Annotated in this window: 54 protein-coding genes and 2 pseudogenes (1 of these 56 only partly in view); 32 read left to right on the top strand and 24 right to left on the bottom strand. The window is 70.9% G+C overall.

All coding sequences use genetic code 11. The features are described 5' to 3' along the window. Positions 1-510, top strand: the 3' end of a protein-coding gene (locus tag EJ357_RS26450; RefSeq protein ID WP_126394066.1) for an NAD-dependent epimerase/dehydratase family protein. The gene continues 552 nt to the left of window position 1, outside the view; the window shows 510 of its 1,062 coding nt (coding positions 553-1,062); the start codon falls outside the window, past its left edge; it ends in the stop codon at positions 508-510. Between the two features lie 14 nt (positions 511-524). Next, positions 525-1,577: a lysophospholipid acyltransferase family protein gene (locus EJ357_RS26455; protein ID WP_126394067.1), complete on the top strand. Its 1,053-nt coding sequence runs from the start codon at positions 525-527 to the stop codon at positions 1,575-1,577. 254 nt (positions 1,578-1,831) lie between these two features. Here EJ357_RS26455 and EJ357_RS26460 read toward each other — a convergent pair whose 3' ends face one another. The 3 genes from EJ357_RS26460 to EJ357_RS26470 all read right to left on the bottom strand — a co-directional run bounded on the left by EJ357_RS26460 (position 1,832) and on the right by EJ357_RS26470 (position 5,458). Continuing rightward, entirely contained in the window at positions 1,832-3,076 is a 1,245-nt protein-coding gene (locus EJ357_RS26460; RefSeq protein ID WP_126394068.1) for a DUF5667 domain-containing protein, read from the bottom strand. Positions 3,077-3,327: 251 nt separating this feature from the next. Beyond that, positions 3,328-4,101 (bottom strand): ECF subfamily RNA polymerase sigma factor, BldN family, encoded by a 774-nt coding sequence (locus tag EJ357_RS26465; RefSeq protein WP_126394069.1) that lies wholly within the window; start codon positions 4,099-4,101, stop codon positions 3,328-3,330. 421 nt (positions 4,102-4,522) lie between these two features. Beyond that, positions 4,523-5,458, bottom strand: a complete 936-nt coding sequence (locus EJ357_RS26470; RefSeq protein ID WP_126394070.1) for an HAD family hydrolase — start codon at positions 5,456-5,458, stop codon at positions 4,523-4,525. Between the two features lie 130 nt (positions 5,459-5,588). On the opposite strand from EJ357_RS26470, the gene EJ357_RS26475 reads away from it, so the two are divergent. The 5 genes from EJ357_RS26475 to EJ357_RS26495 all read left to right on the top strand — a co-directional run bounded on the left by EJ357_RS26475 (position 5,589) and on the right by EJ357_RS26495 (position 11,347). Beyond that, positions 5,589-5,876: a glutaredoxin family protein gene (locus EJ357_RS26475; RefSeq protein ID WP_126400062.1), complete on the top strand. Its 288-nt coding sequence runs from the start codon at positions 5,589-5,591 to the stop codon at positions 5,874-5,876. 302 nt (positions 5,877-6,178) lie between these two features. Then, a complete protein-coding gene (locus EJ357_RS26480; protein ID WP_126394071.1) occupies positions 6,179-6,946 on the top strand; it encodes a redox-sensing transcriptional repressor Rex in 768 nt (255 codons plus the stop codon). After that, complete coding sequence (locus tag EJ357_RS26485) at positions 6,943-8,688, top strand: glutamyl-tRNA reductase (protein WP_126394072.1); 1,746 nt, start codon at positions 6,943-6,945, stop codon at positions 8,686-8,688. The genes EJ357_RS26480 and EJ357_RS26485 overlap by 4 nt, the downstream gene beginning before the upstream one ends. Further along, entirely contained in the window at positions 8,685-9,644 is a 960-nt protein-coding gene (gene hemC / locus EJ357_RS26490; RefSeq protein ID WP_126394073.1) for a hydroxymethylbilane synthase, read from the top strand. The genes EJ357_RS26485 and hemC overlap by 4 nt, the downstream gene beginning before the upstream one ends. Next, on the top strand, positions 9,641-11,347 hold the full coding sequence (locus EJ357_RS26495) for a bifunctional uroporphyrinogen-III C-methyltransferase/uroporphyrinogen-III synthase (RefSeq protein WP_126394074.1): 1,707 nt from the start codon (positions 9,641-9,643) through the stop codon (positions 11,345-11,347). Before hemC ends, EJ357_RS26495 begins: the two co-directional genes overlap by 4 nt. A 345-nt stretch (positions 11,348-11,692) precedes the next feature. Here the strand turns inward: EJ357_RS26495 and EJ357_RS26505 are convergent, their stop codons facing one another. After that, positions 11,693-12,046, bottom strand: a complete 354-nt coding sequence (locus EJ357_RS26505) for a DUF4333 domain-containing protein (protein ID WP_126394076.1) — start codon at positions 12,044-12,046, stop codon at positions 11,693-11,695. Positions 12,047-12,471: 425 nt separating this feature from the next. Between EJ357_RS26505 and EJ357_RS26510 the strand changes: the two genes are divergently transcribed. Genes EJ357_RS26510 through EJ357_RS26520 form a run of 3 tightly spaced genes read left to right on the top strand, consistent with a single transcriptional unit; the run spans position 12,472 to position 14,557 of the window. Continuing rightward, positions 12,472-12,777, top strand: a complete 306-nt coding sequence (locus EJ357_RS26510; RefSeq protein WP_126394077.1) for a hypothetical protein — start codon at positions 12,472-12,474, stop codon at positions 12,775-12,777. Positions 12,778-12,792: 15 nt separating this feature from the next. After that, positions 12,793-14,031, top strand: a complete 1,239-nt coding sequence (locus EJ357_RS26515; protein ID WP_126394078.1) for a putative T7SS-secreted protein — start codon at positions 12,793-12,795, stop codon at positions 14,029-14,031. Positions 14,032-14,071: 40 nt separating this feature from the next. After that, a complete protein-coding gene (locus EJ357_RS26520; protein WP_126394079.1) occupies positions 14,072-14,557 on the top strand; it encodes a hypothetical protein in 486 nt (161 codons plus the stop codon). A 10-nt stretch (positions 14,558-14,567) separates the two neighbouring features. On the opposite strand, the gene EJ357_RS26525 is transcribed toward EJ357_RS26520, so the two are convergent. Together EJ357_RS26525 and EJ357_RS26530 are read right to left on the bottom strand one after the other, a co-directional pair. Then, positions 14,568-15,296: a hypothetical protein gene (locus tag EJ357_RS26525; protein WP_126394080.1), complete on the bottom strand. Its 729-nt coding sequence runs from the start codon at positions 15,294-15,296 to the stop codon at positions 14,568-14,570. A 181-nt stretch (positions 15,297-15,477) separates the two neighbouring features. Further along, complete coding sequence (locus EJ357_RS26530; protein ID WP_126394081.1) at positions 15,478-16,872, bottom strand: FAD-binding oxidoreductase; 1,395 nt, start codon at positions 16,870-16,872, stop codon at positions 15,478-15,480. 257 nt (positions 16,873-17,129) lie between these two features. Here EJ357_RS26530 and hemB point away from each other — a divergent pair, with 257 nt between their 5' ends. Next, positions 17,130-18,128, top strand: coding sequence for a porphobilinogen synthase (gene hemB, locus EJ357_RS26535; protein WP_126394082.1), 999 nt, complete (start codon positions 17,130-17,132; stop codon positions 18,126-18,128). 43 nt (positions 18,129-18,171) lie between these two features. Here hemB and EJ357_RS26540 read toward each other — a convergent pair whose 3' ends face one another. Further along, positions 18,172-18,351, bottom strand: a complete 180-nt coding sequence (locus tag EJ357_RS26540; RefSeq protein WP_126394083.1) for a hypothetical protein — start codon at positions 18,349-18,351, stop codon at positions 18,172-18,174. A 305-nt stretch (positions 18,352-18,656) separates the two neighbouring features. On the opposite strand from EJ357_RS26540, the gene EJ357_RS26545 reads away from it, so the two are divergent. Continuing rightward, positions 18,657-19,955 carry an aminotransferase-like domain-containing protein gene (locus EJ357_RS26545; protein WP_126394084.1) on the top strand — a complete coding sequence of 433 codons (1,299 nt, stop codon included), beginning with the start codon at positions 18,657-18,659 and terminating at the stop codon, positions 19,953-19,955. On the opposite strand, the gene EJ357_RS26550 is transcribed toward EJ357_RS26545, so the two are convergent. Genes EJ357_RS26550 through EJ357_RS26560 form a run of 3 tightly spaced genes read right to left on the bottom strand, consistent with a single transcriptional unit; the run spans position 19,921 to position 22,520 of the window. Then, a complete protein-coding gene (locus EJ357_RS26550) occupies positions 19,921-20,733 on the bottom strand; it encodes a DUF4253 domain-containing protein (protein WP_126394085.1) in 813 nt (270 codons plus the stop codon). The genes EJ357_RS26545 and EJ357_RS26550 overlap by 35 nt on opposite strands. A gap of 42 nt (positions 20,734-20,775) precedes the next feature. Further along, on the bottom strand, positions 20,776-21,726 hold the full coding sequence (locus EJ357_RS26555; protein ID WP_126394086.1) for a helix-turn-helix domain-containing protein: 951 nt from the start codon (positions 21,724-21,726) through the stop codon (positions 20,776-20,778). Further along, positions 21,723-22,520 (bottom strand): peptidoglycan-binding protein, encoded by a 798-nt coding sequence (locus EJ357_RS26560; protein ID WP_126394087.1) that lies wholly within the window; start codon positions 22,518-22,520, stop codon positions 21,723-21,725. The genes EJ357_RS26555 and EJ357_RS26560 overlap by 4 nt, the downstream gene beginning before the upstream one ends. A 339-nt stretch (positions 22,521-22,859) precedes the next feature. On the opposite strand from EJ357_RS26560, the gene EJ357_RS26565 reads away from it, so the two are divergent. Next, positions 22,860-23,303: a peptidoglycan-binding domain-containing protein gene (locus EJ357_RS26565; RefSeq protein ID WP_126394088.1), complete on the top strand. Its 444-nt coding sequence runs from the start codon at positions 22,860-22,862 to the stop codon at positions 23,301-23,303. Positions 23,304-23,462: 159 nt separating this feature from the next. Here EJ357_RS26565 and argS read toward each other — a convergent pair whose 3' ends face one another. Further along, complete coding sequence (gene argS / locus EJ357_RS26570) at positions 23,463-25,226, bottom strand: arginine--tRNA ligase (RefSeq protein WP_126394089.1); 1,764 nt, start codon at positions 25,224-25,226, stop codon at positions 23,463-23,465. Between the two features lie 248 nt (positions 25,227-25,474). On the opposite strand from argS, the gene lysS reads away from it, so the two are divergent. After that, complete coding sequence (gene lysS / locus EJ357_RS26575; RefSeq protein ID WP_126394090.1) at positions 25,475-27,208, top strand: lysine--tRNA ligase; 1,734 nt, start codon at positions 25,475-25,477, stop codon at positions 27,206-27,208. 51 nt (positions 27,209-27,259) lie between these two features. Here the strand turns inward: lysS and EJ357_RS26580 are convergent, their stop codons facing one another. The 3 genes from EJ357_RS26580 to EJ357_RS26590 all read right to left on the bottom strand — a co-directional run bounded on the left by EJ357_RS26580 (position 27,260) and on the right by EJ357_RS26590 (position 30,625). Further along, a complete protein-coding gene (locus EJ357_RS26580; RefSeq protein ID WP_228472606.1) occupies positions 27,260-28,564 on the bottom strand; it encodes a DUF2637 domain-containing protein in 1,305 nt (434 codons plus the stop codon). A 166-nt stretch (positions 28,565-28,730) separates the two neighbouring features. After that, a complete protein-coding gene (locus EJ357_RS26585) occupies positions 28,731-29,621 on the bottom strand; it encodes a DUF3558 family protein (protein ID WP_228472607.1) in 891 nt (296 codons plus the stop codon). Between the two features lie 137 nt (positions 29,622-29,758). Continuing rightward, a complete protein-coding gene (locus tag EJ357_RS26590; RefSeq protein WP_126394093.1) occupies positions 29,759-30,625 on the bottom strand; it encodes a DUF3558 domain-containing protein in 867 nt (288 codons plus the stop codon). A 216-nt stretch (positions 30,626-30,841) separates the two neighbouring features. Between EJ357_RS26590 and EJ357_RS26595 the strand changes: the two genes are divergently transcribed. Next, positions 30,842-32,035: an RtcB family protein gene (locus EJ357_RS26595; RefSeq protein ID WP_126394094.1), complete on the top strand. Its 1,194-nt coding sequence runs from the start codon at positions 30,842-30,844 to the stop codon at positions 32,033-32,035. A gap of 19 nt (positions 32,036-32,054) precedes the next feature. Here the strand turns inward: EJ357_RS26595 and EJ357_RS48465 are convergent, their stop codons facing one another. Together EJ357_RS48465 and EJ357_RS26600 are read right to left on the bottom strand one after the other, a co-directional pair. Further along, on the bottom strand, positions 32,055-32,192 hold the full coding sequence (locus EJ357_RS48465) for a hypothetical protein (RefSeq protein WP_175647221.1): 138 nt from the start codon (positions 32,190-32,192) through the stop codon (positions 32,055-32,057). Further along, positions 32,192-32,968 carry an SDR family NAD(P)-dependent oxidoreductase gene (locus EJ357_RS26600; RefSeq protein ID WP_126394095.1) on the bottom strand — a complete coding sequence of 259 codons (777 nt, stop codon included), beginning with the start codon at positions 32,966-32,968 and terminating at the stop codon, positions 32,192-32,194. Before EJ357_RS26600 ends, EJ357_RS48465 begins: the two co-directional genes overlap by 1 nt. A gap of 95 nt (positions 32,969-33,063) precedes the next feature. Between EJ357_RS26600 and EJ357_RS26605 the strand changes: the two genes are divergently transcribed. Then, positions 33,064-33,492 (top strand): nuclear transport factor 2 family protein, encoded by a 429-nt coding sequence (locus tag EJ357_RS26605; protein ID WP_126394096.1) that lies wholly within the window; start codon positions 33,064-33,066, stop codon positions 33,490-33,492. 36 nt (positions 33,493-33,528) lie between these two features. On the opposite strand, the gene EJ357_RS26610 is transcribed toward EJ357_RS26605, so the two are convergent. Next, the gene (locus EJ357_RS26610; protein WP_126394097.1) at positions 33,529-33,864 is read right to left on the bottom strand and encodes a YnfA family protein; all 336 of its coding nucleotides are present in this window, start codon (positions 33,862-33,864) and stop codon (positions 33,529-33,531) included. A gap of 116 nt (positions 33,865-33,980) precedes the next feature. Here EJ357_RS26610 and EJ357_RS26615 point away from each other — a divergent pair, with 116 nt between their 5' ends. Further along, positions 33,981-34,490, top strand: coding sequence for a hypothetical protein (locus tag EJ357_RS26615; protein ID WP_228472608.1), 510 nt, complete (start codon positions 33,981-33,983; stop codon positions 34,488-34,490). On the opposite strand, the gene EJ357_RS26620 is transcribed toward EJ357_RS26615, so the two are convergent. Next, positions 34,491-34,928 carry a winged helix-turn-helix transcriptional regulator gene (locus EJ357_RS26620; protein ID WP_126394098.1) on the bottom strand — a complete coding sequence of 146 codons (438 nt, stop codon included), beginning with the start codon at positions 34,926-34,928 and terminating at the stop codon, positions 34,491-34,493. Between the two features lie 125 nt (positions 34,929-35,053). Between EJ357_RS26620 and EJ357_RS26625 the strand changes: the two genes are divergently transcribed. Continuing rightward, a complete protein-coding gene (locus EJ357_RS26625; RefSeq protein ID WP_126394099.1) occupies positions 35,054-35,944 on the top strand; it encodes an NADP-dependent oxidoreductase in 891 nt (296 codons plus the stop codon). Positions 35,945-36,041: 97 nt separating this feature from the next. Here EJ357_RS26625 and EJ357_RS26630 read toward each other — a convergent pair whose 3' ends face one another. Further along, positions 36,042-36,872 carry a DUF6597 domain-containing transcriptional factor gene (locus EJ357_RS26630; protein ID WP_126394100.1) on the bottom strand — a complete coding sequence of 277 codons (831 nt, stop codon included), beginning with the start codon at positions 36,870-36,872 and terminating at the stop codon, positions 36,042-36,044. A 62-nt stretch (positions 36,873-36,934) separates the two neighbouring features. Here EJ357_RS26630 and EJ357_RS26635 point away from each other — a divergent pair, with 62 nt between their 5' ends. From EJ357_RS26635 to EJ357_RS26665, 7 genes and pseudogenes are all read left to right on the top strand, one after another. Further along, positions 36,935-37,525 (top strand): TIGR03086 family metal-binding protein, encoded by a 591-nt coding sequence (locus EJ357_RS26635; RefSeq protein WP_126394101.1) that lies wholly within the window; start codon positions 36,935-36,937, stop codon positions 37,523-37,525. 214 nt (positions 37,526-37,739) lie between these two features. Next, complete coding sequence (locus EJ357_RS26640; protein ID WP_126394102.1) at positions 37,740-38,834, top strand: LLM class flavin-dependent oxidoreductase; 1,095 nt, start codon at positions 37,740-37,742, stop codon at positions 38,832-38,834. Further along, on the top strand, positions 38,831-39,439 hold the full coding sequence (locus EJ357_RS26645) for an FMN reductase (RefSeq protein ID WP_126394103.1): 609 nt from the start codon (positions 38,831-38,833) through the stop codon (positions 39,437-39,439). Before EJ357_RS26640 ends, EJ357_RS26645 begins: the two co-directional genes overlap by 4 nt. A 141-nt stretch (positions 39,440-39,580) precedes the next feature. Further along, positions 39,581-40,336, top strand: coding sequence for a response regulator transcription factor (locus tag EJ357_RS26650; protein WP_126394104.1), 756 nt, complete (start codon positions 39,581-39,583; stop codon positions 40,334-40,336). After that, complete coding sequence (locus EJ357_RS26655; RefSeq protein WP_407698416.1) at positions 40,337-41,770, top strand: sensor histidine kinase; 1,434 nt, start codon at positions 40,337-40,339, stop codon at positions 41,768-41,770. Between the two features lie 80 nt (positions 41,771-41,850). Further along, on the top strand, positions 41,851-43,116 hold the full coding sequence (locus EJ357_RS26660; RefSeq protein ID WP_175647538.1) for an ArgE/DapE family deacylase: 1,266 nt from the start codon (positions 41,851-41,853) through the stop codon (positions 43,114-43,116). A 250-nt stretch (positions 43,117-43,366) separates the two neighbouring features. Next, positions 43,367-43,558: pseudogene (locus EJ357_RS26665) on the top strand (protein kinase domain-containing protein); the annotation flags it as partial. Positions 43,559-43,787: 229 nt separating this feature from the next. On the opposite strand, the gene EJ357_RS26675 reads toward EJ357_RS26665, so the two are convergent. The 3 genes from EJ357_RS26675 to EJ357_RS26685 form a co-directional block, all read right to left on the bottom strand. Then, positions 43,788-44,411: an ABATE domain-containing protein gene (locus tag EJ357_RS26675; protein ID WP_126394105.1), complete on the bottom strand. Its 624-nt coding sequence runs from the start codon at positions 44,409-44,411 to the stop codon at positions 43,788-43,790. 85 nt (positions 44,412-44,496) lie between these two features. Next, a complete protein-coding gene (locus EJ357_RS26680) occupies positions 44,497-46,008 on the bottom strand; it encodes an MFS transporter (RefSeq protein WP_126394106.1) in 1,512 nt (503 codons plus the stop codon). A 160-nt stretch (positions 46,009-46,168) separates the two neighbouring features. Further along, a complete protein-coding gene (locus EJ357_RS26685; RefSeq protein ID WP_228472610.1) occupies positions 46,169-47,434 on the bottom strand; it encodes an oxygenase MpaB family protein in 1,266 nt (421 codons plus the stop codon). Between the two features lie 160 nt (positions 47,435-47,594). Between EJ357_RS26685 and EJ357_RS26690 the strand changes: the two genes are divergently transcribed. Then, positions 47,595-48,260, top strand: coding sequence for a TetR/AcrR family transcriptional regulator (locus tag EJ357_RS26690; protein WP_228472611.1), 666 nt, complete (start codon positions 47,595-47,597; stop codon positions 48,258-48,260). 77 nt (positions 48,261-48,337) lie between these two features. Here EJ357_RS26690 and EJ357_RS26695 read toward each other — a convergent pair whose 3' ends face one another. Then, positions 48,338-49,984, bottom strand: coding sequence for a glycoside hydrolase family 13 protein (locus EJ357_RS26695; protein WP_126394107.1), 1,647 nt, complete (start codon positions 49,982-49,984; stop codon positions 48,338-48,340). 100 nt (positions 49,985-50,084) lie between these two features. Here EJ357_RS26695 and EJ357_RS26700 point away from each other — a divergent pair. Next, a pseudogene (locus EJ357_RS26700) lies at positions 50,085-50,369 on the top strand (DUF1349 domain-containing protein); the annotation flags it as partial. 41 nt (positions 50,370-50,410) lie between these two features. Here the strand turns inward: EJ357_RS26700 and EJ357_RS26705 are convergent. Continuing rightward, the gene (locus EJ357_RS26705) at positions 50,411-51,304 is read right to left on the bottom strand and encodes a LysR family transcriptional regulator (protein ID WP_126400077.1); all 894 of its coding nucleotides are present in this window, start codon (positions 51,302-51,304) and stop codon (positions 50,411-50,413) included. 78 nt (positions 51,305-51,382) lie between these two features. Here EJ357_RS26705 and EJ357_RS26710 point away from each other — a divergent pair, with 78 nt between their 5' ends. From EJ357_RS26710 to EJ357_RS26730, 5 genes are all read left to right on the top strand, one after another. Next, a complete protein-coding gene (locus EJ357_RS26710) occupies positions 51,383-52,420 on the top strand; it encodes an EamA family transporter (RefSeq protein WP_126394108.1) in 1,038 nt (345 codons plus the stop codon). Between the two features lie 95 nt (positions 52,421-52,515). After that, positions 52,516-53,151 carry an NAD(P)-dependent oxidoreductase gene (locus EJ357_RS26715; RefSeq protein WP_126394109.1) on the top strand — a complete coding sequence of 212 codons (636 nt, stop codon included), beginning with the start codon at positions 52,516-52,518 and terminating at the stop codon, positions 53,149-53,151. Positions 53,152-53,212: 61 nt separating this feature from the next. Beyond that, the gene (locus EJ357_RS26720; protein WP_126394110.1) at positions 53,213-53,689 is read left to right on the top strand and encodes a tautomerase family protein; all 477 of its coding nucleotides are present in this window, start codon (positions 53,213-53,215) and stop codon (positions 53,687-53,689) included. 75 nt (positions 53,690-53,764) lie between these two features. Then, positions 53,765-54,355: a TetR/AcrR family transcriptional regulator gene (locus tag EJ357_RS26725; protein WP_126394111.1), complete on the top strand. Its 591-nt coding sequence runs from the start codon at positions 53,765-53,767 to the stop codon at positions 54,353-54,355. Between the two features lie 120 nt (positions 54,356-54,475). Beyond that, positions 54,476-55,102 carry an NAD(P)-dependent oxidoreductase gene (locus EJ357_RS26730; RefSeq protein ID WP_126394112.1) on the top strand — a complete coding sequence of 209 codons (627 nt, stop codon included), beginning with the start codon at positions 54,476-54,478 and terminating at the stop codon, positions 55,100-55,102. The last annotated feature ends 21 nt before the right edge of the window (positions 55,103-55,123 follow it).

Below are 55,123 nucleotides of genomic sequence, written 5' to 3' on the forward strand. Positions count from 1 at the left end.
CTGGCCTCGTACTTCTCGCTGCCCGTGCTGCCGACCGTCTTCGGGTACGACCCGCGGCTGCAGTTCGTGCACGAGGACGACGTGATCGAGGTGCTGCGCATCGCCTCGCACGAGCCGGAGCGGGGCACGCTCAACAGCGGCACCTTCAACATCGCCGGCGACGGCGTCCTGCTGCTCTCGCAGTGCTCCCGAAGGCTCGGACGGCCCACCGTGCCGCTCCTGCTGCCCGCCGTGACGTGGGCCGGCTCCCTCGTGCGTACGCTGGGTATGTCGGACTTCTCGCCCGAACAGATCCGGCTGCTCACGCACGGCCGGGTCGTGTCGACGGACCAGATGCGCGAGACGCTCGGATTCAAGCCGAAGTTCACGACGGCGGAGACCTTCGCGGAGTTCGCGCGCAGCCGCGCACCGGGTCTGCTGCCGCCGGAGGCCCTTGCCGGGGCCGTCGACCGGATCGCCGCGCTGCCCGCCCTGGGCGGCGTCCACCCCCCGACGCAGAGCGCCAACTGAGGAGCGCATCAACGATGGCGGACGCCAAGGTCATTCCGTTCGACGACGACCGTTCCCGTGGAAGCGCCGTACAGCGGCCGTCGCGGCGCCGGAGCGCGGGGAATCGGCGCAAGAACGGTGAATCCGCGCTGGTACGCGAGGTCCAGCCCCTCCCGGGACGGTCCTTCGCGCAGGATGATGTTCCTGTGACACGTGAGGAACAGCCGCCCCAGAAGCCCCAGGACGACGGCGGCCTGGAGCGGCGTATCGCGAGCGGCCTGGCCTTCCTGCGCCGCCGCCTCACCGGGGACTACGACGTCGACGACTTCGGGTACGACGAGGAGCTCACCGACCAGGTCCTGATGTCCCTGCTGCGCCCGGTGTACGAGAAGTACTTCCGGGTCGAGGTGAAGGGCGTCGAGAACATCCCGTCCGAGGGCGGCGCGCTGATCGTCGCCAACCACTCCGGGACGCTGCCGCTGGACGGCCTGATGATGCAGGTCGCCGTGCACGACCATCACCCGGCGGGCCGCCATCTGCGCCTGCTCGCCGCCGACCTGGTCTTCATGCTGCCGGTGGTCAACGAGCTGGCCCGCAAGCTCGGCCACACCCTGGCCTGTGCGGAGGACGCCGAGCGGCTGCTGGGGCAGGGCGAGCTGGTCGGGGTGATGCCCGAGGGCTTCAAGGGCATCGGCAAGCCCTTCAGCGAGCGCTACAAGCTGCAGCGCTTCGGCCGCGGCGGCTTCGTCTCCACAGCCCTGCGCAAGGGCACGCCGATCATCCCCTGCTCGATCGTCGGGGCCGAGGAGATCTACCCGATGATCGGCAACGCGAAGACCCTCGCCCGCCTCCTGGGCTTCCCGTACTTCCCGCTGACCCCGACCTTCCCGTGGCTGGGCCCACTGGGCGCGGTGCCGCTCCCGACGAAGTGGACGATCCAGTTCGGCGAGCCGATCCCCACGGACGGATATCCGCCGGAGGCCGCCGAGGACCCGATGCTGATGTTCAACCTGACCGACCAGGTGAGGGAACAGATTCAGCACACGCTCTACAAGCTGTTGGTGCAGCGGCGGTCGGTGTTCTTCTGACGTCGGCCGATCCTTGGGCGCGGGTCGCTCGGAGCCGCCGGACGGAGTCCGGCGCAGCTGTTCGCAGCCTGCGCAGCAGTGCAAGGGCAGCAGACAGGAGGGGCCAAGCTGTTGGTGCAGCGGCGGTCGGTGTTCTTCTGACGTCGGCCGGATGGTGCTGACGGGAGAAGCGTTTGTGTGGCTTGTACGGCGATGGGGGCGCCCCTCCTGAGAGGGGCGCCCCCATCGCCGTACGACTCGCTGCTCCGCTGCGGCTAGTTCGCGTCCTCGCCGTCGATGCCCAGGCCGGGCAGGAGGCCCGGGAGGAGGGGCGGGAGGGTTACCGCGGGCTCGGTGCTCGGGGTTGAGGTGGATGGTGAGGTGCCGGTGCTGCCGGTGTCCTTCGGTGGGTCGAGCAGGCCGCCGGTGCTGCCGCCGAGCAGGCCCTCGCTCTCGCTTCCGGAGCTCTCGGCGGACTTGCTGGGGTTGCTGGACCGGTTGCCGTCGGAGGAGCCGCCGCCGGCGCTGGGGCGGGCCGAACGGTCGGAGCCGGACGTACCGGTGGACGACGATCCGGGACCGCCTCGCCGCTTGCCGTCGCCGCCCTGTTCCGGGGACGGTGGGAGGAGGGACTCCAGCGGGGCGACCTCTTCGTCTATGGCGTCGAACACCGACGACACGCGGTCACTGACGTCCCCGAGTTGGAGGGGAAGCCGCTCGCGCAGGTTGCCCCACGCCGCGCGGTGCGAGCGTGAGAAGGCGGAGAGGGCCTGGATGGGGCCCAGGGATCCGGGGTCGCGCTGGTACGCCTCGCTCAGCAGGCGATGTCCCTCCGAGGCGTCGTGCTGCATGCCGGACAGGGCGCGGCGGATCTCTGCCATCGACTCGTGGTCGAGCTGTCCGCCGCGGCCGCGCTCCATCAGCCGCCGGGCCTCGTTCAGCCGGGTGGAGGCCTGGTCGAGATAGGAGCGCCCGCGCTCGTCGTCGCCGTCGGCCAGGACGTTGAGCTTGAAGTCCTCGATGCCGCGCTTGAGCCCGTAGAGGGAGTCACCGGGCAGTGCGTCGGAACTCGCGGCGGCCACTCCGCCGAAGGCTCCGGCGGCGACACCTACGCTGAGCCCGCCCGCGGTGAGGCCTTTGGCGAGCCGCGAACGTGGTCGCAACTTCCCCAGTGGGGACGCCCGGTGAGCGCCCCGTGCCCGATCCGAACGTTGCCCTGGCAGGGCCGGTCCCGCGTCGCCCCCCGCGGTGCCCTCCTGCAGCATGGCCTCCATCGCGGCCACGAGCTGGGCCCGTTGAACGACCTTGACCTCGGGGTCGAGTACGGGCTTGGGAAGCTCGCCGAGCCCCTCGGTGAGGGCCAACAGGCGCCCCTGCTCGGTCTGTTCCGCAGCAGCCGGTGCCGGTGCCGATCCATCGGGCTGCTCGGCCTGCTCGGCCGCCGAGCCCCGGTCGGTCAGCTCCTCCAGGGCCTGGGCGAAGGCGTTCGCCCGCCGGTGTGCCGATACGTTCGCGATCACTGGCGGCACCTCCTCTCGTGATGACGGTCGGCTCCCCAGGGGGTCCTGAGGGTTGCACGCCCTGACCAGATCCACACGATCGAGTGATCGAAGTCGGCCAGGTAGTGACCACAGGGAGCCTGCATCCCGCACAACGAGCGGCTCGGCACTTGGGTTACGGACGGCGGATGAACGGACCGCGAAGTCAACCGACTTTCACCGAGGGTGAGTTGATGATTGCGGAGAGTGCTGGATCGGTACGGGTGACGCGCTCAGCGCACGTCGTCCGGAAGAAGCCGGGCGAGGGTGCGTACGGCCCGGTACTGGAGGGTCTTGATGGCGCCCTCGTTCTTGCCCATGACGCGGGCGGTCTCGGCGACCGAGAGGCCCTGGAGGAAGCGGAGGGTGACGCACTCCTGCTGCTGAGGGTTGAGCCGTCGTACGGCATCGAGGAGGGCGGCGTTGGAGAGGGACTCGAGGACGGAGTCCTCGGGGGAGCGCTCGACCTCGTTGGCGTCGAGCATCTCCCCGGTGGTCACCTCCAGCCGGAAGCGGCTGGACTTGAAGTGGTCGGCCACGAGGTTGCGGGCGATGGTGACGAGCCAGGCGCCGAAGTCCCGGCCCTGCCAGGTGAAGGTGCCGATCCGCCGAAGGGCCCGCAGAAAGGTCTCGCTAGTGAGGTCCTCGGCGGTGGCCTTCCCTCCGACGCGGTAGTAGATGTAGCGGTAAACGGTGTCGCTGTACTGGTCGTAGAGCCGTCCGAACGCGTCGGCCTCGCCGGCCTGCGCGCGTTCGACGAGATCCATCATTCGAGCGCTGTCGCTGTCCGCGGCGGGCCGTCGAGCGGTCGCCGCGCCGGCCGACCGCCCTCGTCTGCCGACGGCGGCGGTGCCGTCGGCGAGTGCGTAGCACGGGCCGACGGGCACGGTCGTTACGGCGAGGGCGGGGACGGCGTACGCGGTGGGGACGAAGCCGCGCAACAGGTCTTGGACCGTTGCGCGCAGCGTAGCCAGGCCCGAGGCGTCAACCCCGACGTGTGGGTACACGGGACTCCCAGAGGCAGAGCTTCCATCACGTGCAGTGCGGGACCGTTCACCCGTCGTAGCGACGGAGGGGTACCGGTTTGCGTCTGAGGAGAATAACGCTTCGTGCAGGCACTGCTACGCCCAGTTGCTCAAATCACCGATTGCGTCTCTTCTGTAACCTATTGACGGCGCATCAAGTGCCGCAGAGTGACCGCTTGTTGATCGAATCCGCCCGTGTTCCGGCTGACTCCGGGGCGTGTTGTGGCCGTGTGCAGCCAAGGGGACTGGACAGGGGATCGCGGGGGTATGGGGTGCGGATTGGCCGCATGGCCGGGCGTGGCCGAAAGCGCCGACCGGATGGAGCTGGGCCGGCCGGCGCTGAGGAGTGTGCGGTGTTCGAGAGGCGGAGGTGCTGGTGGGTGCGGGAGCGGGACGCGCGGCCCTACCGCCGGCGCCGGTGCAGCGCGATCGCCGCAGCCGTCCCCCCGGCCACCGCGCCCACCCCGGCCGCCGCCGGGATGCCGACCTTCGCCGCCTTGCGGCCGGTGCGGTAGTCGCGCAGGCGCCAGTCCAGTTTGCGGGCGTGCTTGCGGAGCTTGGAGTCGGGGTTGATGGCGTAGGGGTGGCCGACCAGGGAGAGCATCGGGATGTCGTTGTGCGAGTCGCTGTAGGCCGCGCAGCGGGAGAGGTCCAGCTCCTCCGCCGCGGCCAGGGCGCGCAGCGCCTCCGCCTTCGCGGGGCCGTGCAGGGGTTCGCCCACCAGCTTGCCCGTGTAGACGCCGTCCACGGATTCCGCCACCGTGCCCAGGGCGCCGGTGAGGCCGAGGCGGCGGGCGATCACCTGGGCGATCTCCACGGGGGCCGCCGTCACCAGCCACACCTTCTGGCCGGCGTCCAGGTGTGCCTGGGCGAGGGCTCGTGTGCCGGGCCAGATGCGCTCGGCCATGTACTCGTCGTAGATCTCCTCGCCGATCGACATCAGCTCGGAGACCCGGTGGCCCTTGACGATCGACAGCGCCGAGTCGCGCGCGTCCTGCATGTGTTCGGGGTCCTCGACGCCCGCCAGCCTGAACCACGCCTGCTGCCAGGCGAACCTGGCGAGGTCGCGCGTCTCGAAGAACTTCCGCTTGTACAGGCCCCGCCCGAAGTGGAACAGCGCGGCGCCCTGCATCACGGTGTTGTCCAGGTCGAAGAAGGCGGCGGCCTTCTCGTCGCCGAGTACCGGGAACTCCGGTTCCTCGGAGGAGTCCTCCGAGATCTCCGACACTGTCGCTTCCTGCGACGACTTGCGCGCTGCCTCCGCCGAGGCCTCGCCAGCCAACACGCTCCGCGCCGTGGCGGAGCGCCTACGGGGAGTGAGCCATCCAAGAGCGGCCATGACCGTGAGCATAGCCAGTTTGTTCGGTGCAACCGGAGTCGAGAGGTTTGAAGGTTGTGAACTCTCCGCGACCGCACAGTTAAACGGCGTGGCCGGGCGTGTTCGAGCCTGTGTGCGCCGGCGCGGGAGAATGGCTGACATGAGCCCCCTCTTTCGTCGCGGTACGGCCAAGTCGCCCCAGGAGCGGCTGGTCACACTCATCCGCAAACCCGGTTGTCATCTGTGTGATGACGCACAGATCGTGATCGAGAAGGTCTGCGGTGATCTCGGGGTTCCGTGGGAGCAGAAGGACATCTCCCAGGATCCCCAACTCCACGACCAGTACTGGGAACAGATCCCCGTCGTCCTCGTCGACGGGGCCCAGCACACGTTCTGGCGCGTGAACGAAGATCGCCTCCGCAAAGCACTGACCGGCTAGACGAAAGCACTGACCGAGTAGTCCAACTGGGACGGAAACTCGCTTAGGATCGACGGCGACTTGGTCTGGGGGGCGAGGATCGTTGAGGAGAGTGTGCGGTTTTGCCCCCGAAAGCAGAGGAACGGTGGTGCGTATGCGCCGGTTCCACAGCAGTGCGCCGGGCGTGCGTGAGCCCGGTCACGTTGGGCGGGCAAATCGGACACCATCTTTGTGCACGCGTTCACAAAGACATAGCCTGCATTCGACGGGGCGGTCTAGGTACGTGTGACCGCCTGCAGCCCCGCTCTACCCGCAGGAGCACCGTGGCAACTGGCCGAACACACCGACCGGCGACCCGTAGCCGAGGGATTCCCGAGGCCACCGTCGCCAGGCTTCCGCTGTACCTCCGCGCGCTGACCGCACTGTCGGAGCGCTCGGTACCCACGGTCTCCTCCGAGGAGCTCGCGGCCGCGGCGGGGGTCAACTCCGCCAAGCTGCGCAAGGACTTCTCGTACCTCGGGTCGTACGGAACGCGCGGTGTCGGCTACGACGTCGAGTATCTCGTCTACCAGATCTCCCGCGAACTCGGCCTGACCCAGGACTGGCCGGTTGTGATCGTCGGTATCGGCAACCTCGGCGCCGCCCTCGCCAACTACGGCGGCTTCGCCTCCCGTGGCTTCCGGGTCGCCGCGCTCATCGACGCCGACCCGGCCATGGCCGGCAAGCCCGTCGCGGGGATTCCCGTGCAGCACTCCGACGACCTGGAGAAGATCATCCAGGACAACGGCGTGTCCATCGGCGTCATCGCGACGCCCGCCGGTGCCGCCCAGCCGGTCTGCGACCGGCTCGTGGCCGCCGGGGTCACCTCCATCCTGAACTTCGCGCCGACCGTGCTGACCGTCCCGGACGGCGTCGACGTGCGCAAGGTCGACCTCTCCATCGAGCTGCAGATCCTCGCCTTCCACGAGCAGCGCAAGGCCGGCGAGGAGCACCCCGACGGCGCCGCGCCGCCCGCCGCCGCCCGCGAGGAGTCCGACGAATCCGCCGATCAGGGGCCCGACGGGGACGTACCCGCCGTGATGCCGGCATGAGTCTCCTCGTCGTCGGGCTGAGCCACCGCAGCGCCCCGGTCAGCGTCCTGGAGCGCGCGGCGCTGAGCGCGGACGCCCAGATCAAGCTGCTGCAGGACACGGTCGCCGCCGAGCCGGCCACCGAGGCCGCGGTCCTCGCCACCTGCAACCGCATCGAGCTGTACGCCGACGTGGACAAGTTCCACGCCGGTGTCGCCGAGCTGTCCACGCTGCTCGCCCAGCACAGCGGGGTGGGGCTCGACGAGCTGACGCCGTACCTCTACGTCCACTACGAGGACCGGGCCGTCCACCACCTGTTCTCGGTGGCCTGCGGGCTCGACTCCATGGTCGTCGGCGAGGGGCAGATCCTCGGGCAGATCAAGGACTCCCTCGCCAAGGCGCAGGAGCTGCACAGCGCCGGGCGGCTGCTGAACGACCTGTTCCAGCAGGCCCTGCGGGTCGGCAAGCGCGCCCATTCCGAGACCGGTATCGACCGCGCCGGACAGTCGCTGGTCACCTTCGGCCTGGAGCAGCTGGCCGCCGGGGCGGACGTCACGGCGTGGGCCCGCGGCAAGAGGGCTCTCGTCATCGGCGCGGGTTCCATGTCCTCGCTGGCCGCCGCCACGCTCGCGCGTGCCGGTGTCGCCGAGATCGTGGTCGCCAACCGCACCTACGACCGCGCCGAGCGGCTCGCCCAGATCCTCACCGAGGTCGACGGCACGGACGTGCCCGCCCGCGCGGTACCGATGGAGTCGGTGCCGGTCGAGCTGACACGTGCCGATGTCGCCGTCTCCTGTACCGGCGCGACCGGGCTCGTCCTCACGGCCGAGGAGATCGCCGCGGCGGTCGAGGGCCGTACCGGGCGGCCGGTCGCCTTCGACGAGGCCGACGGCGGTGTTCGTACGGCGGTCCAGGCGCCGGCCGCCAGGACGAGCGCCGACAGCCTGGACGCACCGCAGACGCCGCTGCCGCCCACCAGCGTCGGCACCGACGAGAACTGTCCGCTGGACCTCACCGCCGTGCAGGGAGGTTTCTCTGTCATGGGGGAGGCCGCCGTCGCCGGTATGGACGCGGCCACGCTGGAGCAGCACGCGGCCTGGGCGGCGGGCAGTGCCGTCGACCGGCGCGAGGCCTCCCGGCGCAGCCCCGAGGCCGACGCCGAGCTGATCACCGCGCTCGCCGCGACCGTGGCCACCGTCGGCCGGATCCCCGAGCGCCGCAAGCCCGAGCCGGTCGCCGAGGTGCCGCGCCCCGCGCCGGTGCTCTCCCTCCTCGACCTCGCCATGCCGCGTGACATCGACGCGGCCGTGCACCGGCTGGCCGGCGTGCGGCTGGTGGACATCGAGTCGCTGGCGGAAGCTTCCGCCGACGCTCCGATGGCGGCCGACGTCGACCAGGTCCGCCGTATCGTCTCCGACGAGGTCGCGGCCTTCGGGGCGGCGCTTCGGGCCGCGCACATCACGCCCACCGTCGTCGCACTGCGCGCGATGGCCGCCGATGTCGTGGCGAGCGAGATCGCCCGCCTCGAGGGGCGGCTGCCCGGGCTCGACGACAAGCACCGCGGCGAGATCACGCAGACCGTCAAGCGCGTGGTCGACAAGCTGCTGCACGCCCCGACCGTCCGGGTCAAGCAGCTCGCGGCCGAGCCCGGCGGCGCCGGTTACGCGGACGCGCTGCGGACCCTGTTCGACCTCGATCAGGAGACGGTGGCCTCCGTCTCCCGCGCCGAGGACAGCACCGAGAAGAACCGAGGCCCACGATGACTCAGCAGCCACTACGGCTCGGCACCAGGCGCAGCAAGCTCGCCATGGCCCAGTCCGGGCAGGTCGCGGACGCCGTGCGCCGGGTGACCGGACGGCCCGTCGAGCTCGTCGAGATCACCACGTACGGCGATGTCTCGCGCGAGGCCCTCGCGCAGATCGGCGGCACCGGCGTGTTCGTCACCGCCCTGCGCGACGCGCTCCTCAAGGGCGAGGTCGACTTCGCGGTGCACTCGCTGAAGGACCTGCCGACCGCGCAGCCGCAGGAACTGGTCCTGGCGGCCGTTCCCGTGCGGGAGGACCCGCGCGATGTGGTCGTCGCGCGCGACGACCTGAAGTTCACCGACCTGCCGCGCGGCGCGCGCATCGGTACGGGTTCGCCGCGCCGGATGGCCCAGTTGAACGCGTATGCCCGCGCCCATGGGCTGGACATCGAGGCGGTGCCGATCCGCGGGAACGTGGATACCCGGATCGGGTACGTGCGCGACGGAGAGCTTGATGCGGTGGTGCTCGCTGCGGCTGGGCTGCAGCGCATCGGCCGGATCGACGAGGTGACCGACTTCCTGTCGGTCGACACGGTTTTGCCCGCCCCCGGCCAGGGGGCACTGGCGATCGAATGCACCGCGGACAACGCGGATCTGATCGCCGCGCTCGGCGAGCTCGACGACCCGTTCACACGGGTCGCCGTCACCGCCGAGCGCTCACTGCTCGCCGCCCTGGAGGCCGGCTGCTCCGCCCCTGTGGGCGCGCTGGCCGACCTTCTGGCCGACGGGCAGATTGTCAAGGAAATGCGCCTGCGCGGCGTCGTCGGTACGACCGACGGCACGCGGATGGTGCAGCTGTCCACCACCGGTCCCGTGCCCGAGACGCACGACCAAGCGCTGGCGCTCGGTCGCGAACTCGCCACCGAGATGCTTGCCCAGGGCGCGGCCGGTCTGATGGGGGAGCGAGCACAGTGAGCCCCACCACCCTTCCCGCCGGCCTTGAACACGGGCACGTCACCTTCCTCGGTGCCGGACCCGGGGATCCGGGGCTACTGACTCTGCGCGCCGTCGAGGCGCTGGCGAACGCGGACGTACTCGTCGCCGAGCACGAGGTGCTCGACGTCGTACGCCAGCACGCCAGACAAGGCGTGGCCGAAGTGCACACGGACACGGGTCCTGAATCGGACCCCGTCCCGGGCACAGGCACGCCTCAGCTGGCGGTTGTTGACGGCGCGTCAACAACCGCTGGGCTACCCGCGGTGCGGGATGCCGCACATCTTGTCATGGAGGCCTCGCGGGGCGGCAGGCGGGTCGTGCGTGCCGTGTCCGGGGATCCCGGGCTCGACGCGTACGCCGCCGAGGAGATGCTGGCGTGTGCCGCGGCGGGCGTGCCCTTCGAGGTCGTGCCGGGTGTGGCGGCGGCCGTGGGCGTGCCCGCGTACGCCGGCGTGCCGCTGCGAGACGCGCAGGGCGCGGACGTTCGGTTCGTGGACGCGCGGACGGCGTCGGACCGGTGCTGGACCGAGGTGGGTGCCTCGGACGGGACCGTCGTGGTTTCGACGACGCTCGACGCTGTGGGTGCGGCTGCCGGTGAGCTGGTGTCGGCGGGGCGTAAGCCTGATACGCCGATGACGGTGACCGTCGCCGGTACGACCACGCGGCAGCGGACCTGGAGCGCGACCCTGGGGACCATCGCCCAGACGCTGAAGCAGGCCAAGGTGCTGCCCTCGCCGGAGGGCGGGCGGCCGGTGATAGCCGTGGTCGGTGAGCGGTCTGCCGCCGCGCAGCGCGACCAGTTGTCGTGGTTCGAGTCCAAGCCGCTCTTCGGGTGGCGGGTGCTCGTGCCGCGTACGAAGGAGCAGGCGGCTTCGCTCTCCGACCAGTTGCGGTCGTACGGGGCCGTGCCGCACGAGGTGCCGACGATCGCCGTCGAGCCGCCGCGGACGCCTCAGCAGATGGAGCGGGCGGTCAAGGGGCTGGTGACCGGGCGGTACGAGTGGATCGCTTTCACCTCCGTGAACGCGGTCAAGGCCGTGCGGGAGAAGTTCGAGGAGTACGGGCTTGATGCTCGGGCGTTTGCCGGGATCAAGGTCGCCGCGGTGGGGGAGCAGACGGCGAAGGCGCTGGTTGCCTTTGGTGTGAAGCCGGATCTGGTGCCGAGTGGGGAGCAGTCGGCTGCGGGGTTGTTGGAGGACTGGCCTCCGTACGACCCGGTGTTCGATCCCATTGACCGGGTGTTCCTGCCTCGGGCGGACATCGCCACGGAGACGCTGGTCGCGGGTCTGATCGAGCTGGGCTGGGAGGTCGACGACGTCACGGCCTACCGGACCGTGCGGGCCTCGCCGCCGCCGGCGGAGACCCGTGAGGCGATCAAGGGGGGTGGCTTCGATGCCGTTCTCTTCACGTCGTCGTCGACCGTGCGGAATCTGGTGGGGATCGCCGGGAAGCCGCACAACGTGACGGTGATCGCCTGTATCGGTCCTGCCACGGCGAAGACCGCTGAGGAGCATGGGCTCCGGGTGGATGTGATGGCTCCGGAGCCGTCCGTGCACAAGTTGGCCGAGGCGCTTGCCGAGTTCGGGATGCGGCGGCGGGCTGCGGCTGTGGAGGCTGGGGATCCGGTCACTCGGCCGAGTGAGCGGCGGCCGGGGGCTCGGCGGAGGCGGTCTACTACGTAGGGCTGGGGGCTGGGGGCTGGGGGCTGGGGGTGCGTGGGGGGCGGGTTTTCTTCGCCCCCGCCGCCCCTACCCGTCCCGTCCTCCAGGGGCTCTGCCCCTTCGACCCCGGGGCGTTTCTGGGGGCTGCGCCCCCAGACCCCCGCTTCGGCCCTTAAGGGGCCTCGTCCTCAAACGCCGGACGGGCTGAAAGGCCGGTGCCGGCGCCGAGAAGGCGCACGTCGGCGCCGGGGAGGCTTGCAGCCTCGGACGCCGGACGGGCCGTGAGCAGGGCGGTTGGCGTCGGTTTGGGTAGAGGGCGGGGCCGGTTCGGCCTCGCCCTCATTGTTTTCCGCCTGTGATGGGTGGTCAGCTCGGTGCCGCGGTGGGTGTCTCGTCGGCCTGGATGTCGAAGTTCATCTTGGTGCCCTCGACCGAGCTCACGGTCGCTGTGACGCCCAAGGTGGTGCCGTCGTCCGCGGTGAGCTTGCACCGGGTGGTCGTGCCGACCTTCGCGGGGACGTCCTCGGGGCACGTCACGTTCGGCTTCGGCTGGTTCGCAGTAGCAGCAAGCTTTTCGGCGACCAGATTCGCCAGCTTTTCCGCAGACATTTTCAGCTCGGGCTTTTCGACATTCACCGACGCGGAACAGCCTGTGAGCAAGGTGCCGACGGCCACGGCCGAGAGAATCGAACTTGCTGCGAACAGCCGGGGTGCGGCCATGGGGGACTCCATTTCGGATGAGCAAGACACAAATGACACGAAGCATACTGGCAGGATTCGGCTGTGGCATGAGATTGCCCTCGTTGCACCTCTGAAGTGCATCCTTGGCGCGCACGTCGGCGCCGGGGAGGCTCGCAGCATCTTCACCCATTCCCCACTCTTGCCGTAAATCGTGAACCAATCGTTGCGTCGAAGGTGCCGAGGGTGGAGTCGACTCCTTCACCGGTTCTTTCTTTGCGGCGCAAAAACGGTTTACCGATTGGCGCGTCTGTGCGACTTGGGGAATTTTCCTGGTGGTTTTGTGGACGTGTGCATCGGAGTGCCTTCGGCATTGTGATGGCGCAGGTGGGTGATATGTTTCGTCGCCGACGACAGTGCCAACATGCCTGCCTTTGGCGCGCATTCACGGGGGCGGTGATTCGAACATGAGCATGGATGGCTTTCGTGCTGATCCGGAAGAGCTCAGAGGTGGCGCTTCAGATATTCAAAAATGTCTGAATTCAGCCAGAGGTGCCGATTTCGGTGCACTGAATCGCGGTGTGGAAGAGTTTGGCAACCTGATCGTGTCCGGGAAATTCGAAAAATTCTGCGACACGTGGGACGTGGCCATCGGGGTCCTCGGGGAACGTTCGACCGACTTGGCGGACGAGCTCAAGAGGACGGCCGACAGCTATGAGCGATCGGATGCCGAGGCAGAGCGGCTGGTGAGTCCGCCCCACGCGGGACGGTAAGAACGGGGAACGGGCATGGCGGCTGAGCTGGGTGACACGAAAGACCCGAAGGAGCTGATCCCCGGTGACGCGGGGAATCTGAACAGTATCGCGCAGTCACTCAGGAAGTATTTCGGCAACTTCGAGGATGTCGGCGACGGGCTGGGCGGCGTACGCATTTCCGGCTGGACCGGGCCGGCCGGCGACGGATTCTCGGAAAAGCTCGCCGGTGAGAAGAAGAACTGGCTCTACGCGTCCGACCAGATGGCCGAGGCGGCCTCGACGATCAGCGCATATGCCGCGGCGCTGAGCGAGGCGCAGCGGCAGGCCGGAGAGGCGATCGCGCTGTGGGACGGTGGCGACAAAAGCCAGGCCGAGCTGATTTTGAACAATGGCCGGCAGTACCTTCGGGACGAAGGTGACAAGGCGGCGGAAAAGCTCAAGGAGCTGTCCGGCGACTCCGACAAGGCCCCGGACTGGCTGGCCCGGGCGGCGAAAACGGCCGAGAACCAGAAGGAATCTGGGAAATCCAGCTACGGCAAGGCCTGGCACGAGGTCCAAGCCGCAGATCTCAAGGGGGCGGAGCGTCGCACCTGGGGCACGCCCAACGGCCAGTCCGTCGAGGATCCCAACGCCAAACCCAAGGCGGGTCATGAGACCAAGCTGTGGGAAAGAAGCGCCGAAGCGGAGGCCTGGAAGGCCGAGGCCGAAGGCGAGTCCGAGTGGGCGGGCGGGAGGGCCGCGGGAAAGGCCGGCGTCCAGGTGCTCTCGGCGCAAGCCACCGCAGCGGCGTCCTTTGCCGAAGGCAGGATGCAGGTCGGAGCCAGTGCCGCTGCCAACCTCGTAGCGGGCTCCGCGGAAGGTGGCTGGGAGTCCGGCCCCGTGGCCCTCGGCGGTAAGGCCTCGGCATCCGTCGGCGCCGAAGCGTCCGCGAAGGCATCCGTGGGCAGGGACGGTGTGCACGCGGGCTTCGACGGATTCGCGGGCGCCAAGGCGGGCGTGGAGGGTCACGCCGACGTCGGCGGTATCGGGGCGGGCGGCTCGGCCGAGGTGCGTGCGGGAATCGGGGCCACGGCCACCTTTGACGCCGGCATGAAGGACGGCAAGTTCGTCATCGGTGGAGAACTGGGCGCCACATTGGGCATCGGAGGCAATGTCTCCGGGCAGGTCGAGGTCGACCCGGGTAAAGTGATTGATTCGGTCGGTGACATCGCGGACAAGGTCGGCCTCGATGACGTTGGCGACACGATGAAAGAGTGGAACCCCTTCGGCTGACATGTGCGCCGATTCCGCATACTGAGGGAGATAGTCCACCATGGCGACCACATTGCCGGTGAAGATCGAGTTTTCATTGCCGGAGGGATGGAAGCCGGCGCCGCCCGATGAGGTGGGTGCACCGGGAGTTGCCTTTGTCGCGCTCCATCCCGAGTCGCATGACGGGTTTACCGCGAATATCACGATCGCCGGTAAGTTTCGGGAAGACCTGGCTGACCTGGTTACCCTGGCGGAAGAGTCGGTCCAACGATTGAGCGAGGCGGCGACGGTGCGCGTGGCCAAGCGGGACCAGGGGGGAACGCCGGAGGCGCCTGCGCTCACCCAGACCCTCCGCCTGTCGGGCAGGCTGCGAGGGTTGCCCTTGGAGCTCGTGCAGAGCCAGGTCTACTTGACCATGCAGGATGTGCACGACCCGGCCAAGCGCGCTGTGCTTGAGTTCGCATTGACGGCCAAGTCGTCACAGCTTGATGCGGTCCAGGATGATTTCAAGGCATTCATCCGGTCGATTCGCCCTGCTCACCCATGAACTGCTTCGCTCAGGCCGAGTGCCATGTCTGTGCCGGTACTCGTTCCAGGACGTCGCACAGGTAGTTCAGCTTCGGATCGATCCCGTCCGGCCGCAGCCGTCCCTCGAACCATGTGATCAGCTCGTTCCCGTGGAAGCGGAGGGGCCCATCCTTGACCCGGGGGTCGGAAAGGAGGAACCGCAGCAGGTCGTCGGTCATCACTGTTCGCGCGAACGCCTCGTCGTCGGTGATGATGCGGAAGTCCTCGTCGAATTCGGGGTTTCCCAGCTTCACCTCGTTGTCGCCGAGGCCGAAGACGTTGTTGAACCGGTTGTCCGCCCGTTCCAGCGTGTTTGGCTGATCTACGATCATGCCAGGTGTGGGCGTCGGCGTCGTGAGCGTGAATGCGACGAAATAGCGATGGTCGTTCGTGCCGGCGTCCTCCGCGTCGAAATCGCGCGGGCGATACTCGAAGCAGCTGAAGGTGTGCCCCCTGAATTCGCCGTCGACGCGATCCCAAAGGTAGTGCCCCTTTGCCCGGAAGGGCGGCGCCCCCACGTAGCGTTCTGCCCCGCCGGGGATTTCCGCGGTGTAGTTCCAGCCGCGTTCCTGGGCGAACCGGACAAGCTCCGCTTGCTCTTGTTCGCTTCGCACGTCCCTTTTGTTCACGCGTCTGATGTTGTAAATGACGCCGATGATACCGGCGACCGTCACCAGGACCACGATGGTCGGCATGAGCACTTCCAGCACGTCTTCCATGCTGCATGAGTATGGCGTACGCCAGAACGCAGAGCACGTACGAGGTGGCCCGAGGGGTAACCTGCCGCTATTTGTTCGGATGTAGATGATTCGGTGACGGTGATGTGAGGGCGGTGTGTGTTATCGGCCGCCATTCCGATGTAAAATCTGCCTTTGTCCGTGCCGTAGCTGCGTTTAGCGCCTATACCGGGGCCACGGTGTGGCCGAATCGCAGCAGATCGGCCGGGTCGTAAGTCGACTTGTCCTTGCGCAGCCGGTCATAGACCTCCGGGCTCCACGCTCGCGCGCGGTCGGATTCGTCGCCGGGGGTGCCGTGGATGTTGACCATGGTGCGGCCCGTGCCGTAGGGGGACATCGCGTTGTGCAGGGCTCTGGTGGCCTGTTCTATGGCCTCGGCCGCCGGCGGGGCGGCCAGGACGCCCACCGTTTCCAGGAAGTAGTTCGCGTCGCGGGCGCAGATCGCGTCCTCCACGCGGGCGGGGCGGGAGAGGGCGCCGCCCATGTGGCGGATCTCCACCATGAGCAGGGGGCAGTCGGGGACTTCGGGGCCCACCTGGGCCAGGAAGGTGTCGATGGCCTCGGGGGTGAGGTCGGGCAGCAGGGCGCACGACTCGCGGGCGGGGAGTGGGTCCTGGGGTTCCATGTGGATGAGGTCCAGGGCCGCGTACGGCATCTCCTCCACCGTGTCGACCGTCACCGGGGCCGCCGCGCGGATCGGGGCCAGCAGGCGTTCGCCCTCGGCCGGGTCGCCGGGCCAGGCGATCGCGACGCGGGCCCAGAAGCCGCCGCGCAGGGGTTCGGGGATCTCCGGGATGGGCGGCAGACGGAGCAGGGTGAAGGCGCTGCACATCTCGTCCGGCAGTGTTCGGGTCCAGTCGGTCCAGGTGCGCAGCACGGGTTCGGTGTGCTCGCCCGGGTAATAGACGCCTCCGCCGAGAATCGTGGGCAGGGGGAGCAGTTCGCAGGTCATCGAGGTGACCACGCCTACGTTGCCCTTGCCGCCGCGCAGTGCCCAGAACAGCTCCGGCTCCTGGGTCGCGTCGCATTCGCGGAGTGTGCCGTCGGGGGTGACTACCTGGAAGGAGCGGACCAGGTCGGTCGCGTAGCCGTACGCCCGGCCGAGCACGGGCAGGCCGCCGCCCAGGCTGTAGCCGACCGCGCCGGCGTCCGTCGACGTGCCGCACAGTGCGGCGAGGCCGTGCGGTGCGGTCGCTTCCAGGACGTGCCGCCACTTCGCCCCGGCCGCGACGGTCGCAAGGCGCTGGTCCGGGTCGATGTGCACGTCCGTCATGCGGGCCGTGCTGATCAGCAGGCCGTGGTCGATGGGGAAGTTCGCGCCGTGGCCCGTCGCCTGGACCGCGACCGGAGTGCCGGTGGCCGACGCCCAGCGCAGGGCCGCCACGATGTCGTCGACGCCCGTCGCACCCACGACCACGTCGGGGGTGTGCAGCGCGGCCAGGTTGAAGCCGGTGACCTCTTCGGCGTAGCCGTCGTCGCCGGGGCGCAGGACCGGGCCGCGGATCTCGGAGAGGGCGAACAGGTCGGGGGTCTGGTGGAGATGGTGGGTGGCGGGCATCGCGTCCTCCGTGGTGGGGGTACGGAGGGACTGCGGCGGCACGTTCACCGAGGGGCGGGGCCGTCGGGGTCCTTGGGGTTGTGGCGGGGCTCTTGAGTTCTGAGGATTCTGTTTCAGGATGGACCCGGCGGGTGGGAGAGCGCATTCGGGCTGCTTTATGTTGCTTCCGGCTGCTTCAGGTCGTCGCCTGCCGCCTTGTGTCCGTCCCGACGTTTCGTCGGCAAAGGTGCTGCCGGGGCGGGCGTAGCGTAGGTGGCATGACGACGTACGGATCCTTCCCGGGCACGCGGCCGCGGCGTCTGCGGACCAGCCCTGCCATGCGGCGCATGGTCGCCGAGACCAGGCTGCACCCCGCCGACCTCATCCTCCCCGCCTTCGTGCGCGAGGGCGTCAGCGAGCCGGTGCCGATCGCCGCCATGCCGGGGGTGGTCCAGCACACGCGGGACAGTCTGAAGAAGGCCGCTGCCGAGGCCGTCGAGGCCGGTGTCTCCGGGATCATGCTCTTCGGCGTGCCGGAGGACGAGAAGAAGGACGCCCTCGGGACGCCGGGGACCGATCCGGACGGGATTCTGCAGGTCGCCCTCCGGGACGTGCGGGCCGAGGTGGGCGACGACCTTCTCGTCATGTCCGACCTGTGCCTCGACGAGACAACGGATCACGGGCACTGTGGCGTGCTGGACGCCGAAGGGCGTGTCGACAATGACGCCACGCTGGAGCGGTATGCCGAGATGGCGCAGGTGCAGGCCGACGCCGGGGCCCATGTGGTGGGGCCCAGCGGGATGATGGACGGGCAGATCGGCGTCATCCGTGACGCGCTCGATCAGATCGGGCGGGAGGACGTCGCCATCCTCGCCTACACCGCCAAGTACGCCTCCGCCTTCTTCGGCCCCTTCCGGGAGGCCGTCGCCTCCTCGTTGCAGGGGGACCGCAAGACCTACCAGCAGGACCCGGCGAACGTCCGGGAGTCGCTGCGGGAGCTGGCCCTCGACCTGGAGGAGGGCGCCGACATGGTGATGGTCAAGCCGGCCGGGCCCTACCTGGACATCCTGGCGCGGGTCGCCGACGCGGTGGACGTGCCGGTCGCCGCCTATCAGGTCTCCGGCGAGTACTCGATGGTCGAGGCCGCCGCCGAGAAGGGCTGGATCGAGCGGGACCGGGCCATCTTCGAGACGCTGACCGGCATCAAGCGGGCCGGCGCGCGCAACATCCTCACCTACTGGGCGACGGAGGCGGCGCAGAAGCTGGGCCGCGTCTGAGGCGACAGGCGACAGGCGGCGCGACGCAGGTACGGCGGCGCGGTCACGGACGGTCGGAGGTCGGCGGCGGCGTGGCCGTGGGGCTGGTCGGGGTCGACGGGCCCTCGTCGCGCAGGCCCTGGCCGTCCTCGCACGCGGTGAGCGTGAGCGCGGCGATCGCCACCAGCGTGGCGGCGAGGAGCCGGGTGCGGGGGTGACGGGTGGGGGGTGCGTCCGCGGACATGGGGTGGCCCTCTCCTTGGGTAGGGGGTGGGGTCGGGACTCAGCCTGCGTGATCATCCGTCCCGGGCGCCACCTTCGGCCGGGAATTCGGGACGCCGGAGTGATGGGACCGTCGCTGACCTGCAGGGACGGCATGTCCCGGAGCGTCGGCGTGGGACGCCGAGAGGTCGCGGACCTGGCGGTGGGTGCCCTCGGCGGTGGCCCTGAGGTCCGTATCCCGGAAAGCTGCTTGTAGGTGGCATGTAGTTCTCTACGCTGCCCGGCACGAGCCGTCGCACTCGTCGTCGTAGCCGAAGGAGCCGTGTCATGAGCGTGATCGAGTCCGCGCCCCACCCAACCCGGGCCGCCGTGCCGTCGCTTGCGGCGCGGGCCGCGTCGGTCGGTGGCTCGCCGGTGCGCGACATCCTCGCCGTCACCGCGCGCCCCGAGGTCATCAACTTCGCCGGTGGGCTGCCGGCGCCCGAGCTGTTCGACCGGGAGGGCATCGCGGCCGCCTTCCGTGACGTCCTCGCCGAGACTCCGGCGCGGGCACTGCAGTACTCCACGACCGAGGGCGAGCCCGGCCTGCGCAGCGGGCTCGCCGGGCGCATGTCGGCGCGGGGTCTCGCGACGGACGCAGACGACCTGCTCGTCACGACCGGCTCCCAGCAGGGGCTGTCGCTCCTCGCCACCGCGCTGTTGGATCCCGGGGACACGGTCCTCGTCGAAGACCCCTGTTATCTCGCGGCACTTCAGGTCTTCGGCCTCGCGGGAGCGCGGGTCGTGGCCGTGCCGGGCGACGCGGACGGGGTGGACCCGCGGGCGCTGGAGGAACTGGTGGCGCGCGAGCGGCCGAAGCTCTTCTACACCGTGCCGACCTTCCAGAACCCGACCGGCAGGACCCTGCCCGCCGAACGCAGGGTGGCCGTCGCGCAGGTCGCCGCCCGGGCCGGGGTGTGGATCGTCGAGGACGACCCGTACGGCGAACTCCGCTACGAGGGCGAGCGCGTGCCCTGGATCGCCTCCTGCCCGGGCGCCGAGGACCGCACGGTGCTGCTCGGCTCCTTCTCCAAGGTGATGGCGCCGGGGCTGCGGCTGGGCTGGCTGCGCGCACCGGCCGGCCTGCGGCGCGCCTGCGCGGTCGCCAAGCAGGCCGCCGACCTGCACACCCCGACCGTCAACCAGCTCGCCGCCGCCCGCTGCCTCACCGGCCTCGACGCCCACGTGGCCCACGTCAGGGACGTCTACCGCGAACGCCGTGACGCCATGCTGGCGGGGCTGGCGCAGGCGCTGCCGGAGGGGTCGAGCTGGAACCGGCCCACGGGCGGCATGTTCCTCTGGGCCCGCCTGCCGGAGTCGTACGACACGACGGCCCTGCTGCCGGAGGTGGTGCGGCACGATGTCGCCTACGTGCCCGGGGCGCCCTTCTATGCCGGTGAGCCCGACCGCTCGACGATGCGGCTGTGCTTCGTGACGCAGACGCCGCAGGACATCGGGGAAGGTCTGAGGAGGTTGGGGGACGGGCTGCGCCAGGCTCAGGCCACAGCCGCTTCACCCCACCCCGGCAGCACTCGCCTCCCCTCGTCCTCGGTCAGTCCCACCAGAAGTGCCAGACCGGCTGGTTGAGGAGCTGGTTCTCGGCGTAGGCGCGGACGGTGGTGTCGCCGCCCTGCCAGATGTTGTCCGGGCAGAACGCGAAGTGCTCGGCGGCGATGGCCTCCGCCTCGGCCAGGGTGGTCGGCGGGTACGCCACCGAGGCGAGGAGGTGGTCGAAGCCGAGCGCCACCACGCGTATGCCGAAGCGGTCCTCCCAGGAGCGCAGCACCGCGCAGAGGCGGGCGGTGTCGTTCTCGTGGTTCATCGGGCCGCTCCAGCCGATCGCCGCCGGAATGTCCGCGCTGCGACGGGCCGGGACCAGGGCGAGGCGGGGGTCCTTCAGGGGGCCGCCGCTGTCGACGAGGGCGTCCGCGATGCCGGTGGCCACGGCGTCCGGGTCGGGGGCGGAGTCAGCGGCGGAGGCGAGGCCGGCGGGGGTGGCGGCCAGGCCGGGCCATTCCGCGTCCTCCTGCGTCGCGCACGCGTACCAGAAGTCCTCCAGCACCTCCTCCGCGTCGTGGTCTCCCGGGTACGACATCTCCCCGGGCATCAACTCCCAGCCCTCCGGGGCGCCCTGGCTTCCGCCCGCGTCGATGACGACCGGCAGCAGTCCGCCCGTGTGCCGCGCCGGCTCCAGTGCCGCCCAGGCGCCGGGCGCCGCCGGATCGTCAGCCAGCCACAGCAGCGGCTCGTGCCAGGGGCCCTCGTCAGTCGCGTCGAGGAGTCTGCCGGGCGGGAGTCGCAGGCCCAGCGCGGTGCCCGTGGGGTCGGTGGCCAGCTTCGGCAGGGGGTTCGGAAGTGTCGCCATGTCCGTGACTGTAGGCGGTGGCACTGACAATGGGCCCCGCCCTCACCTGGGCACCCTGGCGTCGAAGCATTCCCCCTCGCTGCCCGCCGCGGGCCGGAAGCAGGCCCGGACGACGGTGCCGGGGTGAGCCGCGGTCATGGGGGTGTAGACGTAGGAGTCCGCGTCGATGGCGTCCTGGACCTCGGCGCTGCGGACCGGGCCCCCACGTTCCTCAGGACCGCCGGGATCCGCACGGCCGCCCGCCGTCATCTCGATCCGGTCCCCGACCCGCGTCCCCCACATACGGGCCCAACTCGTCCCGCACTCCTCGCTGTAGCGCAGTTCCATCCAGGCTCCGGTGGCCGTGCGGTGCGTGGAGACGGTCGTCGGGGCGGCGGCGCACTTCATCTGCATCGGGCTCTGGCCCTCGCAGACCGCTCCACGGCAACGCGGACCGGTCGCGGCCGGGGACAGGGGCAGGGACGACAGCGGTTCGCCGTCCCGGTGCGACAACAGAAGGGCCACAGCCGCCAGGCACCCGACGGCCACCGCGCACACCGAGGCGAGCACGGCCATGGCCGCCGCGCTCCGGTGCCAGGGGCCGGCCCCCGCAGTGCCCGCGACAGTGCCTCCGGCAGGCGGGAACTCCTGCGGGGACTGGGGCGGGGACCCGGGCGGAGGCGGGGGCGAGTCCGGGGACACGGACAGGGACGCCGCAGGGCCCGGGTGTGGGGCAGCGACCGGGGGCAGGGCAGCGACTGGGGGCAGGGCAGAGCCCTCCGCCTCCGCGATCTCCCACAGCGCCAGACACCGCCCCTCCGCCTCGCCCGCGAGACGGCACAGCTTGCGCACCGCGTCGCGCGGGGGCAGCGTCCGGCCGTTGAGGTAGCGGTCCCAGGAGGACTTGCTGTACGCGGTCTTCGCCGCGAGGCCGACCAGGCTCAGCCCGGTGCGGGCCTTCAACTCCCGCAGCGCGACGGCCAGTCGGGCCCGTTCCGGCGAGGTCGCCGTCATCGCCGTAGAGCCTTCCAGGTGTGCGGCCCGACGATGCCGTCCACGACCAGCCCCGCCCGCTTCTGCAACTGCCGGACCGCGCCTTCCGTCACCGGGCCGAAGATCCCGTCGATGCCGCCCGGCGAGATGCCCGCCCTGCGCAGCAGACACTGCGCCTCGGCCACCTCCGGACCGGCGTGGCCGTAGGCCACAACGGCCTCCTGGGTGCGGCTGTTGCCCGCGTACCAGCGGCCGTCGATCCGCTCGACACGGCAGGCGTACGGGGGTGTCGATGAGGTGGGCATGGCGGGCGCGGCGACGGGAGCCGCCGACTCCTCCGGCTCGCCGCCGCCCAGCCGTACGACGAGAAGGACCGCCGTTGAGAGGGCCAGCACCAGTGCCACAGCCCCCGCCACGAGCGCGACGAGCAGCGAACCCCCGGGCCGCCGTGGCCCGTTGACCTCGGCGGACAGGACCTCCGGCGCTGTTGCCGTCGGCTCCGGTACGGGCGGCGGGTACACGTCCGCGGCGGTCACGTCCCCGCGTCTCCTCGCCCACGCCTCCGCGGCGACCTCGTGCAACGCCAGCAGCCGGGTCGGATCCTCGCCCCCGATCCGGGCCAGTGCCTCGACGGCCTCCCGGGGCGCGAGCGACCTGCCGCCCAGATACCGTTCCCAGGACTTGGGGCTGTACTCCGTCCTCGCCCCCAGCTGCCGCAGGCTCAGCCCGCTGTGATCCTTCAGCCGGCGCAGCCGCACCACCAACTGCCGCACGCGCGGATCCAGTTCCGCGGGCAGCACTGCCCAACGCGACATGTTCCCCCCACTCGCGTTCACGGTCCGGGCCCGCGGTCCGTGGTCGGCGTCCCCCGTGCCCTGTCGCATTCTGCATCAGCATCCGCGGCCCGCACCGCAAGCCGGTCAAGCCGGTACCCGGGCTGGTACGGAAATCGGCCACCGTCCGTCCCGCGTGTGTCCCGCCGTGCCGTCTCGGCGTGTGGCGTCCCCGCAGGTCAGTGGGCGGGACGTCCCGCCATGACGTCACTTGCGCCGCGCCTGTGGCGGGCCTCGCCGCAGGCCCCGCACTCTCGTTCCGCCAGCCAGGCGGCATGTGCCGCCACCCGACCCGCATGAGCCGGAGTGAGAGGGAAGCGTATGCGACCGAATGTCTGGACCAGGACCCTCGTCAGCGTCAGTGCCGTAGTCGGCCTCGCCGCCGGAAGCCTCGCGACCGCGGGCACCGCTTTCGCAGCGCAGGACGCGAAGCCGGCCGTGAGCTCCGAGGTCTCCGTCCTCGCGGTGAACAACCTCGGTCTGACCGCCGCCGAGGCCAAGAAGGTCCAGGCCTGGCTGAAGCAGTACTGGGGCTACACCGGCGCGATCGACGGGCAGCTCGGCACCAACAGCTGGAAGGCGTTCCAGCGCTGCCTCAAGCAGTACTGGGGCTACACCGGTGAGATCGACGGCATCGTCGGCCCCAACACCATCAAGGCCCTCCAGCGCCTGCTGAAGGCGCACTGGGGCTACACCGGCGAGATCGACGGCATCGCCGGCTCCGGCACCAAGGCCGCCTTCAAGCGGTTCGCCAACGGCGGCTAGCGGCTCGAACGCGGCCCCACTCGGGCTCGCACGCAGGCCCCACTCGGGCCCGAACGCAGGCCCCCACCCGGGCCCGACGTAACCCCACCCGGGCCCGAACACACGCGGCCCGTCCTCTCCGCGGGGGAGAGGACGGGCCGCAGGCGTTCCTTCAGGCGCTCAGAGCCGCTCGGGCGTCCGGATGCCCAGCAGGGCCATGCCCTGGTGCAGGGTCCGGGCCGTCACGTCGCACAGGAACAGACGGTTCTCGACCTGGGCGGGGGTCTCCGCCTTCAGCACCGGGCACTGGTCGTAGAACGTCGTGTACAGCGACGCCAGCTGGTACAGGTACGCCGCCAGCTTGTGCGGCGCGTACTCCGCCGTCGCCTCCGCCAGCAGCTCCCCGAACGCGTCCAGGTGCAGGCCCAGCGCCCGCTCCGCCGGGGCGAGTTCGAGCTCCGGGTGCGCGACCGGGCCCGCGCCCTCGGCCTTGCGCAGGATCGACTTGATACGGGCGTACGCGTACTGCAGATAGACCGACGTGTCGCCGTTCAGCGACACCATCTGGTCCAGGTCGAACTTGTAGTCACGGTTCGCCGACGTCGACAGGTCCGCGTACTTCACGGCGCCGATCCCGACGTACCGGCCGTTCTCGACGATCTCCTCCTCGGTCAGGCCCACCCGCTCGGCCTTCTCGCGGACGACGGCGGTGGCCCGCTCGACGGCCTCGTCGAGGAGGTCCTCGAGGCGTACGGTCTCGCCCTCACGTGTCTTGAACGGCTTGCCGTCCGCGCCGAGGACCGTGCCGTATCCCATGTTGTGCGCGGTGACCTCGTCGCTGAGCCAGCCCGCGCGGCGGGCCGTCTCGAAGACCATCCTGAAGTGCAACGACTGACGTACGTCCACGACGTAGAGCAGCGTCGTCGCCTTCAGGTCGAAGACACGGTCGCGGATCGCGGTCAGGTCGGAGGCGGCGTAGCCGAAGCCGCCGTCGGCCTTCTGCACGATCAGCGGGACCGGCTGGTCGTCCTTGCCGCGGATCTCGTCGAAGAACACCACGAGCGCGCCCTCGGAGCGCACCGCTACGCCCATCTCCTCCAGGAGGCGGGCGGTCTCCGGCATGCCCTCGTTGTACGCGGACTCGCCGACGATCTCCTCGTCACGGACCTCCATGTCCAGCTTCTCGAAGACCGAGTAGAAGTAGACCTTCGACTCGTCGACGAACTGCTGCCACAGTTCGAGGGTCTCCTTGTCGCCGGACTGGAGCGCCACGACCCGCTTGCGCGCCCGCTCCTTGAACTCCTCGTCCGCGTCGAAGACGGCCCGCGAGGCCTTGTACACCCGGTTCAGGTTCGACATGGCCTGCTCGCCGTCGACCTCCGCCGCGGGAGCCAGCTCGCCGGGGTGCTCGAACAGGTACTGGATGAGCATGCCGAACTGGGTGCCCCAGTCGCCGATGTGGTGCCGGCCGATCGTCCGCTCGCCGGTGAAGTCGAGCATGCCGCGCAGGGCGTCGCCGATGACCGCGGAACGGAGGTGGCCGACGTGCATCTCCTTGGCCACGTTGGGCTGGGCGTAGTCGACGATGGTGACGCCGGGGGTGTCCTTGCGGGGGACGCCGAGGCGTTCGGTGTCCGCGTAGCGCGCCGCGAGGTTCTGAGTGATCGCCTTGTCGGAGATCGTGATGTTCAGGAAGCCGGGGCCGGAGACCTCGACGTCCTTGATCACGTCGCCGGACTCGATCTGTGCGACGACCTGCGTGGCGAGTTCTCGGGGGTTCGCCTTCGCCTTCTTCGCGAGGGCCAGGATCCCGTTGGCCTGGTAGTCGGCCCGATCGCTACGTCGCAGCAGCGGGTCGACTCCGTCGGTTTCCGGGAGAGCGGAAGTGAGGGCGTCGGTGAGGCGCTGGTGGACGAGATCGGTGAGCGACGTGACCGAGGTCATGGGGTGGGAGCCGTTCTCCTCGTGGGTTTGTTTCAGACGTGGCCAGTATCCCATGGGGGGTAAAGCGGATTTTGCGGCTACGAGCTCGGGGCGGGTGCGGTGCTTTGCCGGGTGCAGGCCGTGTGTGGCTGGTCGCGCAGTTCCCCGCGCCCCTCGATAAGCGGCTGCGCCGCTTATCGGGTCTGGGACAATGGACGGCGCCAGCCGTTGACCGTACGGCTGCCCTGGAGAAAGAAGGACGTGCCGACGTGGCTCAGAGCACCGAGACCACCGACTGGGTCTCCCGTTTCGCGGATGAGGTCATCGAGGAGTCGGAGCGTCGGGCCCCGGGCAAACCGGTCGTCGTCGCGTCCGGACTCTCCCCCTCCGGCCCCATCCACCTGGGCAACCTGCGCGAGGTCATGACCCCGCACCTCGTCGCCGACGAGATCCGGCGGCGCGGCCACCAGGTCCGGCACCTGATCTCCTGGGACGACTACGACCGGTACCGCAAGGTGCCCGCCGGCATCGCCGGGGTCGACGAGACGTGGGCCCGGCACATCGGCAAGCCGCTGACCTCCGTGCCGGCGCCGCAGGGCTCGCCCCACCCGAACTGGGCCGAGCACTTCAAGGCCGCCATGGTCGAGGCGCTCGCCGAGCTCGGCGTGGAGTTCGACGGGATCAGCCAGACCGCGCAGTACACCTCCGGTGTCTACCGCGAGCAGATCCTGCACGCCATGAAGCACCGGGGCGACATCGACGCCGTTCTCGCCCAGTACCGGACCAAGAAGGGCCCCGCGAAGAAGCAGTCGCAGAAGCCCGTCGACGAGGCCGAGCTGGAGGCCGCGGAGGGGTCGGGCGCGGCGAACGAGGACGACGGGTCCTCCGGGGCCGCCGGGTACTTCCCGTACAAGCCCTACTGCGGCAACTGCGAGAAGGACCTCACCACCGTCACCTCGTACGTCGACGACACCACCGAGCTGTCGTACACCTGCAACGAGTGCGGCTTCTCGGAGACCGTCCGGCTCAACGAGTTCAACCGCGGCAAGCTCGTCTGGAAGGTCGACTGGCCCATGCGATGGGCCTTCGAGGGCGTCGTCTTCGAGCCCAGCGGTGTCGACCACTCCTCGCCGGGGTCGAGCTTCCAGGTGGGCGGGCAGATCGTCGGGATCTTCGGCGGGAAGCAGCCCATCGGACCCATGTACGCCTTCGTGGGGATCAGCGGGATGGCGAAGATGTCGTCGTCCAAGGGCGGCGTGCCCACACCGGGCGACGCGCTGAAGATCATGGAGCCGCAGATCCTTCGCTGGCTCTACGCCCGCCGCAGGCCCAACCAGTCCTTCAAGATCGCCTTCGACCAGGAGATCCAGCGGCTCTACGACGAGTGGGACAAGCTCGACGGCAAGGTCGCCGACGGGTCCGCCCTGCCCGCCGACGTCGCCGCGCACTCGCGTGCCGTGCGCACGGCCGCTGGTGAGCTGCCGAGGACCACGCGGCCGCTGCCGTACCGGACGCTCGCGTCGGTCGCCGACATCACCGCCGGGCACCAGGACCAGGCGCTGCGGATCCTCTCCGAGCTGGACCCGGAGAACCCGCTGGCCGCGCTGGACGAGGCGCGTCCCCGGTACGACAAGGCCGAGGCCTGGATCAACACGCAGGTGCCCGCCGACCAGCGGACCATCGTGCGCGACGAGCCCGACGCCGAGCTGCTGAAGTCCCTCGACGAGGCGTCCCAGCAGTCACTGCGGCTGCTGCTCGACGGGCTCGCCGAGCACTGGTCGCTGGACGGGCTGACCCACCTCGTGTACGGCGTGCCCAAGGTGCAGGCCGGGTTCTCCGCGGACGCCACGCCCAAGGAGCTGCCGGCCGAGATCAAGACCGCCCAGCGGACGTTCTTCGCGCTGCTGTACCACCTGCTGGTCGGGCGCGACACCGGGCCGCGGCTGCCCACGCTGCTGCTGGCGGTGGGCCAGGAGCGAGTACGGCGGCTGCTCGGCGAGTAGGCGGTACGGAAAAGGGGGCCCTTGGATCGAGGGCCCCCTTTCTCGTACCCGTCAGGCGATGTGCTCGTCCGTCAGTTCCGCGTTGAGGCGGTTGGAGAAGCGGTTCACCATGCGCTTGGCCTCGGCGTCGTCGAGAGTGACGTCGTACGTAGCCTCGACGTCGGCGATGAACCCGCGCGGGGTGGGCGCTCCGTTCCCGCCCTTCGTCGACTCACGGAAGACCTGGTAGTAGTCCTCCTCGGTCGGCTCCGGTGTGCCGCCGCCCTCGCCGAGCTCACGGGTGCGGCCGGGGCTCACGGGGATGGGGAAACTGCCCGTCTCCTCCGGGGAGGGTTCCTGGACGGGGGGCTCCTCCTGGTACTGGTACTGCTGCCCGCCCTGGTACTGCTCCGCCCGGAGCTGTTCCCGGTACCACTCCTCGTCGTGCTCCGGGAGCTCGAGCGAAGGGTCGTAGCCGCCGTGGTACTCGACCTGACGGGGGGTGTTGAACCAGTCCTGTACGTAGTCCGGTTGCTCGGCGTCGGGGGCGCTGTACAGCTCCTGGCGCTGCCCGCCGTGGGGTACCGCTCTCTGTGGGACCGGTGCCTCCCCCGCGGTACCGGCCACGTCGGCCACAGGCACCGCATCCAGGGCCTGCTTCGGCGCCGGAGGCAGCAGCGCCGGCTCGATGCCCGCCGCCGCCAGCCCCGCCGGAGCCGTCTCCGCCAGCGGCACCCCGTAGCGGGCCAGGCGCAGCGGCATCAGGGACTCCACCGGCGCCTTCCTGCGCCACGCGCGGCCGAAACGGGAACGCAGGCGGGCCTGGTACACCAGGCGCTCCTGCTCCAGCTTGATGACCTGCTCGTAGGAGCGCAGCTCCCACAGCTTCATACGGCGCCACAGAAGGAACGTCGGGACCGGCGACAGGAGCCAGCGGGTCAGACGTACGCCCTCCATGTGCTTGTCGGCCGTGATGTCCGCTATGCGCCCGATCGCGTGGCGGGCAGCCTCCACCGCCACCACGAACAGGATCGGGATCACCGCGTGCATGCCGACGCCCAGCGGGTCCGGCCAGGCCGCCGCGCCGTTGAAGGCGATCGTCGCCGCCGTCAGCAGCCAGGCCGTCTGACGCAGGAGCGGGAACGGGATACGGATCCACGTCAGGAGCAGATCCAGGGCGAGCAGGACGCAGATGCCCGCGTCGATGCCTATCGGGAAGACATAACTGAAGTTCCCGAAACCCTTCTTGATGGCCAGCTCGCGGACGGCCGCGTACGAACCGGCGAAGCCGATGCCGGCGATGATCACGGCGCCGAACACGACCACACCGATGAGAATGCGATGCGTCCGAGTCAGCTGCGGTGGTGGCGCGGCCACTCGTACTCCCCTCCCAGTGCATGCTGTTGCGCGCAACAGGGTGGCACATCTGTGCGGCGTCCGGATTCACGGATGGCACGAGCCCGGTCCCTGGACGGGGCCGGGCTCGTACAACAGGCGGGTCTGAGCTGCGCGTTGTGACGCAGGGGTGGGGCAGGTGTGACGGTCAGCTCTTCTTCGACGCTGACTTGGACGGGGAGCTGGACGCCGCCTTCGAAGGGCTGCCGGACGGCGACTTCGAGGGAGACTTCGAAGCCGACTTCGAAGGGGTGCTGCTCGGCGTGCCCGCGTCCGCGCCGCCGTTCTCCTTCGTCACCGCGGCCACCGCCTCCTTGGCGGCCTTGCGCGCGAGCTTGTCCAGGTCGTCCGCGCTCGGCGTCTTCTCACCGGCCAGACCGGCGCCGTTGTAGTCGAGCGTGACGACCACGTTCTCCACCCGAGCCACGACCGTCTCCTGCTTGAAGGAGCCTTCCTTCTTCTTCAGGTCGTAGCGCACCGCCGTCGCCTCGTCACCCACCCCGGTGGCCGGCTGCGACTTGACGTTCTTCGCGCCGCTCACCGAACGGGCGTCCTCCACCTGCGTCTCGAAGTACTCCCGCGCCAGCTGGTTGCCCGAGCCGCGCGTGACGTCCGAGTCGAAGCGCAGCAGGGAGACGTTCAGCCAGCGGAACTGCGAGCCCTTCACGCCGTTGTTGTCGAGGCTGCTCCAGGAGCAGGAGCTACGCGTCGAGGCGTCGTCGGACGACCCCTCCTTGCCCGACTTGGCCTTCGGGACCAGGACCTCCAGCGTGTTCTTCGTCAGCACCTTGCACGGCTCGGGAAGCGCCTTGTACGCGACCGCCTGCACCGTCGGCGAGGGGCTCGCGGACGACTCCGACGCCGATGCCTTCGTACTGTCCCCGGCTCCGTCGTCCGAACCGGAGTCCGAGGTGCAGGCCGTGGCGATCAGCATCACCGGGACTGCGGCCGCGCAGACAAGGGCGCGGCGCAGGCCCCTCGCCCGCTGCTCGCGCTGCTCACGCCGGTCAAGCTGGTCTCGCTCTGCTGCTCGCTGCATGGTTCCTTCACTCATGACTGACAACCGTGATTCCTGCGGTCGGATCGGGTCCGAGGGGCCACGGTACGCGGTGAAGAAGCTGTGTGGTCTCGTTTCGGTTACGTCGCTCAGGGGCGCACCGGGGCCACGCGGGGGCGCTACTCCGCCAGCTCGTCCGCCAGTTGCGAAGCCAGATTCAGGGCCCTGTCCTGCAATTCCTCGCTGTCCGGGACCGTGCCGACGGTCGCCGGCTGCTCCTCGTACACGATCCGCACAATCACATTGGACGTGCGGAACGCCACAGTCACCTTGCGCTGCTGGGCCGTCGAACCGGCACTGCCGAGCTCGTCGTCGAGGAAGGCCGCGTCCCCGAGGTCCTCGAGAACGCGGGGCTGCAGCTCGGCCGGGGTCGCGCCGTCGGTGGGGCTTGCCGAACCGGAGGCGGACGAGGCGGACGAGGCGGACGCCGAAGCCGAAGCCGACGGTGACGCCGAGGAGGAAGGGGAGCCGCTCGGATCGGCCGACGAGGTGCCCCCGGTGCCCTCACCGCCGGCGGTGGCGCCGGTGCTCGCCGGCTCCGGAAGGTCGGCCGCCTCCTGCTGGATCGCGAAGAGCTGCTCCGCCTCGCTGTCGTCGCTGACCGCTGTGTCGTACGACACCACACGCGAGAAGTCGACGAAGAGATGGTTCGTCGCGTCCGCCGACTCGACCTTCCAACGGCAGCCGACCTTGCGGTCCGTGTCGTAGGTCAGCGTCGGCGTGCCCTCGTACGCCCTCTCGCGCTGCTCCTCGTCCGGGAGCTGCCTGATGCCGGGCAGCAGCGCGTCGAGGGTGTCCTGGTCCACCACGCCACAGGCCTCCGGGAGCGTGGCGTACCGGCCGGGCTCGGCCGTCACGGTCGCCGTACCGGAGTCGTCGGGGTTGGAGTCGTCGGTCGAACCGCCGCTGTCGGAACTGCCGGTGCAGCCGGCCAGCAGCGCCGCGAGGAGCGCGGCGACGCCGGATACGTACGCCTTCCGCTGCACGGTCAGGCTCCTCTCGACGGTGGCTGTGTGGTGGGTGCGGTGCCGGTGTCCCAGTGTCCCCGCTGGTTATTCGGTTGCTGCGCGGGGGCTTCCGCTGGAGACAATGTGTATCGCACGCACTGCCGTGGACGCCGGTCCGTTGTCCCTTTTCGTCGACCCTGGCGCCGGTTTTGCGATTTCAGACTTGTATGTGATTTCCGGGGGATAGAGGACGATATGTCGTACGTGGAGATGCCGGGCGCGAAGGTTCCGATCCGCATGTGGACCGACCCGGCGACGGTCGAGGACGGTGCCCTGCAGCAGCTGCGGAACGTCGCGACCCTGCCGTGGATCAAGGGCCTCGCCGTGATGCCGGACGTGCATTACGGGAAGGGGGCGACGGTCGGGTCCGTCATCGCCATGCAGGGGGCCGTGTGTCCTGCGGCGGTGGGGGTCGACATCGGGTGCGGGATGTCGGCGGTGAAGACGTCGCTGACGGCCAATGACCTGCCGGGGGATCTGTCGCGGCTGCGGTCGAAGATCGAGCAGGCCATTCCGGTGGGGCGGGGGATGCATGACAGTCCCGTGGATCCGGGGCGGATGCACGGGTTCGCCACCGCGGGGTGGGACGACTTCTGGGGGCGGTTCGACGGGATCGCGGACGCGGTCAAGTTCCGTCAGGAGCGGGCCGGAAAGCAGATGGGAACGCTCGGAAGCGGCAACCACTTTGTCGAGGTGTGCACCGATACGGACGGTTCCGTCTGGCTCATGCTGCACTCCGGTTCCCGGAACATCGGCAAGGAGCTCGCCGAGTTCCACATCGGCGTGGCCCAGAAGCTCCCGCACAACCAGGGGCTGATCGACCGTGACCTCGCCGTGTTCATCGCGGACACCCCGCAGATGGCGGCGTACCGCAACGACCTGTTCTGGGCGCAGGAGTACGCCAAGTACAACCGCACGATCATGATGGCGCTCCTGAAGGACGTGATCCGCAAGGAGTTCAAGAAGGCGAAGCCGACCTTCGAGGCCGAGATCAGCGCGCACCACAACTACGTGGCCGAGGAGCGTTACGACGGCATGGATCTGCTCGTGACCCGCAAGGGCGCGATCCGGGCCGGCTCCGGCGAGTACGGGATCATCCCGGGCTCGATGGGCACGGGGTCGTACATCGTGAAGGGCCTCGGGAACGCGAAGTCCTTCAACTCGGCCTCGCACGGCGCGGGTCGGCGCATGAGCCGGAACGCGGCCAAGCGTCGCTTCTCGACGAAGGACCTGGAGGAGCAGACGCGGGGCGTGGAGTGCCGTAAGGACTCCGGTGTCGTGGACGAGATTCCGAGCGCGTACAAGCCGATTGAGCAGGTCATCGATCAGCAGCGGGACCTCGTGGAGGTCGTGGCGAAGCTGAAGCAGGTCGTCTGCGTGAAGGGCTGACGCCTCCGACCCACGCTCCTCATTTCGGAGCGTGGGTCACCGCGTAGATCATCACGAACGCCACGATGTGGATGCCGAAGAGGAAGTAGCCGAGCCACCACCACATCTGGCGTTCGTTGTGCGGGTCTTTGCCCGAGTTCTGGTCGCCGTTCGTCACTACAGCTCCCTGTGGACCTTCGTGTTGGACGCCTGGGCCCGGGGGCGGACGACCAGGAGGTCGATGTTGACGTGGCTGGGGCGGGTGACCGCCCAGGTGATGGTGTCGGCGACGTCGTCGGCCGTGAGGGGCTCGGCGACGCCCTCGTAGACCTTCGCCGCCTTGTCCGTGTCGCCGCCGAAGCGGGTCAGGGCGAACTCGTCCGTCTTGACCATGCCGGGCGCGATCTCGATGACGCGGACCGGGCGGCCGACGATCTCCAGGCGCAGGGTCTCGGCGAGGACGTGGGAGCCGTGCTTGGCGGCGACGTAGCCGGCGCCGCCCTCGTAGGTGCCGTGGCCGGCGGTGGAGGAGACGACGACGATCGTGCCGTCGCCGCTCGCGTCCAGCTTGGGGAGCAGGGCCTGGGTGAGGTTCAGGGTGCCGATGACGTTCGTCTCGTACATCGAGCGCCAGTCGGCGGGGTCGCCGGTGGCCACCGGGTCGGCGCCGAGTGCGCCGCCCGCGTTGTTGACCAGGACGCCGATCGTCTTGAAGGCCAGGGCGAACTCGTCGACCGCGGCTCGGTCGGTCACGTCCAGCTGGTAGGCGGCGGCGGAGTGGCCGGCCGCGTTGATCTCCTCGGCCAGCGCCTCGATGCGGTCCTTGCGGCGGGCGGTCAGGACGACCCGGTAGCCGGCCGCGGCAAGCCGGCGTGCCGTGGCGGCGCCGATTCCGCCGCTCGCGCCCGTGACGACGGCGATGCGGGAGGCGGCGGACGGTGCGGCGGTGGGCATGGCTGCTCCTCGGGCGTGATCGAAAGCCTGTCCGGCCAGGATAGGCGGGCGGTGGGAGAATAAGGGGGGTGGTCCTCCATCACGGGAGGTGGATCATGGGACAGGCACGTGAGGTCATGGACCGGCTCACCGCCGCGGTCACCACGGCGGACTCCAAGACCATCGCCGAGCTGTACGCGCAGGACGCCGTCGCCGTCACCCCCGACGGCGGGGAGCTCCATGGGCGCGACGACATCGCCACGTACTGGCGTCAGATGACGGAGGCGATACCCGAGGGCTCGTACGAGTCGGTGCACTCGTACGAGGTCGGCAACACGGCCATCGACGAGGGCTTCTTCAGCGGCCGGAACACCGGGCCGATCCAGTTGCCCACGGGGGAGACGCTGGCCCCGACGCAGAAGGAGATCAGGATCCGCGGGGTGGACTTCGCCACCGTCGACGACAGCGGACACATCGTCGACTACCGGCTCTACTTCGACGAGATGGACTTCCTCGGGCAGCTCGGACTGCTGCCGCCGCCCTGAGCCCTGGGCTCCGCCCCGAGTTGAGCCCTGACGGGGTCAGTTTCCTCGCGGTGCGTACATGATCACCGCCATGCCCGCGAGGCAGATCAGCGCGCCCGTCACGTCCCAGCGGTCCGGGCGGTAGCCGTCGGCGACCATGCCCCAGACGAGGGAACCGGCGACGAAGACACCGCCGTACGCGGCGAGGACGCGGCCGAAGGCGGCGTCGGTCTGGAGTGTGGCGACGAAGCCGTAGGCGCCCAGGGCCATGACGCCCGCGCCGATCCAGAGCCACCCGCGGTGCTCGCGTACGCCCTGCCAGACCAGCCAGGCGCCGCCGATCTCGAAGAGGGCGGCGACGACGAAGAGGGCGGCGGAGCGCAGGACGAGCATGGGAGCAGTGTGCGTCACCTGGCCGGTGAGGAGGTGCGTCACCTGTTGGACGGCGCCTGCCGGGCGCTTCGCGTGGGATACATCCGTACGACCACGTGGAGTGAGGAGTGGGCGGTATGCGGCGGATGCGGGTGGCTGCGGTGTGCGGTGCGGCCCTGATGGCGGCGGTCGGCGGGATGGTTCCGCAGGCCGGGGCGGCGGGCGGGGCCGAGGAGGGGCTCGCCTATCACGGGTCGGTGCTCCTGTCCGGCGGGCTGGCCGACGTACGGTTCGCACCGCACCGTTCCAAGCCGGACGCGGCGGCGGGCGCGAAAGTGACGGTACGGCTGCGCTGGTCGGTGCCGCTGGCGGACCGGCAGGCGCTGCCGCGGGGGTGCGTGCGGGCGGAGCCGCGGGTCCTGATGTGCCGGATCGGGGCGCCGGACGCGGACGGGGTGGGGCAGCAGGTCGGGTTGCGGGTACGGCTGCAGGGGGCGCCGTCGGAGGTGCTGGTGGACTTCGACACGCTGCAGAGCGGTGGGCAGGCGGATGACCAGACCGGTGGCCAGAGTGGTGAGCAGGGCGGTGAGCAGACGGGGCGGCAGCGGGTGCTCGCGTTGGACACGGGGGACACGTACTACTTCTGACTACCTCTGACCGGCCCCGACCTCGGCCGCGCCCGTGTCCGCGCCCTCGGTGTCGTAGCGCTCGCGTGCCTCGCGCACCTCGTCGAAGTGGGTCTCCGCCCAGTCCTTCACCGCGGTCAGCAGCCGGGCCAGGTTGTCGCCGAGCGCGGTGAGTTCGTAGTCGACGCGGACCGGGACGGACGGGGTGACCGTGCGGCTGAGGAGGCCGTCGCGTTCCAGTGAGCGCAGGGTCTGGGTCAGCATCTTGGGGCTGACGCCGGCGATCTTGCGGCCGAGGTCGCTGTAGCGCATGGGGCCGGAGGCGAGGGCGGCGACGACGAGGCTGACCCACTTGTCGCTGATCCGGTCCAGGAGCTGGTTGGTGGGGCAGCTCTTGACGAACGCGTCGTACTCGATGCGGGCCTGTTCGCGCCGCTGTGCCGCGGTCCTGGTCGCCATGGCTCACCTCCGGGGTACATACGCACTCTCAGGTAACTACTTACTAAGAGATAGTAGCTCTTCCTAGGGTTGTTCGCAGTGGACGGGAGAGCGTTCCACATGCTGACAAGCCAAGGGGAGCTGTTGTGCGTGCTGTTGTGGTGAACTCGTTCGGTGGGCCCGAGGTCGTGGAGGTCGTGGAGACCGAGGTGCCGGAGCCCGGTGCGCGGGAGGTGCGGATCAAGGTCTCGGCGGCCGGGCTGAATCCCGTGGACGCGGGGGTGCGGGCCGGGGTCTTCGGGGGTGCGGGGAAGCGGATCGGGCTCGGCTGGGATGTCGCCGGGACCGTGGACGCGGTGGGTGTGGCCAGTTCGTGGAGCGTGGGCGACACGGTGGTGGCGCTCGACTACGGCATGGTCAAGCCGGTGGGTACCCACGCCGAGTACGTGGTCGTCCCCACGGACGCCGTCGCCAAGGCGCCGGTGACGGTGGACGCGGTCCATGCGGCGACGCTGCCGCTGAACGCGCTGACGGCCGTACAGGCGCTGGATCTGCTGGAGTTGGTGCCGGGGCGGTCGTTGCTGGTGACGGGGGCGGCGGGGGCCGTCGGTGCGTACGCCGTCCAACTCGCCGCGCACCGGGGGATATCGGTGACCGGGCTGGCCCGGGAGGGGGACGAGGAGTTCGTACGGTCGCTGGGGGCGGGGGAGTTCGTGAGCGGGGGTATCGAGGCGGGGAGCTTCGACGCCGTGCTGGACGCCGCGGTCCTCGGTTCGGCGGCTCTGGAATGGGTGCGGGACGGGGGTGTCTACCTCGGCCTCATTCCGCAGGCGCAGCCCGCGTCGGTGCGGGGGGTGCGGACCGGGGCGGTCGAAGTGAGTGCCGATGGGGCGCGGTTGGCGGAGCTGGTGCGGTTGCTGGATGACGGGGTACTGACGACTCGGGTGGCGGAGACGTTCGCGCTGGACGATGCGGCGAAGGCGCATGCGCGGCTGGCGGAGGGTGGGGTTCGGGGGCGGTTGGTGTTGGTGCCGTGAGGTGGATGGGGGTGGGGTGATCCGGTGCGGGGGGGGGTGAGTGGCCCCGGCCACATGGGCGGGACCTCTGTGGGTGACCGCGACTGCCGGCCTCGGGTCAGTGCACCCCTTGTGCGTACGTCGCCGGCGGTACCCCCACCGTTCTCGTGAAGTCCCGGATCAGATGGGCCTGGTCGGCGTAGCCGAGGTCGGCCGCGAGGGCGGCCCAGTTGATGTCGGTGTGGGTGGCGGCCTGGTTCAGGGCCTCGTGGATGCGGTAGCGCAGGACGACCCACTTGGGGCTGACGCCGACATACGTCGAGAAGAGCCGTTGCAGCGCCCGTACCGACAGGCCCCGTGTCTGCGCGAAGTCGCCGACGCGGCGCACCGTGCGGTCGGTGCGGATGTGCTGGACGAGGGTCGTGGCGAGGTCGGCCTGGGGGTCGGGGGTGCAGGGGAGGGAGAGGAGGAAGGTGTCGAGGGCGGCGACTCGGGCCCGGTCGTCGGCGGGGGTGACGATCGCGTGGGCGACCTCGCCCGTGGCCTGCGGGAAGACCTCCTGCGCGGGCAGGGCCACGCCCGTCCACCGGGACACCGGCGCCCCGGGGGCGTACGGCCGGAACCCGCCGGGCCGGAACTTCACGCCGCAGACCCGGCCTCGTCCGGTCAGCTTGCGGGTGTACAGGCCGAGCGCGACCCCGGTGACCTCGGCGTACGGCTCGGCTCCCGCCTCGTCGGCCCCGTCCCACTGGAACGTGAGGTTGACCGCCGGGTGCGGGACCACGTGGGAGGCGTAGGGCTCGGGCAGGTCCCAGTCGATGAGCCAGTACCACTCGACATACCGGCGCATCGGCGCGGCGGGCTCGTGGCGGCGGAACCGTACGCGGTTCAGCAGTCCGGACGGGTCGACGATCCCGCGGGTGTCGTGGCGGCGTGCGTCTGCCTCCATGGCCGGATCGTACGTCGCGTTTCTTCAAGAGGGGCAGCCCAGGATGTACCTACGGTCGGGGCATGGACACCAACCCTGTGACGACGTACGGCATCGGTGAGCTGCTGGGCATGGCGCGTGAACGGGCCGTTCCGGTGGTTCGCGGGATCGGGGACGCCGCCCTCTCCGCTCCCACGCCGTGCGCCGAGTACGACGTGAAAGCCCTGGTCAACCACCTCTTCCAGGTGATCGTGCAGTTCCAGCGGCTGGCCGCGAAGGAGGCGTCGGACTTCGGTGAGACCCCCGACCGGGTCGCCGCGGGCCCCGAGTGGCGGGAGCGGCTCGTGAAGGAGGCGGACCGGCTGGTGGCGGCCTGGTCCGCGCCCGGTGCGGAGGACGGGACGACCGGCGGGATGAACATGCCCGCGCGGCTGGTCGGCTCGATGGCGCTGCTCGATCTGACCGTGCATGTGTGGGACCTGGCGCGGGCGACGGGCCAGGACTACCCGGGTGCCGACGAGGCGGTCGTGGCGGAGCTGACCGGCGCGGTGGACGAGCTGGCGCCGACCGCCCGGAAGATGGGGGTGTTCGGGGAGCCGGTGCCGGAGGCCGAGGGCGCGTCACCGTTCGAGCGGCTGCTCGCGCGGACCGGCAGGGATCCCCAATGGGCGTAGCACCCGGCAGGAATCCGCGCCGCGAGCAGCGTCCGGCATGGACCCGCCCCGCATGTAGCCCCGGCAGGGAGCCGCGCCCGGCAGGAACCCGCCCCGCGAGCAGCCCCGGCAGGGCCCCGCACCGGAAGTGTCCCGGCGATCCGGGAATAGCCCCCGCCCGCTCTCCGTTCTCCAGGTATAGTTGAACGGTCAACAACCTGGAGGGTGAGCGACCATGCAGTTCGGGATCTTCAGCGTCGGCGACGTCACGCCGGACCCCACGACGGGCCGTACGCCGACCGAGCGCGACCGCATCAAGGCCATGGTCGCCATCGCGCTGAAGGCCGAGGAGGTCGGGCTCGACGTCTTCGCGACCGGTGAGCACCACAACCCGCCGTTCGTGCCGTCGTCCCCGACGACGATGCTCGGCTACGTCGCGGCGCGGACCGAGAGGCTGATCCTCTCCACCGCCACCACCCTCATCACCACCAACGACCCGGTGAAGATCGCCGAGGACTTCGCCATGCTCCAGCACCTGGCCGACGGCCGGGTGGACCTGATGATGGGGCGCGGGAACACGGGGCCGGTCTATCCGTGGTTCGGGCAGGACATCCGGCAGGGCATCAACCTCGCCGTCGAGAACTACGCCCTGCTGCACCGGCTGTGGCGCGAGGACGTCGTGAACTGGGAGGGGAAGTTCCGCACGCCCCTGCAGGGCTTCACGTCCACGCCCCGGCCGCTGGACGACGTACCGCCGTTCGTCTGGCACGGCTCCATCCGCTCGCCGGAGATCGCCGAGCAGGCCGCGTACTACGGCGACGGCTTCTTCCACAACAACATCTTCTGGCCGGCCGACCACACCAAGCGGATGGTCGAGCTGTACCGGACCCGGTACGCGCACTACGGGCACGGCACGCCCGAGCAGGCGATCGTCGGGCTGGGCGGGCACGTCTTCATGCGCCGCAACTCCCAGGACGCGATCCGCGAGTTCCGGCCCTACTTCGACGTCGCGCCGGTGTACGGGCACGGGCCGTCGCTGGAGGACTTCACGGACCAGACGCCGTTGACGGTCGGCACGCCGGAGCAGGTCATCGAGAAGACCCTGGCCTTCCGCGAGTACGCGGGCGACTACCAGCGCCAGCTCTTCCTCGTCGACCACGCCGGGCTGCCGCTGAAGACCGTCCTGGAGCAGATCGACATGCTCGGCGAGGAGGTCGTGCCGGTGCTGCGCAAGGAGTTCGCGGCCGGGCGGCCCGCCGGGGTGCCGGACGCGCCCACGCATGCTTCCCTGCTCGCGAAGAAGCAGTCCGAGGAGGTGACCGTCGCATGAGGCTCGTCGTCGTGTCGGCGGGGCTGAGTGTGCCGTCGTCCACGCGGTTGCTGGGCGACCGGCTGGCGGCGGCGGTCGGCCGGCGGGCCGACGTGGACATCGAGGCCGTAGAGGTCGTCGAGCTGCGCGACCTCGCGGTGGAGATCGCGCACAACCTCACCAACGGTTTTCCGGGGCGGCGGCTGGCCGCCGCCATCGACTCGGTGACCTCGGCGGACGGGCTGATCGTCGTCACGCCGGTCTTCTCGGCGTCGTACAGCGGGCTGTTCAAGTCGTTCTTCGACGTGATCGACAAGGACGCGCTGACCGGGATGCCGGTGCTGATCGCCGCGACCGGCGGGACCGCCCGTCACTCCCTGGTCCTGGAGCACGCGCTGCGTCCGCTCTTCGCCCATCTGCGCGCCGTGGTCGTCCCGACCGGGGTGTACGCCGCCTCGGAGGACTGGGGCGCGCAGGGGCTGGACGGGCGGATCGAGCGGGCCGCGGGGGAGCTGGCGGGGCTGATGCGGGGGCTGTCGGGGGTCAGGGCGGCAGCCGAGGACGACCTCGTGGTGGTGCCGTTCGCCGAGCAGTTGGCGGCACTCTCAAGCCCGTCCGGCGCTTGATGGCGAGGCCGTTCAGGCCGAACGGGGGCCTGGGGGCGGGGCCCCCAGGGGCGGCCATGTGACGGTGAGAGCCCAGTAAGAAGGGTGATCGTAAGCTCGCTCACCCGGCCGAACCGCCGGAGGCCTTGGCAGTATGAACGCGTGCCCCAGACTGTTCTCCTCGCCGAAGACGACCGCGCCATCCGCAACGCGCTGGAACGCGCGCTGACCCTGGAGGGCTACCGGGTCACCGCGGTCGCCGACGGCGTCGAGGCGCTGGCGCAGGCCCATCGCACGCCGCCGGACGTGCTCGTGCTGGACGTGATGATGCCCGGCATCGACGGGCTCCAGGTCTGCCGGGTGCTGCGCGCCGAGGGCGACCGCACCCCGATCCTGATGCTGACGGCGCTCGTGGAGACCCAGGACAGGATCGCCGGTCTGGACGCGGGCGCCGACGACTACGTCGTGAAGCCCTTCGACGTCGAGGAGGTCTTCGCCCGGCTGCGCGCGCTGCTGCGCCGCACCAGCGAGGTGAACGGCCCCCTCGCCGGCGTACCGAAGCAGACCTCGGAGACCCCCGAGACGCCCGAGACACCCGGGACGCCCGCGACGTCCGACCGGCTGATCCAGGCGGCCGGGCTGCGGATGGACCCGCAGGCGCGGCGGGCCTGGCGGGGCGCGCGGGAGCTGGAGCTGACGCGGACCGAGTTCGAGCTGCTGGAGCTGCTGGTCCGCAACGCCGGCATCGTCCTCGACCACTCCACGATCTACGACCGCATCTGGGGCTACGACTTCGGCCCCGGCTCCAAGAACCTCGCCGTCTACGTCGGCTATCTGCGCCGCAAGCTCGACGAACCCGGCGCACCGCAGCTGATCCACACGGTGCGCGGGGTGGGTTACGTGCTGCGGGAGGACTGAGTGGGCTCGGTCCGCCGTCGGCTCGAACGGCTGCTGACGGGGCGGCGCAGATCGGGACTGGGCACCACCTTCGCCGTGTCGTTCGCGGCCGTGACCGCCGCGGTCACCGTCCTGGTCGGCCTGCTGTCGTACACCGCCGCCGCGCGGCTGGTGCGGGTGGACCAGGAGTCCGTGTTCGACGAGGTCGTGCAGGATCTGCGGGGCGAGGTGCGGCAGCGGCCGATGACGCCGGAGGACTTCTCGTCGTCGGCGCCCGGGCACGATCTCGTACGGCCCGCCCGTACCGATGTGCAGGTGCTGGGCCCGGACGGTGCCATCGTCGACCCGGGCCGGCCGGGGCTGCCGGTCACGGCCGGCGACCGGCGGATCGCGGCCGACGCGACGGCCGGGCGGATGGTCCAGTACCGGGACGTCGGTGTCGGCAGCGACGTCTACCGCGTCGCCACCGTCGCGCTCGGCGGCGGGCGGGGCGCGGTGCAGGTGGCCCAGGAGTTCAGCGACACCGAGGACCTGCTGCGGGCGCTGCAGCAGCGGACCCTGCTGCTGATGGCGGCCGTCGTCACGCTCGCGGGGCTCTTCGGCTGGTGGCTGGCCCGGCGCATCACCCGCCGCCTGGTCGTCCTCACCACGGCCGCCGAGGACGTCGCCCGCACCCGGCGGCTCGGCATCCAGGTGCCGGTCACCGGATACGACGAGGTGGGCCGACTGGGCCGGGCCTTCGACCGCATGCTGGGGCGGCTGGCGCAGTCGGAGGAGGACCAGCGGCGCCTGGTGCAGGACGCGGGGCACGAACTGCGTACGCCGCTGACCTCCCTGCGTACCAACATCTCCCTGCTGCGCCGTATCGACGAACTGCCCCCCGCCACCCGCGACGAACTGGTGGCCGACCTGGGCCAGGAGGCCCGCGAACTGACCGATCTCGTCAACGAGTTGGTCGACCTGGCCGCCGGGCAGTCCGACACCGGGCCGGTCCAGCGGGTGGACCTCGCCGAGATCGCCGAGGATGTCGCGGGGCTCGCCCGGCGGCGTACCGGGCGGCGGATCGTGGTCCGCGCGAGCGGCGAGACGACGACGGACGGGCGGCCGGGGATGCTGCAGCGCGCGGTGACCAACCTCGTCGAGAACGCGGCGAAGTTCGACCGGGACGGCGGGGCGCCGATCGAGATCAACGTCGCCGGTCCCGCCATCCCCGGCACGGTCCGTGTCGAGGTCCTCGACCGGGGGCCGGGCATCGCCGAGGACGACCTGATCCGGGTCTTCGACCGCTTCTACCGGGCCGCCGACGCGCGGTCGCTGCCCGGGTCGGGGCTCGGGCTGTCCATCGTGCGGGAGGTGGCGCTGTCGCACGGGGGAGCGCCGTTCGCCTTCCGGCGGGACGGGGGCGGGTCGGTGATCGGGTTCACGGTGGGGGGTTCCGCCTGGGCGGATGCCTGAGCGGATGCCTGAGCGCACGCCTGGGCGGGCGCCTGGGAGGCGTTGCTTGAACCGCTGTCCTTGAGGGGAGGAACGTCATCGTGCTGAGTGACGTGGAGGGCACCGTCCTGGCGGAGATCGACGAGGCCTGGATCGGGCGGACGCTGCTGGAGCTGATCGCGGTGCCGAGCGTGACCGGGAGCGCGGCCGAGTCGGAGCTTCAGCATCTGCTGGCGGGGCGGCTGGAACGGCTCGGGCTCGATGTCGACCTGTGGTCCATGGACCTGGACGCGCTGCGCGCGCACCCCCGCTTTCCGGGGGCGGAGGCGGAGCGGGAGGAGGCCTGGGGGCTGGTCGGAACCACGCCGGACGGCGGCGACGGGCCGACCTTCGTCCTCCAGGGCCACGTCGACGTCGTACCGCCGGGGGACCCGGACGCCTGGGACGGCGATCCGTTCGTGCCCAGGGTGACCGGCGACGTCGTCCACGGCCGGGGCGCCTGTGACATGAAGGCCGGCCTGGTGGCCCACCTCGCCGCGCTGTCCGCGATACGGGCCGCCGGGGTGCGGCTGCGCGGGCGGGTCGGTGTGCACTTCGTCGTGGGCGAGGAGGACGGCGGCCTCGGCGCCTTCGGCACGCTGCGGCGCGGCCACCGGGGCGACGTCTGCGTCATCACCGAGCCGACCGGCGGTACCCTCGTCACCGCCAACGCCGGCGCGCTGACCTTCCGTATCGCCGTGCCCGGCAAGGCGGCGCACGGCAGTGCACGGGACCAGGGCGTGAGCGCGATCGACGCGTATGTGCCGCTGCACCGCGCGCTGGGCCGGCTGGAGGCCGAGCGCAACCGGGACCCGCATCCCCTGATGGCCGACCACCCGATCCCCTACGCCCTGTCGGTGGGGACGGTACGCGCCGGGGACTGGGCGAGCAGCGTGCCCGATCTGCTGGTCGCGGAAGGGCGGTTGGGGGTGCGGCTGGGGGAGGACCCGGCGGATGCGCGGGCGGCCTTCGAGCGGTGCGTCGCGCAGACGTGCGCCGATGATCCGTGGCTGCGGGACCATCCGCCGACCGTGACCTGGCCGGGCGGCCAGTTCGCCAGCGGGCGGCTGCCGGAGGGGCATCCGCTGCCGGGGGTGATCCGGGGTGCGTACGCCGATGCCGTGGGGGCCGGGGGGCTGCGGGAGTGCGGGGCGCCGTACGGGAGTGATCTGCGGTTGTATGCCGGGGCGGGGATCCCGACCCTGCAGTTCGGGCCCGGGGACATCCGGGTGGCGCACAGTGCGCGGGAGCGGGTGTCGCTCGCCGAAGTGGTGGAGGTGGCACGGACGTTGGCGGTGACGGTCCTGCGGGCGGTCGGTACGAAGTGACGCGGGCGTGGGTCCTGTGCTCGTCCGTATGAAGTCCCGTGAAAACAGTCACTGTTGGACCAACCCTGCGTACACCCCGTGGCCGTGAGGCGGACCGTCGCGGTCAAGTGCGCGCGTCCGGACGGGACGGCCGGCGGCGAGGCCACCTGCCGGATCGTCATGGAGTACGTCCCCGCCCGCAGCCTCGCCCAGATCGTGGCCTACAGGCGGCCCGCTCTCGCCGGAGGACGCCGGCTCCGTCGGCCGCCAGATCGCGGCCGCGCCGGCGAAGTCCTACTCCATGGGCGTGGTGCACGGCGACGTCACCCAGGAGAACGTCCTGGTCACCGAGGACGGCATCGCCCGGCTGACCGACTTCGGCATCGCCCGCGCCCTGTGGAGCGACGTCACCCAGACGCACACGGTCACGACGGGCGTGGTGCGCGGCAAGCCCAAGTACCTCGCCCCCGAGCCGGCCAAGGGACGGCCCGCCGACGAGAAGGCCGACGTGTTCTGGTCGCTCTCGGCCGCCGGTATCTCCTGCACGAACCCGCCCGCAGCCCCTCACCTGGCGGCAGACCGCCGCACTGCCGGCCGAGGTACGGCCCGCCGACAACTGAACGGACGAACGCGTCGAGCACCTCGTCAACGGCGTACGCGCCCGGCTGTCCCACGACGGGGCGCCCTGACCGTCAGCCGCTCTCGGGTCGTGTGCGGCGGGCGTAGGCGCGGGCCGCGCGGGCGCGGTCGCCGCAGCGGGTGGAGCACCAGTGGCGGCGGCCGTGCCGGAGCAGGTAGCGGTTGCAGGGGGCGGAGCCGCAGGCCGTGAGGCGTTCGGCGTCGGGGGAGGTGAGCAGGTCGGCGGCGTCGGCGGCGAGGGTCGCCAGGGCGTGGTCGACGATCTCGGTGGTGGGGTGCGGGGCCGCGCGGTACGGGCCGTCCTTGTCGTCCCACTTCAGGAGCGGGGCCGTCGGGACCCTGGTCAGCGCGTCGTTCACGGCCGTCAGGGCGGCGGGCAGGGCGGGCAGTGCCGCGACCCGCGAGTCGAACAGGGAACGGATCTGTTCCCGCAGCGCCCGCAGCTGCGCGGCGCACATCTCCCGCATGCCGGCGTCGACCGGCGCGAGATCACGCTCGACGAGCCACTGGTTCGCCGCGGCCGGAGTGCCGAGGAGGTCGACGAACTGCCCGCCCGGCAGCGCGATCACGCTGTTGACGAGGGCGAGCGACGGGTACTGCTCCGCTCCCGGCGCGGGCGGGATCGGCGACTCGACGGGCTCCCCCGTGGCGCTGACGGTCTCCTTCATGGCTCTCATGGTAGGAACCCGGCGCGACTCGGGGGGCGCGCCGGGTTCCGTCCGTCGGATCGGCGAGGCCGGGGCGGCCTCGGCCGGGCGGGCCTCACATGTGGACCACGGGTGCGGCGTCCGGGTCCTGGGCGGGTGCGCCGCGCCGGTAGAGGATCACGCTGACGACCAGGCCGACCGCGAAGAAGACGGCGGACCACCAGTAGGCGGTGGAGTAGCCCTCCAGACTGGCCTGTGCGAGGGCCGCCGGGTCCCTGGGGTCCTTGTCGGCCAGGTAGTCGGTGAGGGCACTGGAGAACAGGGTGTTGAGCAGGGCCGTGCCGAGCGAACCGCCGACCTGCTGCATCGTGTTGACGGCGGCGGAGGCGACACCGGAGTCCTCGGCGGCGACGCCGCTGGTGGCCAGGCTCATCGCGGGCGCCATCACCAGGCCGAAGCCCAGGCCCGCGACGATCAGCGGCGGCAGGATGTGCGCGACGTAGCCGCTGCCGAGGTCCAGGCCGGTCAGCCAGACCATGCCGGCGGCCGAGACGCCCATGCCGAGCGGCACCACGGGCTTGGGGCCGAACCGGGGGACGAGCGCGGTGGTGGCGAGGGTGGAGGTGACCATCAGCGCCGCGATCATGGGCAGGAAGGCCAGGCCGGTCTCGATGGGCGTGTAGCCGAGGCTCTGCTGCAGGTAGTAGGTGAGGAAGAGGAACACGCCGAACATGCCCGCACCGATGATCAGCACCGAGACGAACGAGGCGCCGCGGTTGCGGTCCAGCAGGATCCGCAGCGGCAGCAGGGGGTGCTCGGCGCGGGTCTGCCACCAGGTGAACGCGGCGAGCAGTACGGCACCGGCGACCAGGAATCCCCAGGTGGCCACGGAGCTCCAGTCGTGGCTCTCGGCGTTGGAGAAGCCGTAGACCAGGCAGAACAGGCCGCTGCCGACCAGGATGGCGCCGGGGATGTCGATCTTGGCGTTCTTGTCGCGGGTGGTGCGCTGCAGCAGGATCACACCGCCGACGAAGGCGACGACCGCGAAGGCGAGGTTGACGTACAGGGTCCAGCGCCAGTCGAGGTACTCGGTCAGGACGCCGCCGAGCAGGAGGCCGATGGCGCCGCCCGCGCCGGCGATGGCGCCGTACACGCCGAAGGCCTTGGCGCGTTCCTTGGCGTCGGTGAAGGTCACGGTGAGCAGGGACAGCGCGGCGGGGGCCAGCAGGGCGCCGAACACGCCCTGTCCGGCGCGGGCGGCGATGAGCATCTCGAAGCTGGTGGCGGCGCCGCCCACGGCGGAGGCACCCGCGAAGCCGACCAGGCCGACCAGGAAGGTCATCTTGCGGCCGAAGAGATCGGCTATCCGCCCGCCGAGCAGCAGCAGGCTGCCGAAGGCGAGGGCGTAGGCGGTGACCACCCACTGCCGGTCCCCGTCGGAGAAGCCCAGGTCCTTCTGGGCCGACGGCAGGGCGATGTTCACGATGGTCGCGTCCAGCACCACCATCAGCTGCGCCACGCCGATCACGGTGAGGATCCACCAGCGATGGCGGGGCGGTGCCTCGGCGGGCGGGAGCGTGGACACGGTGCCCGTGCCGGCGGGGGCGTCGGTGGAGGTTTTGGGCATGACGAGACTCCGGATCAGAAGGTGTCAACAGGCGGGAGGGGAAGGCCGAGAGGCGTCCGGTGGGTTGGGCCGCCGGGGGCCGTCAGGTGAGGCGGGCCGTCTGGGCCGTCAGGTGGATCGAGTGGCCGGGGCCGTCAGGTTGATCGGGCGGCCGGGGCAGTCAGGTTGATCGCGCGGCCTCGGCAGTCACGTGGATCGAGTCGCCCGGGCCGTCAGGTGGATCGGGTGGCCGGGGCCGTCCGGCAGGTGCATCAGGCCGCCGGAGCAGCCCGGCGGTCGGATTCCGTGCGACGCCGGCGGGCGGCGCCGCCGCCGGGGACGACGGCCGCGATGAGCTCGGGTGCGGGGCCCTGGAGCGCCCGGCGGCGGGCCGCCTGGGCCGAGGCGGGGGAGAAGTTCTGCCAGTGGCGCGCCTCGCGTTGAGCTTGCCGATCAGCGGCATGAGGTCGGTCGGGGCGGGGGCGGGGATCCCCAGGCGCTCCCCCGGCTCGTCCCCGAACGCGCCGCGGAGCACGCTGTGGATGAGCGCGCGCACCTGTTCCTCGGACAGCACCGCACCCGGCGCCCCGGCCATCGCGCGCGCCTGCGCGTCGACCATCGCGGAGGTCAGCGCCCGTACGTTCTCGTCGGGCGCCGCAGTCCCGGAGTCCAGGAGATCCCGCACCCGGCGGGCGCCGGCGTGGTCGGCCACCTCACCGTGGACGCTCTGGTCGAGCCCCAGGAGATGGGCGACGTACGACCAGTACCCGTACAGGTAGCGCTCCTCCGCACGGCCGGCGGCGATGCCGACGGCCGCGAGGGCCTCGAAGGACACGAGGGTGAAGCCGAGCCAGGTGCGGGCCAGGTCGGCCTGGCTGATCGGCAGCCCCCAGGCGGCGCTGTCCCAGCCGCACTCCAGCGCGGAGGTCCGCATACGGGCGAGAAGCAGCCGCATCCGAACGGTGGCCAGGTATCCCGGCCCGCCGCGCAGCAGCCCGCCCGGCCGTATGGTCTGCCGCGCCCATACGCCGGTCTCCACCAGGCGGCGCGACGCCGTGTCCGCCGGCCGGCCCGCGAGGGTCAGCAGCCGGGCGGTGTCCGGGGACGCGGAGGTGTACGCCAGCGCGCTCGTGATCGAGCAGAGCCCGAACCACAGGGGCGGCACCGACAGGCTCACGACGTCGCCCCGGTGCAGCGTCAGCGGGTCGACCCGGCAGGGGCCGTTCTCCAGGTGCTCCAGCAGCGCGACAACGGCGTCGGGGGGCGCCTCGTCCAGGCCGTCGAGGCCGGTCATCCCGTGCCTCAGGCCCCTGTCGAGGGCCTGCCGCGCGGGGGTGCCCAGACGGTCCAGCTCCTCGACGACGGCGTCGGCGAGCGGGTCACCGGCGGTACGCGGGGTCACCGGCCGGTCGGTTCCGACGGTGCTCCGGGTGTCGTGTGCGGTCATGTGCCCTCTCCGGTTCACGAAAGCCTTGTCTGACGGTTGTCAGATTCACCTGACGCCTGTCAGATTAGCTTGCGTCTGACAGGTGTCAAGTAAAGTGTCGGCGAGCCCCGGAACGCCGGGACCATGCGTGGGCCGGGGCGACGCGGTGAAGGAGGCAGAGGTGGGTGCAAGAGCCGAATCCGCTCGGCGGCCGGGACGTCCGGGCGCGGGCGCTCCCGCGGTGCCCGACGAGGCGGTCATCCTGCGGCGCGGGGTCGAAGCCTTCGCGGAGCTGGGCTACGACCATGCCTCCGCGCGAGAGCTGGCCCGCCGCCTGGGCGTCAGCCACAACTTCATCAACGACCGGTACGGGTCCAAGGCGGCGTTCTGGCGGGCGGTGGTGGACCACTCGCTGGGGGCGCAGCTGGCGGCCATGCCGGAGGTGGATCCCTCGCTCGACGACGCCGAGCGGCTGCGGCGGATCATCGTCGGCTTCTACCGGACCGCGGCGGACGCCCCACTGGTCGGACGGCTCCTCGTCAACGAATTCACCCAGGACAGCGAGCGGTTGGACTACCTGTACGAGAAGTACATGGCCCCGACCGTGCAGACCCTAGGAGCCATCGTCGATCGGCTCGTGGCCGACGGACGCATGGAACCCGTGCCGATGGACGTGCTGTTCTTCGCCATCGTCCCGCCCATCTCGGGAATGGTGGAGGTGCCCTTGGCCCGGCGCCTGGGCAGACCCGAGCCCACCTCGCCCCAACAACTCACCGACACGGCCGAGACACTGGCGAGGCTGGTGGTCAACGGGCTGTTGGCGAAGGGGTTCGGGACGCGGTCCTGAGACGCGGTCCCGAGACACGGTGAGAGGGGGCGGCAGACCGCACCCCTCTCACCTCATCTCCGTCTCATCGAGGATCGCTACACGGCCAGCCACGCCGCCTGGTCCGGCGCCAGCACGCCGCCCTCGACGGGCCCGCTGCTCAGCAGCACGGCCGTGTGGCCGGGCAGCGGGCACGGCTCCGCCGACAGGTTGACCACACACACGAAGCCGGGCTCGCGGCGGAAGGCGAGAACTCCCTCGGGGGCGTCCAGCCAGGTCAGGGTTGAGTCGCCGAGGGCCGGGGTGGCGCGCCGCAGCCGCAGGGCCCTGCGGTAGAGCTCCAGCATCGAGGTCGCGTCGCCGGTCTGCGCCGCCGCACTGAACTCGGCCCAGTGGGCGGGCTGGGGCAGCCAGGGCGCGGCGGTCGCGTCGTCGGGGCTGAAGCCGTACGGCGCGGTCCGGCCGGACCACGGGATCGGGACCCGGCAGCCGTCGCGGCCGCGTTGGGTGTGGCCGGAGCGTTCCCAGATCGGGTCCTGGAGGGCGGACTCGGGCAGGTCCTCGACCTCGGGCAGGCCGAGTTCCTCGCCCTGGTAGACGTAGGCGCCGCCGGGCAGGGCCAGCATGAGCAGGGCCGCGGCACGGGCCCGGCGGGTGCCCAGCCCGAAGTCCAGGGGGCCTTCGGCGCGGTAGGTGTCGTTGGCCACCCAGCGCCGGGCCGGGCTCGGGCGGCCGTAGCGGCTGGGATGGCGTACGACGTCGTGGTTGGAGAGGACCCAGGTGGCCGGGGCGCCCACCGAGCCGAGCATGGCGAGCGAGTCGTCGATGACGGTGCGCAGCTCCTTGGGGTCCCAGGTGGACATCAGGAAGTCGAAGTTGAAGGCGGTGTGCAGGCCGTCGCGGCGGACGTAGGCGGCGAGCCGTTCCGGAGTGTCCGCCCATGCCTCGGCGACGAAGCACCGGTCGCCGGGGAACTCGTCGGCCACCTTGCGCCAGCCGCGGTAGATGTCGTGGACCTCGTCGCGGTCCCAGTGCGGATGGTCGACGTGCCGCGCGGGCTGCCCCTCGACCGGGGCCCGGCGGGGCGGCAGGTCGGGGAGCTCCGGGTGCTTGATCAGCCCGTGGGCGACGTCGATACGGAAGCCGTCCACGCCCCGGCTGAACCAGAAGCGCAGGACCGACTCGAACTCCGCGCGCACCTCGGGGTGCTGCCAGTTCAGGTCCGGCTGCTCGGGAGCGAACAGGTGCAGGTACCAGTCGCCGTCGGGCAGCCGGGTCCAGGCGGGCCCGCCGAAACTGGAGACCCAGTTGTTGGGGGGCTCCGAGCCGTCGGGGCCCCGGCCCGGACGGAAGACGTAGCGGTCGCGCTCCGGGCTGCCCGGCCCGGCGGCCAGCGCCGCCCGGAACCAGGCATGCTGGTCGGAGGTGTGGTTGGGCACGATGTCGGGGATGACGCGGATCCCGTGCTCGTGCGCCTCCTCGATGAGCCGCTCCGCCTCGGCCACGGTGCCGAAGAGCGGGTCGATCTCGCGGAAGTCGGCCACGTCGTAACCGTGGTCCGCCATCGGCGACTTGTACCACGGGTTGATCCAAATGGCGTCCACGCCGAGGGACTTGAGATACGGCAGCCGGGAGCGCAGTCCGGCGATGTCGCCGACTCCGTCGCCGTTGCCGTCGGCGAAACTGCGGATGTAGACCTGGTAGATGACGGCGCTGCGCCACCACGGTGCTGCGGCGGAGGACATGGGTGTGGGGCTCCTTGATCGGTGAGGGGGGCGTGTCTACTTCGCCGCGCCGGCCGTGAGCCCGGCGACGATACGGCGCTGGAAGACCAGCACCATGACCGTCGTCACCCGGGGCGTCTCGGACTGGTCGGTGGCACCGGTTCCCGAGTGGCAGGGGCGCCTGGTGACCGTGCGGGCCAGCCGCAGCGGGGACGCGGTGACGGTCCGCGCCCGCTGCGAGGACGACCCCTGGCGCTTGGTCCGGCTGGCCCCGCTGGCTGCGGACGCCGAGGCGACGGCCGGCCCCTTCTGCTGCTCGCCCGAGCGTGAGGGGCTGGAGGTGCGGTTCACGGGCTTCGGTCGGGGCGCGGCGGACTCGGCGCTGCTTCTGCCGACGGAGGGGTGACGGCTGCCGACCAGGGGCGCGACATCCGACGGGGGTGACGGTTACCCCTCCTGTCGTCGGACCCCGAGGACGTCGAGCATCGCCCGGGTGGCCGGGCTGGGGTTGAACCGGCTCCACGCCAGATACTCGACGCGCCGCGGACCGTCGACGACCGGCACCAGCGCCAGCCCGGGGTCGTCGGCGGCCAGCGGCCGGATGTACGCCGACGGCAGCAGCGCGACGCCGAGCCCACGCGCGACGAGCCGGGTGATGAGCTCGACGACGCCTGCCTCGTAGGCGACGTCGCGGACCAGACCCGCGGCGGCGAACGCCTGATCGGACTGGTCCCGGGCGGGTGTCCCGGCCACGAAGTCCACGAACGTCTCGTCGGCGATCTCCCGCAGTCCGACCCGTGCGGACCCCGCGAGCCGGTGCCCGGCCGGCACGACCAGCACATGCGCGTCGTGATCGAGGACGACGGTCTCCACACCGGAGGGCGGCTCTCCCTCGGGCAGACCGAGGAAGGCGATGTCCAGGTCACCGCCGCGGACCGCGGCGGCCATGTCGTCGCTGCGTCCGGAACGGAGGAAGACGCGGACGTCCGGATGCCGGGCGCGGTAGCGCTGCAGCAGTTCCGGTACGTCGACGGCGGCCGCGGTCACGATCACGCCGACGGCGAGCCGGCCCCGCACCACGCCGGTCGCGGCGGCGGCGTCGGCGACCGCGCCGTCGGCGGCGGCCAGGCACTCGCGCGCGCGGACGACGAACGCCGCTCCGGCGCTGGTCAGCTCTACGCGGCGGCTGGAGCGGGCGAACAACCTGACCCCGAGCTCCCGCTCCAGGCCGGCGATCCGGTGACTCAGCGACGACTGCACCACGTCGCAGCGCTCCGCGGCACGGGTGAAGTTGCGGGTTTCGGCGACGGCCACGACGTACCGCATCTGCTGGAGATCCACGGAGTCATCGTTCTGCTTCATGGCTGCGATGACAAGCATGCGTTGGATTCATGAAGCGTGCCGTCGAGACTGCCCGACATGCAGAAAACGCAGAGCCCGCAGAGCTCGCAGAGCTCGCAGAGCCCGCAGAGCCCGCAGAGCCCGCAGAGCCCGCAGAGCCCGCAGAGCCCGCAGACCTTGGCCGAACGGCCACCGGGGCCACCGGTGCGCGCCTCGCCCGCTCAGCAGGCGGCGGTCGTCGCACTGACCGCGCTCGCTCCGGCGTCCTGGGGCACCACTTACGCCGTGACCACGGAACTGCTCCCGCCCGGGCATCCGCTCTTCTCCGCGCTGATGCGCGCCCTGCCCGCCGGGCTGCTCGGGCTGGCGATCGCCCGTGTGCTCCCGCGTGGGGACTGGTGGTGGAAGGCAGCCGTCCTCGGCGTGCTCAACATCGGTGCCCTGTACCCCCTGTTGTTCGTGGCCGCCCAACGACTCCCCGGCGGCGTCGCCGCCACCCTCGGCGCCACCCAGCCACTGCTGGTCGCCGGGCTGGCCATCGCGGTGCTCCACGACCGGCCGACGCTCTGGCGATGGAGCTGGGGGGTGATCGGTGTGGTCGGGGTCGGGCTCGTCGTGCTAGGTCCGGCGGCCCGACTGGACGCCGTGGGCGTGTTCGCCGGCCTCGGCGGTACGGCCGCCATGGCGGCAGGAATCGTCCTCATGAAGCGCTGGGGGCGTCCCGCGGGGGCCGGCCCGCTGACCCTGGCCGGCTGGCAACTGACCGCCGGTGGCCTGCTGTTGCTCCCGCTCGCCCTCGCGATCGAGGGGCCGCCGCCGGGGATCGACGCCGGAGCGGCCGTCGGCTACCTGTGGCTCGGCAGCGTGGGAGGGCTGATCGCGCACACGCTGTGGTTCCGCGGGATCGGACGGCTGCCGGTCGGCGCGTCCGCACCGCTGGTGCTGCTGTCTCCGCTGGTCGCGGCCGTGGTCGGCATCGCGCTGGGGGAGTCGCTGAGTGTGCCGCAGAGCCTTGGGTTCGTCCTGGCGCTGGCCGCGTTGCTCGCGGCGCAGCTCAACGCCCCGAGCGTGGAACAGATTCGAGGAGGACGGCTTCGACGGGGAGGGCTTCGATGAGGACGGCATCAATGGAAACGGCATCAACGGGAACGGAACCAATGGGAACGGAACCAATGGGAGTGGCTCCGGGGTCGGCTTCGATGAGGACGTGCATGACCATCGCCGTGCTCGGGGCCACCGGAATGGTCGGCAGTCGGGTCACCGCCGAGGCCGGCGCACGCGGCCACCGGGTGCTCGCCCTGTCCCGGAAGCCCGGGAGCGCCAATCCGAACGTGACGCCGATCGCGGTCGACGCAGAGGACGCGCAGGCCCTGCGCGAGGCGCTCGGCACCGCGGACGCGGTCGTGGTGAGCGTGCGGACCGACCCGGTCGACGAGGAGTTCCTGGTCGGCACCACTCGCTCAGTGCTGGATGCCGCCGCACGACTCGGCATACGCGTCCTTGTGGTCGGCGGCGCCGGCGCACTGCGCAGCCCTGACAGCCAGGATCTGCTGGTCGCCGACAACCCCGCCTACGTGCCCTCGGAGTTGAAGCGGATAGCCGCAGCCGGGATCGCTCAGCTACGGAGCTGCCAGACCCGTGCCGAGGCGGACTGGGTCTACCTGAGCCCGCCGGCCCTGCTCGAACCCGGTGACCGCACCGGCCGCTACCGGCGCGGCACCGACACCCTGCTCACCGGACCGGACGGCCGATCGTGGATCAGCGCGGAGGACCTGGCCGTCGCCGTGGTCGACGAGATCGAGACCTCTGGCGCCGAGCGGCACATCACGGTCGTCCACTCGGTATGACAGTCGTTATAGAGCTGGGGTAGCCTGCGCTTGGTCTATAACGACTGTCATAGGAGGTGTCGTGACGATCATCACCGTGAACGCACCCAAGGGGCGACTGAGCCTGGAGCAGCGCCGTGAGCTGGCCGAGACGCTCACGGACGCCGTGCTCGTGCCCGAGGTCGGCCGGTTCGCGTCGGCCGCGCGGGTCGGATTGCAGGTGCACTTCGTCGAGCGCGAGCCCGACATGATGGCCATCGGTGGGCGGCTGCTGGTGGACGCCGGTCCGGAGCTCGACGTGATGGTGGTCGACGTGACGGTCATGGACGCCGCCTGGCAGCCGGAGGTCCGGGCCGAGGTCATCGAGCGGGTCCTGGCGGCGCTGGCGGCCGCGTGCGGGATGGACAGGCCGTCGCCGACCTGGTGGGTCACGTTCCGTGTGATCGACGAGGGCAGCTGGGGTTCGTCGGGTGGTGTGCTGTCCGTGCTGTCGCTGCTCGACAGCGGCGTGTTCACGGCGGAGCGGGTCAAGGCGGTGCGTGCCGCGCTGGGCGTGTGAGCGGCCGGGCCGTCGCTATGGTGGAGGTAAGCGGACAGTAGTCCGCTACTGGAGTGCCGTAGCGGAGGAGGGCCCATGGAGCCCGTGGGATCGAAGGGCGGCGCCCCCCAGCGCTCGGACGCGCAGCGCAACCGCGAGCGCATCCTGGAGGTCGCGCTGGCCGAGCTGTCGCGTTCCCCGGACGCCCCGCTGAGTGCGATCGCCAAGAAGGCCGGGGTCGGGCAGGGCACCCTCTACCGCAACTTCCCCGACCGCGAGGCGCTCGTCCTCGAGGTTCATCGCCATGAGGTGCGTCAACTCACCGACAGCGCGGCGGAGTTGGTGCGGACGCGGGAGCCCGAGCGTGCGCTGCGGGAGTGGATGGACGGCCTCGCCCGGTTCGCCATGGCCAAGTCCGGCCTGGCCGACGCCCTGCGTCAGGCCACGGCCGCGACGGGCGGCCCGGCGCGGCCGGGCTACTCGCTGGTGGTCGACGCGATCACGCTCCTCCTCGACGCCAACCACGAGGCCGGCACCATCCGCCCCGACGTGACCGCCGACGACTTCATCCTTGCCATCGCGGGCATCTGGCAGATCGACCTCGGCGGGGACTGGTGGTCGCGGGCGACGCGACTGCTGGACATCGTCATGGACGGCTTGCGTGCGGGAGCGCCCGGCCGCGGGTGAGGGCGAGCCTGCGCCCGGCCGGGGTCGCGGCGGCGCCTGCCCTTGCTAAGCGGACAGCTGTCCGTTACGTTCTCCCCGTAGCGGACAACTGTCCGTTTTCCTGTCTCGGAGGTCCTCGCCATGAAGCTGCTCGTCCTCGGCGCGACCGGCCCCACCGGCCGCCATCTCGTCGACCTGGCCCTGCGATCCGGCGACTCGGTCACGGCTCTGGTGCGCAACCCGGCGGGCCTGGGTGACCTGGCCGACCGGGTCACGCCGATCACCGCGGACGCCACATCCCCGCGCGACGTCTCCGCCGCCGCGGCCGGGCACGACGCGATCGTCTCGGCCCTCGGCCGGGGCAACTCGGTGCGCGCCGACGGCCTCTTCACCCGCGCCTCGGCGGCCGCGATCGGCGCGGCGCGGGAGGCGGGCGTATCCCGCCTGGTGTGGCTGTCGTCGTTCGGCGTCGGCCACACCTACGACTGGTCGAGCACCCCGCAGAAGCTGATCTACAGCACCCTGCTGCGGTCGCTCTATGCCGACAAGGCGATCGCCGACGAGAGCATCCGCTCCAGCGGCCTCGACTGGACGATCGTCCTCCCGACCAGACTGACCCACGGCCCGGCCAAGGGCACGTACCACGCGGACGACCGACTGCCGATGAAGGGCAACCCGTCGATCAGCCGGGCGGACGTGGCCGCCTTCATGCACGGGGCGGCGCACGGGGGCGAATGGAGCCGGCGTAGTGCGGTCATCTCCGACTGAGGTGACGGTCACCGGCCGACG

The organism is Streptomyces cyaneochromogenes, from assembly GCF_003963535.1.
In the GTDB taxonomy this organism is placed as follows: domain Bacteria; phylum Actinomycetota; class Actinomycetes; order Streptomycetales; family Streptomycetaceae; genus Streptomyces; species Streptomyces shaanxiensis.

Coding starts and splice junctions, on each gene's coding strand:
- EJ357_RS26605 (WP_126394096.1), top strand. CDS start 33,064: ATGGGACAGGCACGTGAGGTCATGGACCGGCTCACCGCCGCGGTCACC.
- EJ357_RS26600 (WP_126394095.1), bottom strand. CDS start 32,968: ATGCCCACCGCCGCACCGTCCGCCGCCTCCCGCATCGCCGTCGTCACG.
- EJ357_RS26615 (WP_228472608.1), top strand. CDS start 33,981: ATGCGGCGGATGCGGGTGGCTGCGGTGTGCGGTGCGGCCCTGATGGCG.
- EJ357_RS26695 (WP_126394107.1), bottom strand. CDS start 49,984: ATGTCCTCCGCCGCAGCACCGTGGTGGCGCAGCGCCGTCATCTACCAG.
- EJ357_RS26510 (WP_126394077.1), top strand. CDS start 12,472: ATGAGCATGGATGGCTTTCGTGCTGATCCGGAAGAGCTCAGAGGTGGC.
- EJ357_RS26630 (WP_126394100.1), bottom strand. CDS start 36,872: ATGGAGGCAGACGCACGCCGCCACGACACCCGCGGGATCGTCGACCCG.
- EJ357_RS26455 (WP_126394067.1), top strand. CDS start 525: ATGGCGGACGCCAAGGTCATTCCGTTCGACGACGACCGTTCCCGTGGA.
- EJ357_RS26715 (WP_126394109.1), top strand. CDS start 52,516: ATGACCATCGCCGTGCTCGGGGCCACCGGAATGGTCGGCAGTCGGGTC.
- argS (WP_126394089.1), bottom strand. CDS start 25,226: ATGACCTCGGTCACGTCGCTCACCGATCTCGTCCACCAGCGCCTCACC.
- EJ357_RS26635 (WP_126394101.1), top strand. CDS start 36,935: ATGGACACCAACCCTGTGACGACGTACGGCATCGGTGAGCTGCTGGGC.
- EJ357_RS26675 (WP_126394105.1), bottom strand. CDS start 44,411: ATGAGAGCCATGAAGGAGACCGTCAGCGCCACGGGGGAGCCCGTCGAG.
- EJ357_RS26485 (WP_126394072.1), top strand. CDS start 6,943: ATGAGTCTCCTCGTCGTCGGGCTGAGCCACCGCAGCGCCCCGGTCAGC.
- EJ357_RS26685 (WP_228472610.1), bottom strand. CDS start 47,434: ATGACCGCACACGACACCCGGAGCACCGTCGGAACCGACCGGCCGGTG.
- EJ357_RS26525 (WP_126394080.1), bottom strand. CDS start 15,296: ATGGAAGACGTGCTGGAAGTGCTCATGCCGACCATCGTGGTCCTGGTG.
- EJ357_RS26645 (WP_126394103.1), top strand. CDS start 38,831: ATGAGGCTCGTCGTCGTGTCGGCGGGGCTGAGTGTGCCGTCGTCCACG.
- EJ357_RS26470 (WP_126394070.1), bottom strand. CDS start 5,458: ATGGCCGCTCTTGGATGGCTCACTCCCCGTAGGCGCTCCGCCACGGCG.
- hemB (WP_126394082.1), top strand. CDS start 17,130: ATGACGACGTACGGATCCTTCCCGGGCACGCGGCCGCGGCGTCTGCGG.
- EJ357_RS26610 (WP_126394097.1), bottom strand. CDS start 33,864: ATGCTCGTCCTGCGCTCCGCCGCCCTCTTCGTCGTCGCCGCCCTCTTC.
- EJ357_RS26520 (WP_126394079.1), top strand. CDS start 14,072: ATGGCGACCACATTGCCGGTGAAGATCGAGTTTTCATTGCCGGAGGGA.
- EJ357_RS26560 (WP_126394087.1), bottom strand. CDS start 22,520: ATGTCGCGTTGGGCAGTGCTGCCCGCGGAACTGGATCCGCGCGTGCGG.
- EJ357_RS26545 (WP_126394084.1), top strand. CDS start 18,657: ATGAGCGTGATCGAGTCCGCGCCCCACCCAACCCGGGCCGCCGTGCCG.
- EJ357_RS26585 (WP_228472607.1), bottom strand. CDS start 29,621: ATGCAGCGAGCAGCAGAGCGAGACCAGCTTGACCGGCGTGAGCAGCGC.
- EJ357_RS26505 (WP_126394076.1), bottom strand. CDS start 12,046: ATGGCCGCACCCCGGCTGTTCGCAGCAAGTTCGATTCTCTCGGCCGTG.
- EJ357_RS26725 (WP_126394111.1), top strand. CDS start 53,765: ATGGAGCCCGTGGGATCGAAGGGCGGCGCCCCCCAGCGCTCGGACGCG.
- EJ357_RS26540 (WP_126394083.1), bottom strand. CDS start 18,351: ATGTCCGCGGACGCACCCCCCACCCGTCACCCCCGCACCCGGCTCCTC.
- EJ357_RS26565 (WP_126394088.1), top strand. CDS start 22,860: ATGCGACCGAATGTCTGGACCAGGACCCTCGTCAGCGTCAGTGCCGTA.
- EJ357_RS26515 (WP_126394078.1), top strand. CDS start 12,793: ATGGCGGCTGAGCTGGGTGACACGAAAGACCCGAAGGAGCTGATCCCC.
- EJ357_RS26680 (WP_126394106.1), bottom strand. CDS start 46,008: ATGCCCAAAACCTCCACCGACGCCCCCGCCGGCACGGGCACCGTGTCC.
- EJ357_RS26595 (WP_126394094.1), top strand. CDS start 30,842: ATGTCGTACGTGGAGATGCCGGGCGCGAAGGTTCCGATCCGCATGTGG.
- EJ357_RS26640 (WP_126394102.1), top strand. CDS start 37,740: ATGCAGTTCGGGATCTTCAGCGTCGGCGACGTCACGCCGGACCCCACG.
- EJ357_RS26620 (WP_126394098.1), bottom strand. CDS start 34,928: ATGGCGACCAGGACCGCGGCACAGCGGCGCGAACAGGCCCGCATCGAG.
- EJ357_RS26475 (WP_126400062.1), top strand. CDS start 5,589: ATGGCTGACATGAGCCCCCTCTTTCGTCGCGGTACGGCCAAGTCGCCC.
- EJ357_RS26530 (WP_126394081.1), bottom strand. CDS start 16,872: ATGCCCGCCACCCACCATCTCCACCAGACCCCCGACCTGTTCGCCCTC.
- hemC (WP_126394073.1), top strand. CDS start 8,685: ATGACTCAGCAGCCACTACGGCTCGGCACCAGGCGCAGCAAGCTCGCC.
- EJ357_RS26555 (WP_126394086.1), bottom strand. CDS start 21,726: ATGACGGCGACCTCGCCGGAACGGGCCCGACTGGCCGTCGCGCTGCGG.
- EJ357_RS26710 (WP_126394108.1), top strand. CDS start 51,383: ATGCAGAAAACGCAGAGCCCGCAGAGCTCGCAGAGCTCGCAGAGCCCG.
- EJ357_RS26730 (WP_126394112.1), top strand. CDS start 54,476: ATGAAGCTGCTCGTCCTCGGCGCGACCGGCCCCACCGGCCGCCATCTC.
- EJ357_RS26550 (WP_126394085.1), bottom strand. CDS start 20,733: ATGGCGACACTTCCGAACCCCCTGCCGAAGCTGGCCACCGACCCCACG.